Annotated in this window: 55 protein-coding genes and 2 pseudogenes (2 of these 57 running past the window's edge); 35 read left to right on the top strand and 22 right to left on the bottom strand. The window is 48.6% G+C overall.

Translation table 11 applies throughout. The annotated features are described in order from the left end of the window. Nucleotides 1–389, bottom strand: the 5' end (the start) of a protein-coding gene (locus tag KU392_RS11120; protein WP_246587444.1) for an AI-2E family transporter. Its footprint begins 643 nt before the window's first position; the window shows 389 of its 1032 coding nt (coding positions 1–389); the start codon lies at nt 387–389; the stop codon falls past the left edge of the window. Between the two features lie 97 nt (nt 390–486). Between KU392_RS11120 and purM the strand changes: the two genes are divergently transcribed. Next, nucleotides 487–1536, top strand: a complete 1050-nt coding sequence (purM, locus tag KU392_RS11115; protein WP_169293856.1) for a phosphoribosylformylglycinamidine cyclo-ligase — start codon at nt 487–489, stop codon at nt 1534–1536. 53 nt (nt 1537–1589) lie between these two features. Here purM and miaA read toward each other — a convergent pair whose 3' ends face one another. From miaA to KU392_RS11090, 5 genes are all read right to left on the bottom strand, one after another. Next, nucleotides 1590–2552 (bottom strand): tRNA (adenosine(37)-N6)-dimethylallyltransferase MiaA, encoded by a 963-nt coding sequence (gene miaA / locus KU392_RS11110; protein ID WP_217735340.1) that lies wholly within the window; start codon nt 2550–2552, stop codon nt 1590–1592. A 132-nt stretch (nt 2553–2684) separates the two neighbouring features. After that, a complete protein-coding gene (gene mutL, locus KU392_RS11105; protein ID WP_217735339.1) occupies nt 2685–4610 on the bottom strand; it encodes a DNA mismatch repair endonuclease MutL in 1926 nt (641 codons plus the stop codon). 127 nt (nt 4611–4737) lie between these two features. Beyond that, the gene (locus KU392_RS11100; RefSeq protein WP_217735338.1) at nt 4738–6072 is read right to left on the bottom strand and encodes an N-acetylmuramoyl-L-alanine amidase; all 1335 of its coding nucleotides are present in this window, start codon (nt 6070–6072) and stop codon (nt 4738–4740) included. After that, on the bottom strand, nt 6024–6566 hold the full coding sequence (gene tsaE / locus KU392_RS11095; RefSeq protein WP_169293860.1) for a tRNA (adenosine(37)-N6)-threonylcarbamoyltransferase complex ATPase subunit type 1 TsaE: 543 nt from the start codon (nt 6564–6566) through the stop codon (nt 6024–6026). The genes KU392_RS11100 and tsaE overlap by 49 nt, the downstream gene beginning before the upstream one ends. Nucleotides 6567–6831: 265 nt before the next feature. Continuing rightward, nucleotides 6832–7737: an AEC family transporter gene (locus KU392_RS11090; protein WP_217735337.1), complete on the bottom strand. Its 906-nt coding sequence runs from the start codon at nt 7735–7737 to the stop codon at nt 6832–6834. Between the two features lie 139 nt (nt 7738–7876). Between KU392_RS11090 and xerD the strand changes: the two genes are divergently transcribed. The 3 genes and pseudogenes from xerD to KU392_RS11075 all read left to right on the top strand — a co-directional run bounded on the left by xerD (nt 7877) and on the right by KU392_RS11075 (nt 9748). Next, on the top strand, nt 7877–8770 hold the full coding sequence (xerD, locus tag KU392_RS11085) for a site-specific tyrosine recombinase XerD (RefSeq protein WP_217735336.1): 894 nt from the start codon (nt 7877–7879) through the stop codon (nt 8768–8770). A gap of 6 nt (nt 8771–8776) precedes the next feature. After that, nucleotides 8777–9264 (top strand): annotated as a pseudogene (ybaK, locus tag KU392_RS11080) (Cys-tRNA(Pro) deacylase). A gap of 256 nt (nt 9265–9520) precedes the next feature. Then, complete coding sequence (locus tag KU392_RS11075) at nt 9521–9748, top strand: hypothetical protein (RefSeq protein WP_200233802.1); 228 nt, start codon at nt 9521–9523, stop codon at nt 9746–9748. A 95-nt stretch (nt 9749–9843) separates the two neighbouring features. On the opposite strand, the pseudogene KU392_RS11070 reads toward KU392_RS11075, so the two are convergent. Further along, a pseudogene (locus KU392_RS11070) lies at nt 9844–9945 on the bottom strand (helix-turn-helix domain-containing protein); the annotation flags it as partial. 403 nt (nt 9946–10348) lie between these two features. Between KU392_RS11070 and KU392_RS11065 the strand changes: the two are divergent. Both KU392_RS11065 and KU392_RS11060 read left to right on the top strand, forming a co-directional pair. Then, nucleotides 10349–10852 carry a macro domain-containing protein gene (locus KU392_RS11065; RefSeq protein ID WP_217735335.1) on the top strand — a complete coding sequence of 168 codons (504 nt, stop codon included), beginning with the start codon at nt 10349–10351 and terminating at the stop codon, nt 10850–10852. 316 nt (nt 10853–11168) lie between these two features. Next, nucleotides 11169–11933 (top strand): IclR family transcriptional regulator domain-containing protein, encoded by a 765-nt coding sequence (locus KU392_RS11060; RefSeq protein ID WP_189384792.1) that lies wholly within the window; start codon nt 11169–11171, stop codon nt 11931–11933. A 116-nt stretch (nt 11934–12049) separates the two neighbouring features. On the opposite strand, the gene KU392_RS11055 is transcribed toward KU392_RS11060, so the two are convergent. Continuing rightward, nucleotides 12050–13102 carry a cyclase family protein gene (locus KU392_RS11055; RefSeq protein ID WP_217735356.1) on the bottom strand — a complete coding sequence of 351 codons (1053 nt, stop codon included), beginning with the start codon at nt 13100–13102 and terminating at the stop codon, nt 12050–12052. Between KU392_RS11055 and KU392_RS11050 the strand changes: the two genes are divergently transcribed. Continuing rightward, nucleotides 13073–13849, top strand: a complete 777-nt coding sequence (locus KU392_RS11050; protein WP_217735334.1) for an alpha/beta fold hydrolase — start codon at nt 13073–13075, stop codon at nt 13847–13849. The two genes, KU392_RS11055 and KU392_RS11050, sit on opposite strands and share 30 nt — an antisense overlap. 135 nt (nt 13850–13984) lie before the next feature. On the opposite strand, the gene KU392_RS11045 is transcribed toward KU392_RS11050, so the two are convergent. From KU392_RS11045 to KU392_RS11015, 7 genes are all read right to left on the bottom strand, one after another. Then, on the bottom strand, nt 13985–14734 hold the full coding sequence (locus KU392_RS11045) for an ABC transporter ATP-binding protein (protein ID WP_217735355.1): 750 nt from the start codon (nt 14732–14734) through the stop codon (nt 13985–13987). Between the two features lie 8 nt (nt 14735–14742). Then, complete coding sequence (locus tag KU392_RS11040) at nt 14743–15489, bottom strand: ABC transporter ATP-binding protein (RefSeq protein WP_425514658.1); 747 nt, start codon at nt 15487–15489, stop codon at nt 14743–14745. Nucleotides 15490–15585: 96 nt separating this feature from the next. After that, on the bottom strand, nt 15586–16473 hold the full coding sequence (gene nikC, locus KU392_RS11035) for a nickel transporter permease (RefSeq protein ID WP_217735332.1): 888 nt from the start codon (nt 16471–16473) through the stop codon (nt 15586–15588). After that, nucleotides 16470–17519, bottom strand: a complete 1050-nt coding sequence (locus tag KU392_RS11030) for an ABC transporter permease (RefSeq protein WP_246587442.1) — start codon at nt 17517–17519, stop codon at nt 16470–16472. The genes nikC and KU392_RS11030 overlap by 4 nt, the downstream gene beginning before the upstream one ends. Nucleotides 17520–17550: 31 nt before the next feature. Further along, the gene (locus KU392_RS11025) at nt 17551–19152 is read right to left on the bottom strand and encodes an ABC transporter substrate-binding protein (protein WP_217735331.1); all 1602 of its coding nucleotides are present in this window, start codon (nt 19150–19152) and stop codon (nt 17551–17553) included. Nucleotides 19153–19256: 104 nt separating this feature from the next. Then, complete coding sequence (locus KU392_RS11020) at nt 19257–20639, bottom strand: aspartate aminotransferase family protein (protein ID WP_217735330.1); 1383 nt, start codon at nt 20637–20639, stop codon at nt 19257–19259. Between the two features lie 202 nt (nt 20640–20841). Beyond that, on the bottom strand, nt 20842–21624 hold the full coding sequence (locus KU392_RS11015; protein WP_217735329.1) for an IclR family transcriptional regulator: 783 nt from the start codon (nt 21622–21624) through the stop codon (nt 20842–20844). Between the two features lie 104 nt (nt 21625–21728). On the opposite strand from KU392_RS11015, the gene KU392_RS11010 reads away from it, so the two are divergent. The 6 genes from KU392_RS11010 to KU392_RS10985 are packed head-to-tail and all read left to right on the top strand — an operon-like array spanning nt 21729 to nt 28095. Then, complete coding sequence (locus KU392_RS11010) at nt 21729–22889, top strand: CaiB/BaiF CoA transferase family protein (RefSeq protein WP_217735328.1); 1161 nt, start codon at nt 21729–21731, stop codon at nt 22887–22889. A gap of 1 nt (nt 22890) precedes the next feature. Beyond that, nucleotides 22891–23472: a cysteine dioxygenase family protein gene (locus KU392_RS11005; RefSeq protein WP_217735327.1), complete on the top strand. Its 582-nt coding sequence runs from the start codon at nt 22891–22893 to the stop codon at nt 23470–23472. Nucleotides 23473–23485: 13 nt separating this feature from the next. Beyond that, the gene (locus tag KU392_RS11000) at nt 23486–24208 is read left to right on the top strand and encodes an enoyl-CoA hydratase/isomerase family protein (RefSeq protein WP_217735326.1); all 723 of its coding nucleotides are present in this window, start codon (nt 23486–23488) and stop codon (nt 24206–24208) included. A 14-nt stretch (nt 24209–24222) separates the two neighbouring features. Then, complete coding sequence (locus tag KU392_RS10995) at nt 24223–26328, top strand: acetate--CoA ligase family protein (RefSeq protein ID WP_217735325.1); 2106 nt, start codon at nt 24223–24225, stop codon at nt 26326–26328. A 20-nt stretch (nt 26329–26348) separates the two neighbouring features. Further along, nucleotides 26349–27086 carry an enoyl-CoA hydratase/isomerase family protein gene (locus KU392_RS10990; protein ID WP_217735324.1) on the top strand — a complete coding sequence of 246 codons (738 nt, stop codon included), beginning with the start codon at nt 26349–26351 and terminating at the stop codon, nt 27084–27086. A 37-nt stretch (nt 27087–27123) separates the two neighbouring features. After that, nucleotides 27124–28095, top strand: coding sequence for a Bug family tripartite tricarboxylate transporter substrate binding protein (locus KU392_RS10985; RefSeq protein WP_217735323.1), 972 nt, complete (start codon nt 27124–27126; stop codon nt 28093–28095). Nucleotides 28096–28174: 79 nt separating this feature from the next. Here KU392_RS10985 and KU392_RS10980 read toward each other — a convergent pair whose 3' ends face one another. Both KU392_RS10980 and galE read right to left on the bottom strand, forming a co-directional pair. Beyond that, nucleotides 28175–28957, bottom strand: coding sequence for an IclR family transcriptional regulator (locus tag KU392_RS10980; RefSeq protein ID WP_217735322.1), 783 nt, complete (start codon nt 28955–28957; stop codon nt 28175–28177). Between the two features lie 118 nt (nt 28958–29075). Next, the gene (galE, locus tag KU392_RS10975) at nt 29076–30110 is read right to left on the bottom strand and encodes a UDP-glucose 4-epimerase GalE (protein WP_217735321.1); all 1035 of its coding nucleotides are present in this window, start codon (nt 30108–30110) and stop codon (nt 29076–29078) included. A 328-nt stretch (nt 30111–30438) separates the two neighbouring features. On the opposite strand from galE, the gene KU392_RS10970 reads away from it, so the two are divergent. After that, entirely contained in the window at nt 30439–30933 is a 495-nt protein-coding gene (locus KU392_RS10970) for a restriction endonuclease (protein WP_217735320.1), read from the top strand. Nucleotides 30934–30989: 56 nt separating this feature from the next. Continuing rightward, a complete protein-coding gene (locus KU392_RS10965) occupies nt 30990–31748 on the top strand; it encodes a YdcF family protein (protein ID WP_217735319.1) in 759 nt (252 codons plus the stop codon). On the opposite strand, the gene KU392_RS10960 is transcribed toward KU392_RS10965, so the two are convergent. Continuing rightward, nucleotides 31725–32654 carry a LysR family transcriptional regulator gene (locus KU392_RS10960; protein WP_217735318.1) on the bottom strand — a complete coding sequence of 310 codons (930 nt, stop codon included), beginning with the start codon at nt 32652–32654 and terminating at the stop codon, nt 31725–31727. The two genes, KU392_RS10965 and KU392_RS10960, sit on opposite strands and share 24 nt — an antisense overlap. 84 nt (nt 32655–32738) lie before the next feature. Between KU392_RS10960 and KU392_RS10955 the strand changes: the two genes are divergently transcribed. The 3 genes from KU392_RS10955 to KU392_RS10945 are packed head-to-tail and all read left to right on the top strand — an operon-like array spanning nt 32739 to nt 35955. Beyond that, nucleotides 32739–33935 carry a CaiB/BaiF CoA transferase family protein gene (locus tag KU392_RS10955; protein WP_246587441.1) on the top strand — a complete coding sequence of 399 codons (1197 nt, stop codon included), beginning with the start codon at nt 32739–32741 and terminating at the stop codon, nt 33933–33935. Then, on the top strand, nt 33936–34940 hold the full coding sequence (locus KU392_RS10950; RefSeq protein WP_217735316.1) for an NADPH:quinone oxidoreductase family protein: 1005 nt from the start codon (nt 33936–33938) through the stop codon (nt 34938–34940). A 25-nt stretch (nt 34941–34965) separates the two neighbouring features. After that, a complete protein-coding gene (locus KU392_RS10945) occupies nt 34966–35955 on the top strand; it encodes a Bug family tripartite tricarboxylate transporter substrate binding protein (RefSeq protein ID WP_211182279.1) in 990 nt (329 codons plus the stop codon). Nucleotides 35956–36077: 122 nt separating this feature from the next. Here the strand turns inward: KU392_RS10945 and KU392_RS10940 are convergent, their stop codons facing one another. Both KU392_RS10940 and KU392_RS10935 read right to left on the bottom strand, forming a co-directional pair. Further along, nucleotides 36078–36347 carry a hypothetical protein gene (locus KU392_RS10940; RefSeq protein WP_217735315.1) on the bottom strand — a complete coding sequence of 90 codons (270 nt, stop codon included), beginning with the start codon at nt 36345–36347 and terminating at the stop codon, nt 36078–36080. 225 nt (nt 36348–36572) lie between these two features. Further along, nucleotides 36573–37016: an H-NS histone family protein gene (locus KU392_RS10935; RefSeq protein ID WP_169293890.1), complete on the bottom strand. Its 444-nt coding sequence runs from the start codon at nt 37014–37016 to the stop codon at nt 36573–36575. A gap of 478 nt (nt 37017–37494) precedes the next feature. Between KU392_RS10935 and nagB the strand changes: the two genes are divergently transcribed. The 14 genes from nagB to KU392_RS10865 all read left to right on the top strand — a co-directional run bounded on the left by nagB (nt 37495) and on the right by KU392_RS10865 (nt 52524). Next, nucleotides 37495–38247 carry a glucosamine-6-phosphate deaminase gene (gene nagB / locus KU392_RS10930; RefSeq protein WP_217735314.1) on the top strand — a complete coding sequence of 251 codons (753 nt, stop codon included), beginning with the start codon at nt 37495–37497 and terminating at the stop codon, nt 38245–38247. Nucleotides 38248–38321: 74 nt separating this feature from the next. Next, nucleotides 38322–39371 carry a bile acid:sodium symporter family protein gene (locus KU392_RS10925; protein ID WP_217735313.1) on the top strand — a complete coding sequence of 350 codons (1050 nt, stop codon included), beginning with the start codon at nt 38322–38324 and terminating at the stop codon, nt 39369–39371. A 136-nt stretch (nt 39372–39507) separates the two neighbouring features. After that, complete coding sequence (locus KU392_RS10920; RefSeq protein WP_246587440.1) at nt 39508–40221, top strand: dehydroquinate synthase/iron-containing alcohol dehydrogenase family protein; 714 nt, start codon at nt 39508–39510, stop codon at nt 40219–40221. A 291-nt stretch (nt 40222–40512) separates the two neighbouring features. Further along, entirely contained in the window at nt 40513–42138 is a 1626-nt protein-coding gene (locus KU392_RS10915) for an amidase (protein WP_217735312.1), read from the top strand. Nucleotides 42139–42293: 155 nt separating this feature from the next. After that, nucleotides 42294–43283: a TRAP transporter substrate-binding protein DctP gene (gene dctP, locus KU392_RS10910; RefSeq protein WP_169293895.1), complete on the top strand. Its 990-nt coding sequence runs from the start codon at nt 42294–42296 to the stop codon at nt 43281–43283. Continuing rightward, complete coding sequence (locus tag KU392_RS10905; RefSeq protein WP_169293896.1) at nt 43276–43902, top strand: TRAP transporter small permease; 627 nt, start codon at nt 43276–43278, stop codon at nt 43900–43902. The genes dctP and KU392_RS10905 overlap by 8 nt, the downstream gene beginning before the upstream one ends. Then, complete coding sequence (locus KU392_RS10900) at nt 43899–45170, top strand: TRAP transporter large permease (RefSeq protein ID WP_169293897.1); 1272 nt, start codon at nt 43899–43901, stop codon at nt 45168–45170. Before KU392_RS10905 ends, KU392_RS10900 begins: the two co-directional genes overlap by 4 nt. A 49-nt stretch (nt 45171–45219) precedes the next feature. After that, complete coding sequence (locus KU392_RS10895; protein WP_217735311.1) at nt 45220–45993, top strand: GntR family transcriptional regulator; 774 nt, start codon at nt 45220–45222, stop codon at nt 45991–45993. A 332-nt stretch (nt 45994–46325) separates the two neighbouring features. Next, nucleotides 46326–46832: a MaoC family dehydratase gene (locus KU392_RS10890; RefSeq protein WP_217735310.1), complete on the top strand. Its 507-nt coding sequence runs from the start codon at nt 46326–46328 to the stop codon at nt 46830–46832. Between the two features lie 101 nt (nt 46833–46933). After that, a complete protein-coding gene (locus KU392_RS10885; protein WP_343212446.1) occupies nt 46934–47911 on the top strand; it encodes a Bug family tripartite tricarboxylate transporter substrate binding protein in 978 nt (325 codons plus the stop codon). A 17-nt stretch (nt 47912–47928) separates the two neighbouring features. Continuing rightward, complete coding sequence (locus tag KU392_RS10880; RefSeq protein WP_217735309.1) at nt 47929–49311, top strand: MmgE/PrpD family protein; 1383 nt, start codon at nt 47929–47931, stop codon at nt 49309–49311. 15 nt (nt 49312–49326) lie between these two features. After that, on the top strand, nt 49327–50493 hold the full coding sequence (locus tag KU392_RS10875; RefSeq protein ID WP_169293902.1) for an acyl-CoA dehydrogenase family protein: 1167 nt from the start codon (nt 49327–49329) through the stop codon (nt 50491–50493). After that, nucleotides 50490–51689: a CaiB/BaiF CoA transferase family protein gene (locus KU392_RS10870; RefSeq protein WP_169293903.1), complete on the top strand. Its 1200-nt coding sequence runs from the start codon at nt 50490–50492 to the stop codon at nt 51687–51689. Before KU392_RS10875 ends, KU392_RS10870 begins: the two co-directional genes overlap by 4 nt. A 19-nt stretch (nt 51690–51708) precedes the next feature. Further along, the gene (locus tag KU392_RS10865) at nt 51709–52524 is read left to right on the top strand and encodes an HpcH/HpaI aldolase/citrate lyase family protein (RefSeq protein WP_217735308.1); all 816 of its coding nucleotides are present in this window, start codon (nt 51709–51711) and stop codon (nt 52522–52524) included. A 73-nt stretch (nt 52525–52597) separates the two neighbouring features. Here the strand turns inward: KU392_RS10865 and KU392_RS10860 are convergent, their stop codons facing one another. Beyond that, a complete protein-coding gene (locus KU392_RS10860) occupies nt 52598–53464 on the bottom strand; it encodes an isocitrate lyase/PEP mutase family protein (RefSeq protein WP_169293905.1) in 867 nt (288 codons plus the stop codon). Nucleotides 53465–53527: 63 nt separating this feature from the next. After that, a complete protein-coding gene (locus tag KU392_RS10855; protein WP_169293906.1) occupies nt 53528–54505 on the bottom strand; it encodes a tripartite tricarboxylate transporter substrate-binding protein in 978 nt (325 codons plus the stop codon). Nucleotides 54506–54988: 483 nt separating this feature from the next. Here KU392_RS10855 and KU392_RS10850 point away from each other — a divergent pair, with 483 nt between their 5' ends. The 3 genes in view from KU392_RS10850 to KU392_RS10840 are tightly spaced (at most 58 nt apart) and all read left to right on the top strand, a layout consistent with a single transcriptional unit that may run on beyond the window. Next, the gene (locus tag KU392_RS10850; protein WP_217735307.1) at nt 54989–56350 is read left to right on the top strand and encodes an acyclic terpene utilization AtuA family protein; all 1362 of its coding nucleotides are present in this window, start codon (nt 54989–54991) and stop codon (nt 56348–56350) included. A 14-nt stretch (nt 56351–56364) separates the two neighbouring features. Beyond that, nucleotides 56365–56685, top strand: coding sequence for a DUF4387 domain-containing protein (locus tag KU392_RS10845; protein ID WP_169293908.1), 321 nt, complete (start codon nt 56365–56367; stop codon nt 56683–56685). Between the two features lie 58 nt (nt 56686–56743). After that, nucleotides 56744–56928 carry the start of a tripartite tricarboxylate transporter substrate-binding protein gene (locus KU392_RS10840; protein WP_217735306.1) on the top strand. Its footprint extends 772 nt past the window's final position, so the window shows 185 of its 957 coding nt (coding positions 1–185); it begins with the start codon at nt 56744–56746; its stop codon lies off the right edge, out of view.

Below are 56928 nucleotides of genomic sequence, written 5' to 3'. Positions count from 1 at the left end.
GTGAAAAGGCTGTCGGTGCCGGTGACGGCATCTTGCAGGAGCAGGCGGATGCGGGAGATATCCAGTTTGCTGTCTACGCCAAGCCATTCATCAATGTTGGGAGCCAGTTGGGTATTGTATTGATGAACCCATATTGGCAATTGCCCGATAACCAGATTGATTTCCCGACGTAACAGCGGAATAATGATCAACATGATGCCCAGAAGGACGGCAAACAGTAAAAACACCATGAAGAACACGGCCAGCCAGCGTGGCAGATGTAAACGGACCAGCAACTCTACACCGGGGGCCAGAATATAGGCCAGCGCCAGTGCCAGCATGAACGGAGTCAGCACCGGAGACAGGATATAAAGTAGAATTAGCAGGCATATTCCAACTCCTGACCACAAAAGTGTCTGATTTCTACGTAAATTTTTCTCATTCATCGTAAAATTGCGTTTACTCCATTTGATTTATGACATTTTTACATATTTAGGCTCGTTTCTCATGACAAATTCAACAAAATCCTCTTTGACCTATCGTGATGCAGGTGTGGATATTGATGCTGGCGACGCATTGGTTGATCGCATCAAGCCATTGGCTGCCAAAACCATGCGCGAAGGTGTGATGGCCGGGATCGGCGGTTTTGGGGCTTTGTTTGAAGTACCCAAAAAATACCAGGAACCCGTTCTTGTTTCCGGCACCGATGGTGTGGGTACCAAATTGCGTCTCGCGTTTGAGTGGAATCGCCACGATACGGTAGGTATCGACCTGGTAGCCATGAGTGTAAACGATATCCTGGTGCAAGGGGCCGAGCCATTGTTTTTCCTTGACTACTTTGCCTGCGGAAAACTGTCCGTGGATACCGCTGCCAGCGTGGTAGGAGGTATTGCCAAGGGTTGTGAGCTTTCCGGCTGCGCCCTGATTGGTGGTGAAACCGCGGAAATGCCCGGCATGTATCCGGACGGTGAATATGACCTGGCCGGTTTTGCCGTGGGTGCGGTTGAAAAATCCAGGATCATCAATGGCAAGTCCATTCAGGTCGGTGACCGTATTCTGGGCCTGGCATCCAGCGGTGCACACTCAAACGGTTTTTCCCTGATCCGTAAAATTATTGAACGTGCCGGCGCCCAGCCCAATGACGACTTCCACGGTCAACCCCTGGTTGATGTTGTCATGGCGCCGACCCGTATTTATGTTAAACAGGTGCTGGCTGCACTGGCCAAGCATGGTACCGATATCAAGGGCCTGGCCCACATTACCGGTGGTGGCCTGTTAGACAACGTACCCCGTATTTTGCAACCTGGTCTGTCCGCCCGTTTAAGCAAAGACGCCTGGGAATTGCCTGAACTGTTCAAGTGGCTGCAACAAGAGGGTAATGTTGAAGACACCGAAATGCATCGTGTATTCAACTGTGGTATTGGCATGGTGCTGGTGGTTTCCGCCAGCCAGGCCGCGGACATTACTGCCACCTTGCAGGAGCAGGGTGAAACCGTTTATCAGCTGGGTGAAATCGTTCCGCAGGAAGATGGCATGGAACAGACCGTCGTTGTTTAAGTTATAAAACAACGCAAAAAAGCAATAAGGGCTTGCCGTGGCAAGCCCTTGTTTTATTGTTGGAGGGAGGTCTCCAGGTCATGGGCAATGGCGTCTATGACCTGCACTGCCACGTTATGGGCCATGCAATCAATCCGGATTCGGTCGGGTTGGGCGCGCAACCAGGTAATTTGGCGTTTTGCCAGCTGGCGCGTGGCGGCAATGGCTTTTTCACGGGCCTCTGGCAAATCATAGTCGCCATTCAAGTGTGACCATATTTGCCGGTATCCCACGCAGCGAATGGATGGCAGGTCAGCGTGCAGCTCGGGGCGTTGTTTAAGCTGTTGGACTTCCTCAACAAACCCCTTTTCAAGCATCTGATCAAACCGGGCGGCGATGCGCTCGTGCAGATCCAGGCGGTTGGCTGGCTCAAGGCTGATGGTTTTGTACAGAAAATCACCGGCTTTTTCTGCCGGCTGCTCAAGCAGTACAGACATGGGCTTGCCGGAAATGCGATAAATTTCCATTGCACGTTGTACCCGCTGGCTGTCATTGGGAGCCAGGCGGGCAGCGGTAACGGGATCGACCTTGGCCAATTCAGCATGCAGGGCGGGCCAGCCGTGCTGACGGGAAAAATCCTCCAGCTCCTGGCGAATATCCTCATGGGCAGCCGGCAATTCATTAAGCCCTTCGCGCAGTGCCTTGTAATACATCATGGTGCCACCGGCCAGGATTGGAATCCGGCCCCGCGCCTGAATGGCGGAAATAAGTTCTGCGGCATCCCGGGTGAATTCGGCGGCACTGTAGGTTTGTGCCGGATCACGGATGTCCAGCAGGTGCTGGGGGGTTTGTGCCTGTTCTTCCCGGGATGGCTTGGCGGTGCCAATATCCATGCCTTTATAAATAGTGGCCGAGTCCACATTAATGATTTCAATGGGCCAGCGTTGGGCAATGGCCAGTACACTGGCGCTTTTACCGGATGCGGTGGGGCCTGCAATACAAATAATGGCTGGGTGCCTGGTGTCCTGAGTTGGCATGGTCTTGGATGGTAATGGGCTGTTATGAAAAAAACACAAAAAATAACAGGCAGTGAGTTTTCTGCCCGTTCAAGGGGTAGTTTAGCATTAGCCGAAGCCTGATTATTGGGAACCCCGATGCTTTTTGCTGCTTTATTGCCCGCGCATGAACAGTTTATCCAGGTCGTTCATGGTCCATTGGAACCAGGTGGGGCGGCCATGGTTGCACTGGTTGGCCCTTTCGGTCTGTTCCATTTGGCGCAGCAGGGCATTCATTTCTTCCAGGCTTAAACGGCGATTGGCCCTGACGGAGCCGTGGCAGGCCATGGTGGAGAGCAACTCATTGCGCTGTTCGGTCAGGTGTCTGGATACACCGGCCTGGCTCAAGTCTTTCAAAACATGCAGTACCAGGGATTCAATATCGCCATGGGCCAGCAAAGCGGGTACCGAGCGCACGGTAATGGCACGTGGGCCGGCAGCCGTCAGGTTAAGTCCCAGCGCATGCAAGGCTTCGTGGTGTTCCTCCAGCAAGGCCACTTCTTTTTCAGAGCAATGAAAAACAACCGGCACCAGCAGGTCTTGTCTGGGCATGCTGTGCGTGTCCAGGGCGGTTTTCAGCTTTTCATAAACCACCCTTTCGTGGGCGGCATGCATGTCTACCAGCACCAGTCCCCTGGAGTTTTGAGCCAGGATATAGATACCATGCAACTGGCCCAGTGCCATGCCCAGTGGAAATGTATCTTCTTCGGGCAGGGAAGCGGGAGGTGTTTTACCGGCTGTGCTGGCCGGGTAAGCAGGGGGATTGAAAACGGCTCCCACCGTGCCGGTTGTATTGTTTCCCGGTGCGTTTTCATTGAAGTGGCTGGCCGGCAGCTGGTCGGAAGATGCTAGTGGACGGTAAGCCTGGGTCCAGGCCTGTTGATGGTCCAGGCTCAAAGGTGTTTGCCGCTGATAGGGGTTGAAGCGGGAGGCTGGCTGGTTGGCAGGGGAAGCGCCACCACTGTCACTGGCAGTCACCGCTGTGTCTGGTAAGGCGGCAGGCGCAAGCCCGGCGGGCATTTGAGTGGGCAGCCGGTTCATGGCGTCTTGTTGACCGCCTGCACTGGCCAGTGCAGCGGCAACGGTTTGTGAAACAAAACGGTAAACCGCACCACCATCTCTAAACCGTACTTCATGTTTGGCGGGATGAACGTTGACATCGACCGTATTGGGATCTATATTCAGGAACAGGACATAGGCAGGCTGGCGGTCACCGTGCAAGACATCGGCATAAGCCGTTCGAATGGCATGGGACACGGTGCGGTCGCGAACATAACGGCCATTCACATACAGGTATTGTTTATCGGCACGGCTGCGGGCGGCATTGGGTTGGGTGATCAGACCATGCAGACTGGCCAGGCCAACTTCGGCATTTAAGGGAATGCCGGCATCGATAAACTCGGCGCCCAGTACATCACGGATGCGCTGAAACGAATCGGTGCTTACCCATTGCCGGTAGGCCTTGTCGTTATGAAAAAGGCGAAAAGCCACTTCTGGAAAAGCCATGGCAATTCTTTCCATGGCATCCAGGCAGTGTCCCAGTTCGGTGGTTTCCGATTTCAGGAATTTGCGGCGGGCCGGGATCTGGTCAAACAGCTGACGCATGTCTATGGTGGTGCCATAACTGCCAGACGCCGGTGTCACCTCATTGTTAGCCGCATCTATTTGCCAGGCGTGATCATCTGCCTGTGTACGTGATGTGATGACAAGCCGTGACACCGAGGCAATCGAGGCCAGTGCCTCGCCACGGAAACCCATGGAGTTGACCGATTCCAGTTCCTCAAGTGAGGTGATTTTGCTGGTGGCATGGCGCATGAGGGCCAGAGGTAATTCTTCTTTGGGTATGCCGGTACCGTCATCGGTAATGCAAATCCGCTTGATTCCTCCGCCTTCAAGGCGGATTTCAATGGCGCGAGCCTGAGCATCGATAGCGTTTTCAAGCAGTTCTTTAAGGACTGAAGCCGGGCGCTCGATGACTTCACCGGCTGCGATCTGGCTGATGAGTTGATCGGGAAGGGGGGAAATATGGCGTCTTGGCATTTTGCCTAAAGGAAAATTTCAGCTAAATAAAAAAGGGAGCCGTAAACGGCTCCGTAAAGGTACTGCAGCAAAATGCATGCGCTACTATCGCATGCATTTTCATTTTGCCTTAAAAGCAACAATGTGTCTACCCTATACGGGCAAGTGGGGGGTTTGTTGCAAAATAACCCTTGACCCCAGATAAAATCGCGCTGGCAATTTGTTGCTGGTTGTTAGTGTTTCTTAGGAAGCGTTCTTCTTGCGGATTGGAAATGAAGGCGGTTTCAACCAGGATGGAAGGGATGTCTGGCGCCCTTAAGACCGCAAAACCGGCCTGTTCAACGCGCCGGCTCTGGATGCCGTTAACCTTGGCCAAAGAGTTAAGCACGCGGTGACCGATATCCAGGGAGTCTTTGATTTGTGCCGTGGTTGACATATCCAGTAACACGCTGGCGGTGTTTCTGTCATGGTCACCAATGTCGATTCCGCCTATCAGGTCGGCTGCATTCTCTTTTTTGGCCAGCCAGCGGGCGGCGGCACTGGATGCGCCACCGCGGGAAAGCGCAAAAACTGATGTGCCTCGGGCTGATTTGTTGGTGAAGGCATCGGCGTGAATGGAAATGAAAAGGTCTGCCTTGACCCGGCGGGCTTTCTGGACACGAACATGCAATGGTACAAAAAAATCGGCATCGCGGGTCATGTAGGCACGCATATTGGGCTGTGCATTAATAAGATTGCGCAGGCGACGGCCAATAGCCAGGACAATATCTTTTTCTTTGGTGCCCATGCCGCCAATGGCGCCAGGATCTTCTCCACCATGCCCCGGATCAATGGCGATAAGAATCGGACGGTTGGCACCGCCACGATTTCCGGTATTAGCAGGCTGGCGCGGTTGTACCTGACCGTTGACGGAGGGTACAGGAGCGTTGTTGCGGTTTTGGGCAAGTTTATCCAGGACGCTGGCCAAGGGGTCGTCACCGGCCATGTTCGAGCTGAGCGCCAGCAAGGGGTCTTTGGCTACCTTGGGGTATAAATCCAGAACCAGACGGTATTGGTAATCGCCAATGGGTTTGAGGGTAAAGACCTGGGGGGCAATGGCTTGTTTTAAATCCAGGACGAGACGAACAACGTCGGCACGGTTTTGGGCGACCCGTACGGTAGAAATATAAGGGTCATTGGGTTTGATTTTGGAAATGAGCGAGTTAAGGGCTGTACTCATGGTGAGACCCTGCAAGTCAACCACCAGACGATTGGGGTTGGACAGGGTGAAATGCTCGGCCTTGAGAGGAGCGTTCAATTCCAGGGTAACTCGCGTGTATTCATCGGCCGGCCAAGTGCGCACGGCCAGAATCTGGCTGGTGGCTGCCTGGGCTACTTTGGAAATGACGGGAAGTGACAACAGAGTAGCAGCTGTTGCCAGAATACGACGACGCGTCATTGGACGAGTGTTTGTATATTCATTTGTTGTAGCTGTTTTATCCATGATTGACCCTTTTCCGAAAACGCTTGTATTTTTGCATCGCGACCTGAGGAAGCGTAATTGAGTGACAGTTCAATATCGGGGGGAGGCAGGCTTGAACCCGCTTTTTCGGCCCACTCGATGAGGACGATGGCATCTTCAAGCAAATTCTCACGGAACCCTGCGTCCTGCCATTCGTTTGTGTCACTAAATCTATAAAAATCAAAGTGATACAAGTATAAGCTAGAAACTTTATAGCTTTCAAGCAGGGTATACGTAGGGCTTTTGATGCGCCCGGTTACCCCCATTGCCCTTAAAAAAGCTCTTGCAAAACTTGTTTTTCCTGCTCCCAGATCTCCTTTCAAGTGGATGTGTCCCCCTTTTTTTAAGTGGGGATCATGGTGGCAACCATTTGATATTTCAGTGCTTATTAAGGTCGCGAGCTGTTGGGCCAGACGATCGGTAGCGCTTTCGTCTGGTAAATAAACAGTTATAAAATTGTTAAGTTCGCTGGACATAAGACCTGAAAATGTGGTTTTTTTAATACTTTTATTATAAATTCAGTTAAAGTAAATTCTGGAAAAAAACAAAAAATTGTCTAAAAACAACAGTTCATGGCTGTTTTTTCATGCATTTTCACGATTGGTTTTGCTGGTCGTGGTGTTTTTCAGGATTGACAGGCTGATTTCCGTCTTTCCAATGAGAAATGCGGGTTCTTGGGAAAAACGGAAATCATGGCAGTATCGCAGTTATGCGAAGCTTCCATTCAGGAAGTGTCTGGCCTTAAGTGAACAGTTGCTGGGTCACATAAACCCAGAATGGAATGGTCAGGACGCTCAGAATGGTGCCTGCTGAAATGGTAAAGGCCACCAGGCGGCCGTCACCCCCCATGCGGATTGCCAGAATATAGGCTGCGGAAGCGGTGGGAAGGGCGGCAAACAGTACAAACATTTGGGTATCAATAAAGCTAAAGCCCAGCGTCATCGCAATTATCATGGCAAATACGGGCATCAGGCCCAGACGGATGGCCAGGATCCAGCCCACCAGCCTGCCGTCATGGCTGCCACCCTGCAACGAAAGGCTGGCACCGACGCAAAGCAGTCCCAGCGGAATGGAGCTGTGACTTAGCTTGAGCAGTGTGGTGTCCAGGATAGTGGGCAGGGAAGAACCGCTAAAACTCAATAAAAGACCGGCAAAAGTGGCCAATACCAGTGGATTTTTAAGGATTTCCATGAACAGGTTGCTGCCCTGGTGACTGGCCAGGGATTTGACCGCCAGTAGATTAACAAAGGGAATGGCAAATCCCACAATCACGGCCATGCTGGCCAAACCTTCCTGGCCGGCCAGTGAGGGTGCTAAAGATAATCCGATATAGGTATTGAAGCGGTAAGCACATTGCCCCACCGATGCCAGGGCAATGGGACGGGGATTTAAAATCGGCTTGGCCAGCCACACGCATAAACTGGCTATCATGGCCAGGGCCGTGGTCGCCAGCAGGAAATTACCGGTGGTAGCCAGTGACATGGGCGTACTGGCAATAGAGCGAACCAGCAAGGCAGGGAAGAGAATGAAATAAACCAGTTTTTCAAGCCCTGAAAAAAACTCTTTGGAAAATTGTAGTTTGTTGTACAGTATCCAGCCTAAAATGACGATCAGACAATCGGGTAAAACAAGAAAGGCGATCTGCATATACTACACTTCAATAAAAAAGGTTAAGGGTTCTGTGCCAGTGGGCGCAACTGCCTATCATAGAACAAAATAGGCGGGTAACGCCTTTTGCATTGCAAACAGGTATGTTCAATAATCCTAAAGGCTGTATGAATAAAACATGAAACAGGCTGACATAGATGCATTTATCGATTCAATATGGCTGGAAGACGGGCTGTCGGACAATACCCTGGCGGCTTACCGGCAGGACCTGAACGGATTTGCGGATTTTCTGGGTAAGCAGGGTCCCGCCAAATCATTAATCGATGCCGGTAGCAATGATATTCAGGACTGGTTTGGCAGCAAACATGACAGCAGCAAGGCAAGTACGGCCAATCGGCGTCTGGCCTCGCTTAAACGGTATTTTGCCTGGGCCCTTGATGCGGGCTTGATACAAAAAGACCCATGCCTGGAACTGCAATCTGCCAAACAGCCCCCGCGTACCCCCAAAACCCTGACGGAGAGTCAGGTGATGGAATTGCTGGAATCCCCCGATATTGAAACCCCGGGTGGCCTGCGTGACAGGGCCATGCTGGAAACGCTTTATGCGACCGGGTTGAGGGTGACAGAGCTGGTTACGCTTAAAGTACTGCATTTAAGCCTGAATGAGGGCATCGTGCGGGTGGAAATGGGTAAGGGAGGCAAAGACCGTCTGGTGCCGCTGGGCGCGGAAGCCGTGCATTGGTTGGAGGCCTACCTGAAAAACAGCCGCAGCCTGTTATTGGGTAATCGGCCATCCGATGACCTGTTTGTAACCCGACGGGGTAGTGCCATGAGCCGTCAGGCGTTTTGGCAATTAATTAAAAAATATGCCCTGCTGGCGGATATCAATGCCCCGCTGTCCCCCCATGTATTACGTCATGCATTTGCCACGCACCTGTTGAATCATGGGGCCGACTTGCGGGTGGTGCAGCTGTTGCTGGGGCATTCCGATATTTCCACCACCCAAATTTACACGCATGTAGCCCGAGAACGGCTTAAAGCCCTGCATGCACAACATCACCCAAGAGCTTGATTAATTATGGCTAAAGCAAAACACGTATCTGAAACACCGGCAACCCAGTTCCTGAAAAAAACAAGATTCCCCACATTGGGCATGTTTATGAGTATGTGGATCATGGTGGCACGGCTGAGTCGGCCCGGCAATTGAAGGTGGCAGAGCATGCCGTCATCAAAACCCTGATTATGGAAGATGAGCAGGCTAAACCGCATATTGTGCTGATGCATGGGGACCGTGAAGTCTCGCTCAAAAACCTGGCGCGGCAAATCGGGACCAAAAAAATGCAACCCTGCCGGCCTGATGTAGCTTCGCGGCATTCGGGGTATCAGGTGGGGGGCACCTCACCCTTTGGTACCCGCAAGCAAATGCCCGTGTGGGTGGAAGCCAGTATTCTTGATTTGCCGCTTATTTATATTAATGGTGGAAGACGGGGTTATTTGGTGGAAATTGATCCGCAGGTACTGGTGAGCGTCCTTGGTGCGGTTGCGGTGAACGTGGGGAATGAGTGAGGTATTGCAAGGCTTTCAAAATTGTTACTTGTGTGTCTTGTTGCTTGCAATTTCGCTTTTTAGGCTTCTAAAAAACATGATGTTGCAAAAAAAACAATATGATCGCACGATTAAAAGTTCAGGTGAATAATAAATTCGTGGTTTTATCATCATAAAATATATAGATAATTCAATTGTTTATAAGGGTTTGCTTGTAATTTTCTAGGGTTTACCCTATAATGTACATATATTCCATAATATGAAAAGGGAGTTTGTGATGCGAAATTACAGTAATCAAATTGTATTGTCAGATGAAGTGAAACGTGAGTTGATGAAACAGGAAGCCCGTGAGGTTAGATTGGAAAGTATCGTTGCCCCCTTTGCCGCGGTGGCTGTTTCTGTTTATTCAGCGGTTCGTTTTTTTGTTGAAATGTTTGAAGACACCAAAGAAAACATTGCCGAAGTTGAAGAGTCCAGCCAGCATGTTGGCGGTTACTGGCTGTAAAGCGACTTATTTTTGACATCCTCCCATTCCTCTCGCTAACGCTCGGCCCCAAGGTGCCAGGGAAGGCGATTCCTGCCGTGTTTAGCCCACAGGGGCTAACTCGCCTCGGTGGGTTCCTGCTGCAAGTGCAATGCCTGGTTATACACATACCGACAGGAGCCGGCAAAGCTGCGCAGGGCGCGCTGCTGTTGGCCATTTGGTAAAAATGTGCAGTCTCAGGGTAACAGGTCACATAGAATGATCGTTATGCCTGTTTGTTGAACGGTAGATTGAGATCGCCTCAATCCCGCTGAAGCGGCGAAAGCCCGCTTAATAAACCGGTCACTGCCGGTGTTTTTCTCTCGCCCGGTCCGGACAGCACTGCTGGCGGAATATATATACTTCCCGATAGAATACACATTTTCCGATAAAACCGGATTCAGGAACCCGGTACAGTAAATCTGGCAAAATCATCATCTTCACCAAGCTGAAAAACACCAATTTTATTCAGCAGGCTCATTGATTTTCGTCATTGATAAAAAACAACTTGCTCCGTACACTGATAGTGAAGGGTTGGTCAAGGCTCCAGCCCCATAACCTGAAGTAAAAAAGGAACTATCTATGATCCGTGAAGTTGAAGGTGACATCCTGTTAAGCAAGGCACAGTTAATCGCTCATGGCATCGCGCCACAGGAGCATTTTGATACCGGTCTGGCTCGCAGTCTGCGCGAACGCTGGCCATCACTGGTTCGCGACTACCGCCAGTCGACGCATGTGCACCCGCTCAAACCCGGAGAAATATGGGCATGGGGAGGTGTTAATGAAGATGGCAGCGTTCGTCGTATTGTCAATCTGTTGACACAGGACATGCTGGGAGAAGGTCCTGCAGCGCGTCCAGGCAAGGCAAATACGGAAAACGTAAGCCGTGCCCTGAAAGAATTGGCGCGTTTTGTAGAGTCCGAAGGAATTGAAAGCCTGGCAATCCCACGTCTGGCCACTGGTGTGGGTGGTTTGGAGTGGTCTGAGGTCAAGCCATTGGTGGAAAAACACCTGGCTGACCTGAAGATCCCGGTGATTGTGTACGAAACCTATCGTCAGGGTGAAGCGGCGCAAGAAGGCCTGTAAAGTTCAGTGCTGGTGAAAGAGGGGTGGGTTACCACCCCTTTTTTATATTGACATTGCTGCGATATTTTTTATAATACGAACAAATGTTTGTTATTCGGACAAAATGGCCGGGCAATTAGTATTGTGGTCTTAATGCTGTAAAAACACTACCCGTGGTGGTTATATTGTGCAGGAGGGTGTCATTTTTGATACAAGTGGTTGCAAATTTCCTATAATTCACGCTTGCGTTATTTTTCTGTAGTGTGCTTCAAAAAATTGTCTCTGTGCAAATAATCGGGACAGCACTTTATATAATTTTTCAGGATTGGTATTTCAAATGAGTGAGCCGGACTTTGTTAATTCACTGGCACGGGGATTAAACGTACTGGGCTGTTTCGAAAAGGGTCACCAGAAAATGACCCTGACCCAGGTTGCAGCCAGAACAGACCTTACCCGGGGTACGGCACGAAGGTTTTTGCTTACATTGTGCACGTTGGGTTTTGTGGCCACGGATGGCAAGCTTTTCTGGCTCACACCAAAGGTACTAAAATTCAGCAGTGACTACCTGTCAACCTTTGGTCTGGGGGAAGCCGCTAACGCTATTATCCAGAAAGTCACCGATACGCTCAATGAGTCCTCCTCCATGGCCGTACTGGATGGCGATGAGATTGTCTATGTTGCCCGGGTGGAAAAACAAAGTGTTTATTCCAACAGCATTGAAGTGGGGACTCGTTTGCCGGTTCATACCACCTCAATGGGATTGGTGTTATTGGCGGGGTTAAGTGAAGATGAGTTTGAGCGCTGGCTTGAAAAATGCCACTTGACCAAATTCACCAAAAACTCCATCACCGATAAACGCAAGCTAAAGCGCCTGATTACCCAGATTCGTAAAGACGGCTATGCCATTAATGATGGCGGGCTGGAAATTGGTGTGCGCTCCATTTCTGTACCAATTCTGGACAGGGAGCAGAAAGTGATTGCCGCCATTAATGTGGCTACCCTGGCTGCCAGAACGTCACTTGAGCAAATGGAAAACCAGTTTCTTCCAGTGTTAAGAGATGCCGCCAGGAAAATCAGCATGGTGCTGGGGGTTGGTAATTAAAGTATGTAAAGTATGGCGTAGTGCACGCAGACCCGTCCAGGTGAATAGTCTGACAATGAGCAGTTCACCTGGACGGGAGTCAATCAATAAAAAATATCATTACCTGTCTGCGCTGGTTAAACCGTGGCAATGGGGGTAACGGGTGAGCCGACTGCGCCGGGCAATCGTAAAGGGGGCGCGGTTAGCATAAAACGTGAACGCTTGTTTTCCCGCAGCCATTTGGCCAGGTCGCTTAGATACCATAGCTCCGCCAAAGGCATGCCCAGCTTGAAAATGCAGTGATGATGCAATGGCAGCAGGGCGCAGCACCGGTCGGTTAAAGAGCCCCCCGGGTATTCAACCCCATAATTGTCTGCGGCAATCGCGGCAATGCCAGAATCACTGATCCATTGAAGCAGTTTTTCGTCCTGGCCATTCAGGGTCGTGCAGATATTATGTACGGTATGCGGATCAGGGTTTTTACCGGCTTCCAGCAGGTATTGGGCAAATTCCGTGTGCAGCACAAGAATATCGCCTTGCTCTACGACTACCTTGTCTTTTTCCATGACACGCATTAAATCATCGTAGCCAATGATTTTGGGTTCACGGCCATAATGGGCCGCCAAATCGACCATAACGCCCCGGCCCTGAATGCCTTTGACGGCAAAGTTGGCAATGTCCAGCGCCTTGGCTGAAGAGTGTTTCAGGCCGGTATCACTTTGGGCAAAGTTGTTTCTTTCATCGTAATCGGCAGGTCCCTGGATATCCTGGTTGGGCTTGAAGCCGTTGTAATAAACCCGTTCGGCGTGACCGTCACCGTCGGCATCAAAAAGGGCACCGACATGGCTAAGACTGTCCCACTGTGAAGAGTATTGCAGGCAAAGGGTGACTTTGTCGTCGCTAAGCACGTCGTGGGCACCTGGAATCAGCATTGCCATGGGGAAGTTGAAGTAGGGATGGCCTTCGCGCTCGGTGGGCTGAAGTTGTGGCGGAGTACGGCGGGGGTTAAGTATATTGCCACCCGGATAATCCAGCGGAAGGGAAAGGCAAAAGGTTTTGCCGGTTTTTATTTCGGCTGCCGCTTTCAGGACGACTTCTTCAGTGAGTAAATTTAATCTGCCCAGTTGGTCATCGGGCCCGTAATCGCCCCAATTGGATAAATGGGTGGGACACTGGAAAGCTGGACGCAGACAGTTTCATATTTTCCGGCATCGGCACAGGTATTACGATATGATCAGCGTGGGTTTGGCTTGTCTGAAAAGATAGTTGGTGAGGTCAGCATTGATCAGCATATTCAGGATCTGGCCATGCTGCTGGATAAGTTGGGTATAGCGCAACCAGTGGTGCTTGCAGGGGTAGCGGTAGGCGCGGGTATTGCGATCGGCTTTGCCGCGCGTTATCCCGAGCGGGTCAGCCACTTGGTGGCGTTTGCTCCGGCTTGTGGTATTGCCGCAGAAAAACGTGACAATGCGGTACTCAAAGCTAGCGAGATTGCCCAGAAAGGCATTCGTGCTGAAGGCCAGGCGATTTTTGATCTTGCTTTTCCTGAAAGCCTGCAAACAGACAAACAGAAATATCATGATTATCGTTGTGCCTGGCTGGCATCCGATTCAAGAAGTTTGGGGGCAATTTATAAAATGCTGGCGGGTCTGGATTTATCCGAAGCACTGGCTAAATTATCCGGCAACGTGGTGTTTATCGGGGGCGAGTTCGACGCGTTGCGTCCACCCGCCGAAATCAGAAGGCTGTCTGGCCTTTGTCCTGCTGCGCAAGCCCTGATTATTCCTTCAGGGCATTTCATGCAGGTGATCAGTCCGAAATACGTGGCCAATATGTTGTTGCGTATCGTGAATGATCAGGAAAGTGTCCAGCAACTTTCCGATGCGTTTTTAAATCATGAAGAAAACCGGGTGGGTGAAGTGCGGCATGCCGCTTGAAAGCGCTATCACGCTTTTGGGGTCGTAGAAAAAAAGGGCTATTGGCAAACGGTTTGAATGTGTTCGAGAACCGTTTGCCAAACCTGGTTTTTAGTGTTTTGCAATGGGTTTTTTGTATCAATAATGTTTTATCGGTCAGGCTGCCTTTTCAACGGCTTCATAACCATGGCTGGCCTGGATCAATTCCCTTGAATAGGGCGCTTTGGCTGATTTGGTAAATAGTACGTCGGGCGTCATTTCTTCTATGATGACACCCCGGTTCATGACTGCCAGCTTGTCACACATATGGGCAATGACCGCCAGATTATGACTGACCAGAATATAAGTAAGATTGCGTTCCTTGCGCAAATCGTCAAGCAGGTTCAATATTTCTGACTGCACGGACACATCAAGGGCTGAAGTTGGTTCATCCATGACCAGAATTTGCGGTTCGGTAATTAAGGCCCGGGCGATAGCAACACGCTGGCGTTGCCCTCCTGACAATTGATGAGGAAAACGGTAGCGAAAGCTCCGGTTCAGGCCGACTTCTTCAAGGCTTTTACATACTCTGGCTTCAATATCCGTGAATTTTTGAATGTATAGCGGTTCAGATAAAATCCGGTCGATGGAGTGTTTGGGGTGGATGGATCCATAAGGATCCTGGAATACCATTTGGACTTTACGATAAAAGGCTTTGTCACGTTTATGATTGACTAATGGGGTGTTTTCAATTTCAATTGTTCCCGTGTGCTTGTTCAGTCCCATAATGGCTTTCAGGATGGTGGATTTTCCTGAACCGGACTCTCCGACCAGACCGTAACATTCACCGGCAGCAACCTTGAAATTAATATTATGCAATACCTGATTGGCACCAAAAGACACATTCAGGTTTGACACATTAATCATTACCTGACTCATTCAAAACTCCTCAATTTTTCGCGATTAAGCACTTCAAGTCGTGGCTTCTTATGATCAAGGCTGGGTACGCAGTTAAGAAGACCTTGTGTATAAGGGTGTTTTGATGCATGCAATTCAGAAGCCAGGCATTCGTCTACAATGCGCCCGCGATACATGATAAGCACCCGGTCGCAAAATCGGGAAACCAGGTTCAGGTCGTGACTGATGAAAATCAATCCCATATTTCGCCGGGTGACCATTTCATTGATGAGTGACAGAATCTGGTTCTGTACCGATACATCCAGGGCAGAGGTCGGTTCATCGGCAATCAATAACTCCGGCTGAGGTATCAGCATCATGGCAATCATGATCCTTTGTCCCATGCCACCACTGATTTCATGTGGATAAGCATCAAAGACACGTTCGGGGTTATTGATTCTGACCAATTCCAGCATTTCCAGCGTTCTGGCCTTGGCTTCGGCTTTACTGACTTTATGATGAGTCAGGTAAGACTCCATAATCTGTTTGCCCACGCTCATGATCGGGTTAAGTGAGTAATGCGGGTCTTGCATGATCATGGATATTTTTCGGCCTCGGATTTTGCGCCATTGTTTGTTGTCCAGATTGCGCAAATCGATGTCATGAAATGATATTTCATCCGCTTCAACACGCGTGGGTTTTCTTAATAAACCAAGGACTGATTTGCTGGTAATGGATTTGCCTGACCCTGATTCTCCCACAACACCGACTTTTTCCACTCCCATGCTGAAATTGATGTCCTTGACAGCGTGGAAGGGACCTTTTGGGGTAGAAAAAGTCACATTAAGGTTTTTGATGGTTAAAATTTTTTTTTGCATGTTCTACCTCGTCTTGGGATCAAGGACATCCCTTAAACCGTCGCCCAGAATGTTGAAGCCCAGACTGACAATACATATTGCGATACCCGGTATCGTGGCTATCCACCAGTGATCAAGCAGATAATCCCTGCCGCTGGCAATCATGCTGCCCCATTCGGCCAATGGAGGTTGGGCGCCCAGTCCAAGAAAACCCAGACCGGCGGCAATAAGAATAATGCCGGCCATATCCAGTGTAAGACGGACAATGATGGAAGGTAAGCAAAGCGGCGCGATATGACCGTACAGAATGCGCAGGGTAGAGGCCCCCTGCAGCTTGATGGCCTGGATGAAGTCGGCGTTCTTGTGAATCATGGTTTCGGCACGTGCAAGCCTGGCATAAGCTGGCCAAGAGGTAATGGCAATGGCAATAATGGCACTGTACAGACCGGGTTCCAGCACGGCGGTAAAGGCAAGAGCAAGGATAAGACGGGGAAAGGCCAGAAAAATATCCGTTATGCGCATCAGGATACGGTCAATCAGGCCACCTGAAAAACCGGCCAGAATTCCGACGAGTAAACCGATAGGGCCAACAATAATGGCCACGGTAACAATAACTGTTAGGGTTGAACGAGAACCATATACAATTCTGCTCCAGATATCCCGTCCCAGATGGTCCGTACCCAGCCAGTGTTCGCTACTGGGCGCCAGCAGACGATCGTTAAGCGACTGCGTATAAGGATCATGAGTGGCAATGTAGGGGGCGGCGAATGCACATATAACCAGGGTCAAAACAATCAGCAGCCCAATGACAGCAAGTGGATTGCGGATGAATGACAGGAAAATCACATAGAGTTGCCCACATGTGGCCTGAAAGCGGGAAGCGGGTGTTTCGGATAAGAGCCATGAATTCATGTTGAGCCCCTGTTAAAGCGTGGATCAAAAAATCGTCCAAGTGCATCAGACGATATATTGATGACAACAAAACAAATGCCGATAACCGTCGTTCCTCCCAGTACCGCGTTCATGTCAGCAGAAAATAAAGAGTTGGTAATATAAAGACCAATACCGGGCCAGGCAAAAACGGTCTCTGTCAGGACAGCTCCCTCAAGCAGGTGTGCAAATGTCAGTGACACGACGGTCACTAATTGCGTCAATGTATTTTTGAAGGCATGATGAATGACCCTAAACTCGCTTAAGCCTTTAACGCGCGCGGTTGTAATATATTCCTGGCTTAACTGTTCCAGCATGAAAGAGCGGGTCATGCGTGCAATATATGCCATGGAGAGATAACCGAGCAGACTGGCGGGCAGGATCAGGTGTGACAGGAAATTGGCAAGAATATCCCACTGTCCGTGTATGATGGCATCCAACATGATAAAGCCGGTTTCCCGTTCAATGGTGTACTCATAGGCAACGTCCAGGCGTCCAACGCCGGCAACCCAACCCAGTTTGACATAAAAAATAAGCAGGCCAACCAGGCCTAGCCAGAAAATGGGGATTGAATAGCCGACCAGGGATATGACGCGGATGACCTGATCCAGCCAGCTGTTTTTATAAACGGCTGAAACAATACCCATCGGGATACCGAAAATGACACCAATAAAGGTGCCTGCTACTGCCAGCTCAATGGTGGCAGGAAAATAAATGGCAATGTCGTGCAGGACCGTTTGTGACGTCAGTACCGAGGTGCCAAAGTCGCCGTGCAGGACATTGCCTAGGTAATTGAGGAATTGCTGCCAAAGTGGCAGATCTAACCCCAATTCATCCCTGACTTTTGCATAAACTTCAGGACTGACCCGGTCTCCTGTGATCGCTAAAACCGGGTCAATCGGGATCACTCGTCCGATAAGGAAGGTGATGAGTAGCAGGCCAAGCACCGTAATCAGTAAAGTGAGTGTCTGGTCGCCTGCTATCCTGAAGTATGTACCAATGCGTTTTAAATTGAGTGTGTTAGACAAAATGCAATTCCTGTCAATTTAATTGGTTGGTTTATTGGGTTTTTTCGATTTTCCAGTAGAGGGCCGTATCAAAGCCGGGTCCTGAAATGAAATCATTCACATTTTTTTGTAAAACTGAACTTTCAATCAGTTGAAACATCATGATCATGGGAGAATTTTGCTGGACAACTCTTTGCTGTTCAAGATAAATGTTGCGGCGTTTTTCAGCATCCTGCTCCATCATCGCTTTTTCAGTCAGGACGGATAAATCGGGGATTTCCCAGCCATTACGCCATGCTGCAGTCTTGTTTTTGGAGTTGTCCGAGTTGTCGGTGTTTCTTACAAAAAACTCTGCCGTCGAGTGCGCATCAAGATAGTCGGGAGACCATGCAGCCAGCATGATGTCGTGTCCGCGTGAACGATACTTGGTCAAACCCTGTGCTTTATCACTTTGTGTCAGGTTAAGTTTGATGCCTGCTTGGGCAAAAGTGGATTGAATCGATTGGGCGATATCTGTTTGTGGAGCGGTATTGTACAAATCCATGGTGATGCTGAAACCATCTGGATAACCGGCTTCAGCCAATAAGGCCTTGCCTTTTTCCACATCCAGTTTGTAGGGGGTTTCCTGCAAACCGTCCTGACCGGTCAGGAAAGATTGGTGTACTTTGTAGTAACCATCCAGAAAGGTGTTGGCCATGGTTTGGTAGTCAATCAGCCAGCGCAAAGCTTCCCATACTTTTGGTTTTGCCAGAATTTCGTTTTTGGCCGAATTCAGCCCCAGATAATAGGTGCTCAGTTTCTCGGTAGTGGCAACTTTAACTTTATCATCAGAGCGGGCCTGCTTGATTTGGTCCGCGCTTAAATCCCTGGCAATATCAATATCACCCGCCGTGAGCAACAGTTTTTGTGCAGAAGACTCTGCAACATGGCGAATAATGAATCGTTTCGATTTGGGTGCGCCCAGATAAAAGTCGGGGTTGGCTTCCAAAACGACGGCATCCTTGGGTTTCCATACAACCAGTTTATAGGGACCGGAACCGGCTGAATTGGTTTTGAGCCAGTTGTAGCCGTAGTCATTGTCTTTGATGTGTTTGGATACTTCCACACTATCAACAATAGAGGCGACGCCGGCTGAAAGGATATTGATAACCAGCGAGTTGGCATAGGGTTGGGCAATTTTCAGGACCAAAGTTGAATCATCAACGGCCTTGACCATATCGTCAACGGTATCCGGTTTCCAGCCAAGCTGGTTGAAAATAAAGACCGGTGTCTTGCTGAGGTGGACAACACGTCTGAGTGAAAATTCGGCATCTTTTGCGGTAACCGGATTGCCGGAATGAAATTTCAGGCCTGGACGGATTTTAAATTCATAGGTCAGGCCATCATCCGAAACTTTCCAGCTTTCAGCAACGCCGCCGACTAATTTGGTAAAGTCATTGGGATCGAGCGTGACCAGACGGGTATAGAGATTGTTGATGATTTCTCCGCTGCCCCATTCAAATACTTCGGCGGGATCCAAGACTTTAATGTCATCAATTTTTCTCGCCATGATGATGGTATCTTTGGGTGTTGCACTTAAGGCTGGCAAGGCAAATCCCAGTGAAAAGCTGATGACCAGGGATTTGAAAATTCCCTTGATTTTAAGTTTATTCATTTTCTTTCCTTTAAAAATATAATTTTTAATTCAATGAATTCATATATGATTAAAATTTATATTTTTCTTTTGGTTTATTTTGGATCATGTTGGGATCATGCTTCTTAAGCAGATGCTTTGGACGCTTCAACGGTTTCCAGCGCTGCATTAAGGCCTGCTTCAACACCGTTAAACAGTTCGTCAATTTGTTCTTTTGTAATGATGAGTGGAGGGCAAAGGGCAATGGCATTACGGATGCCACGTACCAGAACCCCGTGTTTGGCCGCGTTTTCCTGAACCAGTTTTTCAATTTTCACTGAGGGGTCAAAAGGTTTTTTGCTGGCCTTGTCCTGTGTTAATTCAATGGCACCAATTAAGCCAATACCACGTGTTTCACCTACTAACGGATGCGCGCTCAGACTGTGCAGCTTACTCAGGAAATAAGGCGCTACCTCCTGCACATGGGAAACGATATTTTTATCCTGATAAATTTTCAGTGTTTCCAATGCGACGGCGGCACAAATCGGATGGCCAGAGTACGTGACGCCATGTGCAAAAACACCGACCTCATCACTTTGTTCCGCTATCTTTTCATAGATGGGCTGGCTAATCAGCGTGGCAGAAATGGGCAGATAGGAAGAAGACAGGGCTTTTGCCACTGACATGATATCCGGCTGCAGATTGAAGGTATCACTGCCGAACATGTTGCCTGTCCGGCCAAAGCCGCAAATAACCTCATCAACAATGAACAGGATGTTATATTTTTTCAGGATTTTTTGTACCCCCTCGAAGTATCCCTTGGGTGGCACAATAACCCCACCGGCTCCCATGACGGGCTCGGCAATAAATGCCCCAACGGTATCAGGGCCTTCTTTGAGAATAAGCTGCTCGAGATTGTTGATCAGGCGTTGTGTGAATGCCTCTTCTGACTCACCTGGATTGGCACCATGATAGTAACTGGGGCAGTCAGTGTGAAGAATGCGATCGATGGGGAGGTCAAAGAATTGATGATTGGCAGGCAATCCAGTCAGGCTGCCAGAGGCAACTGTGACACCATGATAGCCCCGCAAGCGGGAAATGATTTTCTTTTTCGCGGGTTTGCCAAGGGCGTTATGGTAAAACCAGACCAGTTTTACTGCTGCATCATTGGCTTCCGAGCCCGAATTGGCATACAGGACTTTAGCCAGACTTTTAGGGGCTATTTCCAGCAGTTTTTCAGAAAGCTCGATAGCCGGTGTATTGGAACGGGAGTTGAATAAATGGTAATAAGGCAGTTTTTTGAATTGCTCAATCGCTGCATTGACCAGGCGCTCTTCAGAAAAACCCAGTGAGGTGCACCATAGGCCGGACATGCCTTCAAGATAACGTTTGCCATGATTGTCATAAATATAAACGCCTTCCCCGCGCTCTATAATCATGGGACCTTTGTTAAGGTGGTCGCCCAAATTGGTGTAAGGGTGTACAAGATTTTTGACATCAGTGGCGGAACTTAAGGTTTCACTGCTCATTTAATCCTCCCGGGTGGATGGTATCCATCAATAAGTAGATGTTTGTTTGAATGGGGCAAAACACGTGAATGTGTTTTACCTGTTTCAGTACATTATGAATTTATTTTTTTTAAACAACAAAGTTTCCACATAATAGAACTTGTCTCTTGCTCATGGCCTGCACATTTGTTTTCCCTTGATACGAAAAAATCAGGGTTTTTACTTACCACAGGTGTGTGATTCTTTGTAAGTTCAAATGGCCGTTGCCCCCTCCCAAGGCAAATGTGATGGCCGAAGAAGCTTGTGTCAGCAATTGGGCAAATTCTTTTATTTTCTGGGGTTTGAACCGGTTGGCCGGTCCGGACAGTCCGATGGCGGCAATGACATTACCAGAACCATCGGAGATGGGTGTGGCGACGCCATAAACGCCTTCACGCCATTCACCTTTATTGACGGCATATCCCTGTTTGCGAATTTTCTCCACTTCCAACAGGAGTTTTTTGGGGTTCGTAATGGTGTTGGGTGTGTGTTGTTCCAGGTTTTTGGAAACCCGCTCGATGAATACATCTGATTGATAGGCCAGCATGATTTTTCCGGTTGCCACACAATACAAGGGCACTCTGCCACCGATTTGCGTATAGGCCCTGATAGGGCTTGAACTGTCTATTTTGTGGACATAGACGACCTGCATATTATCTATCACGGAAAGGTGTGAGCTTTCTGAAGTGAGTTGGGTCAGACTGTCCATCCATTTTTCTGAATATTTACGTAAATCCAGTTTGGAAAGTACGGCTGAGCCAAGCTCCCACAGCTTGATGGAGGCAGAGTATTCGCCGGTTCTTTCATCTTTAATAATGTAATTTTGTGCAACGAGGGCATGGAGTAAACGGTGCACGTTGCTTTTCATCAGTCCCAATTCATTGGCGATATCAGTCAAGCGTAACGGTCGGTCGCTGTGGCATAGCATCTCTAGGATTTGTATGCCTTTGATCAGTGTGTTGTTCATCCTTGAAGTTCCACAAAATAGAAAAGTAGGATCTTTAAATGGAAAGAGCTAGACTTTGCTCATGTCTTTCATGTGTCAGCTTATTATTATCGTCAGGAAAATATATGCCTATTTACCCTAATCTTCCTCTTTCCGGTGTCAAGGTGATTGAGTTTTGCAGTGTTGCGGCGGGGCCTTTTTGTGGCATGCTGTTGGCTGATATGGGCGCCGAGGTTATTAAAATAGAACCACCCGCCGGCGATACACTACGGCAATGGCCGCCTATCAATGAAGGGTTTAGCGAAAATTTTGCCTCACTGAACCGTAATAAACACTCTCTTGTGCTGGACTTGAAAAATGAGGCTGATCAGCAACTGGCGAGAAAGCTGGTATTGTCTGCGGATGTTCTGGTAGAGAATAACCGTCCCGGTGTGATGGATAGATTGAATTTGGGGGCGGAGTCTTTCAAGAAAGAGCATCCGGATCTGGTTTATTGCTCTATCTCGGCATTTGGCCAAGATGGCCCTCGGGCAAATGAGGGGGGATTTGATGTCACGATACAGGCGGCTTCGGGTGTGATGAGTGTCACCGGAGAAGCCGATGGGGGTCCGGTAAAGTGCGGTGTTCCAATTTCTGATTTTGCTTCAGGCTTATATGCGGCTTTTTCCATCAGTTCAGCGCTGATGAAGGTGAAAAACGGCCTGGGTGGCAGTCGGATCGATATTTCCATGCTTGGTTGCACATTGGGTATTGCCGCTTTGCAAACCAGCGAATTTTTCGGTACGGGTATTAATCCCATTAAATTGGGTGCGGCTCATCCACGAAATGCACCTTATGAGGCTTTCAAGTCGCGGGATGGTTATTTTGTAATCGCTGCCGGCAATCAGAAGTTATGGAAGTCTGTGTGTGATGTAACCGATCTGCCGGAACTGTTCAATGATCCGCGTTTTGCCACCACCCTGGACAGGGCAAAAAATCAGAAGATACTCAAGGTCTTGCTGGAAGAAAAGTTTGTTACTCAGGATACGGACTATTGGATCCGTGTCTTCAAGGAGGCAGCTGTACCGCATAGTCGGATTAATGATTACGAGACTGCCTTGAGTGATCCCCAGGTACAGCACATGGGATGGGTGCAGGAGATAACGTTGCCGAATGGGGCTCAAACCAAAACATTTATTTCACCTATTCGTATTGATAATAATAATTTACCTGTCCGCTTGCCTCCTCCTGAAAAGGGGGCGGATAATCACCGTTTTGTGAGTGGCTTATTGAAAGAGGAGGCTTAGTATGAGTCAGGCACGATTATTGGAAGCAGTACAGCGATTGATAAGGCTGGTGGAAAAAAAAGAATTGAAAGAGCCTGAAATTTTGTTACAGGCAAAAGAAATCATGCGCGATCTTGTCAGTCAGGATGATTGGCTTGATGAAACCTTTGCAAGACCGCATCCCGAATATTACCAGCAGTACTTGCTCTATGGAGATCCATTGGATCGTTTTTCACTGGTCAGTTTTGTCTGGGCAGGCGGGCAGAACACACCGGTTCATGATCATACGGTCTGGGGAGTAATTGGTATGCTCAGGGGGGCAGAAACCGAAAAACACTTTGCCTTCAATGAGGAGAATATTCTTCAGGAGACTGGCAAGGTTACCACCCTGTCTCAGGGAGATGTTGCTTGTGTGTCGCCTTCAATTGGGGATATTCATCAGGTCAGTAATGCGTTTCAGGACCAGACATCCATCAGTATTCATTTATATGGTGGCAATATAGGAAAAATCCAGCGGCATGTTTTTTATCCGGGAACCCCGGAAAGGAAATCGTTCATTTCCGGATATTCATCCAACGTGACAGCCAATCTATGGGTTAAATGAGGCAATGCAAAGAATGAGCCAGGAATTTGAATTAATTCAGCATGAAAATATCAGTACCATTGTCTTAAAGCGTGCACATAAAGGGAATTGTCTTTCCCGGGAACTGGTCAGGCAATTAAACGGGGTGTTGGATCAATGCCTGGAAAACAAAACAAAAGCATTGCTCATACGTGCTGAAGGCAAGCACTTTTGCACCGGGTTTGATTTGTCCAATCTTGAGTCGGAATCCGATGACAGTCTGTTGGCCAGATTTATTGAAATTGAAATGTTGCTGCAGAAAATTTACTGGGCACCTTTTGTCACTTTAGTCCTGGGACAGGGCAAAGTCATTGGCGCCGGTGCAGATATTTTTGCCTCCTGTACCTACCGCATTGCACTGGATACCTCTTCATTTACTTTTCCGGGGGCAAAATTTGGCCTGGTGCTGGGTAGCCGTAGACTGGCTGCGCGCGTAGGGACTTCAATGGCGAGGGACTGGATCAACGCCGGAAGAAAAATAAGTGCGGCCGATGCATTGTCCAGTGGGCTGGTTACTCATGTATGCCGTTTTGAAGAGCAGGAAAGTTTGATCACAGAACTGCTGCAGGCACAATGTTTGTCCCGGTATACCCAGCAACAGATTTATCGGGTAACGGCACTCGATGAGGGGCATCAGGCGGCCGATTTGCAGTCATTAATATTGTCCATCATGCCGGGCAGTATCAAACAACGGATAAGCGAATATATAAATCAATAAATGGAATTTGAGACATGACTTCTATCACTAATGCTGCCAGTCTGGCGGCACTTATGAACCCGCGTTCTGTGGCCGTTATTGGCGCATCCGAAGACCAGACAAAGTTTGGCGGACGTCTTTATAAAACACTCATCCGTCATGGTTACAAGGGAACTGTTTACCCCATCAATCCGGGGCGTGAGTCCTTGTTTGGCATAAAAACTTTTCCTGATATTACAGCAACGCCAGAGGCCCCTGACATGGTTGTCATGGCATTGCCTACTGCAAAAGTCAAAGAGGAAATTAGAAAATGTGCTGAGAAGGGGGTCAAATGCGCCATTATCATTACGTCCAAGTTTTCCGATGCAGGTCCGGAGGGAGCTGTCTTAGAGCGTGAAATCGTTGAAATAGCCAGGCAATACAATATGCGTCTTATTGGCCCCAATTGCCTGGGGTTGATCAGTCCAGCCAATGAGCTGGTTTTGTGCTCTTCACCGGCCCTGAATGTGGATGCCCTCATTAAAAGTCCGATTGGCTTTATCAGTCAGAGTGGTGCCCTGATGGGAACACTTTTCGACAAGGCGCACTCACAGGGTATTGGTTTCAGTCACTGTTTTTCAATTGGTAATCAGGCGGATCTTGAACTGTGTGACTTTCTTGAAATGCTGATTGATGATGATGAAACTTCTATTATTTGTGCCTATATTGAGGGCCTGAAATCACCCCGGCGTTTCATTGAATTGGCAAAACTGGCTCGTTTGAAAAACAAGCCGATTCTGGCCGTCAAGGCCGGGAAAACGGAAGCGGGCAGCAAGGCTGCGTTTTCCCATACAGCCAGTCTTGCCGGTGATTATGAGTCCTTAAAAGCCATTTGCAGAAGTCAGAATATTATTCTGATGGACGACCCGATGGCCATGTTCCTGTTGGCGTTGAGCATGGCCAAATTTCCTGGCCAGAAAGTGGGTAATGCGACTATTATCACCACCTCTGGCGGTGGTGGTGCACTGACTGCTGATGCGATGTCAGAACAGGACATCCCTTTTTCAGCGTTTGCTGAACAAACGAAGACATCTCTTGCCGAGTTGTTTACGCCCGGTCAGGCTTTCAATCCGATTGATCTGGGTGGACGCAGACATGATGTGCTGGATACCGACAGGATTTCAGCGTTGACAGCAGAAATTGTCATGAAAGATGCGTGTGTTGATGCCGGTTTGTTTGTGCTGACGACTGCGCCCTCTGTATTGAATACGACGACAAGCCTGGTCACAGGGGCGGAAAAAACGTCGAAACCGTTTATTGCGGTGATGTTGCCGGGTCAGGCGGCCAATGCGGCCAGAGAGTATTTGGTTGCCAATAATATTCCTTTTACTAATACTCTCAATGAAGCGGTAGCCGCACTGAAAAGCTGGAAAGCATGGTCTGATTTTACCGCTTCACCAGAGGTGGTTTTGCCGGATGGTTTGCCTGATGTTAGTCATGTAAAAGGCGTTCTTAATGAGTCTGAAACCAAGAAGTTAATGGCTTCGTTCGGGATTCCAGTGAATAAAGAGATCATTGCTGCCGATATTGCAGCTGCCATAAAGGCAGCGGGTGACATTGGTTTTCCTATGGTTGCCAAGGTGGTTTCCAGCCAGATCGTTCATAAATCCGATGTGGGCGGGGTGTTGCTTAATATCCAGTCGACCAAAGAACTGGAGCAGCGACTGACGGCTATGGTTAGTCATATCAACCAGGTTTTACCGTCTGCCCGGATTGAGGGATTCTCCTTGCAGAGTATGGAATCAGGGGAACTGGAGTTGATCGTGGGAGCCAGAAATGATGCCCAGTTTGGTCCGCAGGTCATTATAGGCAGTGGTGGCATTCTGGTTGAGCTATTGAAAGACACGCTGGTGCTGCCAGCGCCCGTGCATGTGGAAGCGGCCAAACAGGCGCTTGACGAACTGAAGATAGCCCCTTTGTTAAAAATCTATCGCGGCAGGCCTGCTCTGGATGTGGAAGCGGTGGCACAGACCATTCATCGTTTGAGTCTGCTTGCCTGCAGTCTTAAAGACAGTCCTTTTGAAATAGAGATTAATCCACTTAAAGTGAAACAACAGGGTAACGGGTGTGTGGCAGTGGATGCCAGGGCACAAATCAATTAAAGATAATTCAGGAGATCAAAATGAGTGTTGTAAAAATCGAGCAGTTTGAGAAAGTGACGCTGTTTACGATTAATCGTCCCGAAAAACATAATGCCATTTGTAAGGAGACGGCCCTGGCGCTTCAACAGGGCTTTGAGGAGTTTGATTTATCGGACCAGCGTGTTGCCGTTATCACCGGTGCAGGGGAAAAAGCATTTTCTGCTGGTGCTGACGTGACGAACCTGCCTGAGTTGTGGCGTTGCATTCCAACAGTAGGCATACAAACTGAAAAACCCATTATTGCAGCTACGGCAGGCTGGGTGGTAGGCGGTTCTATGGTCCTGCATATGATGTGCGATTTGGCGATTGCTGCTGACAATACCCGCTTCTCATATCCGGAAGCCAAATTGGGCTTTACCGGGGGCATGATTGCAGGATTGGCTGCCCGTATTCCGCATAAGGTGGCCATGGATGTGATTTTGTGCGGTGAGATACTGGATGCCCAGCGGGCTTATGAAGTTGGTTTGGTTAACCAGGTGGTGCCATTGGGGCAACAGGTGGAAATTGCACTTGAAAAAGCCCAAAAACTGTCAAAGGCTTCGCCTTTGGTATTAAAGACCCTCAAGCGTTTTATTACGCGTGATGTATTGCCGCAGGGCCCTTCTGAACTAATGGCCCGTACCATTAGGGAATTGAACGTTGTCCGGGAAAGTGATGATCAGAAGGAGGGTGTGCAGGCCTTCAGGGAAAAACGCGAGCCCGTTTACAGCGGCAAGTGAGCAATAGTATTCATAGATGTAATGGTGGGGTAAATCAATGAAGATTTCTGTAAAAAAAATAATAGACACTTTAAGTATATTTGGTGTTTTGGCTGTCATACCCTTATCCATGGCAGCGGATTTGCCGGATATTTCATCGGTGAAGCTGGTTGTTCCTTATCCTGCCGGTGGTAATGCGGATAGTTTGGCGCGTGTCTTTGCTGATGAAATGGGCAAAGAAATGAAAAAGAGTTTTGTTGTTGAGAATAAAGGTGGGGCAGCGGGTGCCATAGGTGCCCAGCAGGTAGCTCGCAGTAAGGCAGATGGCGCTACTTTGTTGTTGGCGCCGGCAGGTGTCATGACGATTACACCTTTCCTGCGTCAGGTTAATTACAACCCTTTTACGGATTTTGAACCAATTGCAAAATTATCTGAATCAATTGGCATTGTGGCTGTGCGTAAGGACTTTCCTGGCTCAACGTTGCAGGATTTGGTTGAGTATGGCAGGCAGAATCCCGGTAAAATAACTTACGGTTCTGCAGGGCAGGGAACATTAACGCATTTACAGGCGCTGATTCTGGCAAAAAAACTGGGTATAGGCGCTTTACATATTCCTTATAAAGGTTCAATTGAAGCACTTAACGATCTGTTAGGAGGAAGAATTGATTATCAATATGATAGCGTTGCCCTGTCGAATGTCGTCAATGGTAATCTGAAGGCGTTGGCCATTCCGGATTCACTAAAACTGCCTGAATTGAAAAATGTTCCCACATTTTCACAGCAGGGTATTGACTTGAAAACGTCCAGCTGGTTCGGTGTCTTTGCACCGGCAAATACGCCACAGAGCTTGATTGAAGAATATGAAAAGGCTGCACAAAAAGTCATGAGTAAACCAGGTATGAGTGAGCGTCTTTTGCAATTTGGTCAAATACCGGCATACTTGGGCACGAAAGACTTTATCAGTCAGAGTAATGATGATATTTTGCTTTATGAAAATATCATCAAGGAAAACAATATTGGCCTGAATTAAAAAAACAACCGCCTTCATTATGGCGGTTGTTTTGTCTTGACTTTATAACCTGCAATCCTGTTTTGCTGTGATATCGTTTTTACCAGGAAAGAATAAGTCGTTGCAGGTTTGCCGATTGATCATGCCCATTATGCAGGCCTGTAATACGTTGGGCAGCTTGCATGAGCAGGTCAGCATACTTGTTAATCGTTTTGGTCGTAAAACGCTTACTATCTCCGGAAAGTCCGATAGCCGCAATAATATTTCCCTTGTTGTCGATAATGGGAGCGGCAACGCCGTAAACCCCTGCTTTTAGTTCACCTTTATTAATGCTATACCCTCTTTCCTTGATTTCCTGAAGTTCCATTTCAAGTTGTTGGGAGTTGATAATGGTATTGTCGGTTCTGGGGTTCAGGTTTTGCTTTATTTTTTCAATAAAATAATCGTTTTTATAGGCAAGAAGGGCTTTGCCAGTGGCCACACAGTATAGGGGTGCCCGCCCACCGATATGGGTGTAAAAGGGGATAGGGGCAGGACCATCCACTTTGTGCAGATACACCACATCATGTTGATCCTGGATGGATAAATGAACACTTTCTTCTGTGTCGCGCATTAACTGTTGCATGACGCCTTCTGCCTGCTGTTTTAAGGCCAGGTGGGGAAGTACGGCAGAGCCAAGTTCAATGAGTTTACAGGTTGTGCTGTATTTGCCGGACTCTTTGTCCTGAACGACATATTTTGAGTCAACCAGTGCCTGAAGCAAGCGGTGGGTACCGCTTTTGAACAGGTTGAGGTTGTTGGCAATATCAGTCAGCCTCATGGGCTGACTGCTGTAAGCAAGCATTTCCAGTATTTGGAGACCCTTAAAAAGCGTATTGTTCATGGCGAATCATTTTCTGTATTAAGTACAAATCCGAAAAATGATTTAACCATATGAGACTTAAGGTTGATAGAAATATTTTGTTATATATATATGGTTGAAAGTCTCGATTGATTGTTGATCAATACCCTTCAGGATTCTTGCTTTGCCAGTTCCAGCCATCCCGGCACATGTCATCGATACTGCGGGTGGTTTTCCAGCCCAACAGTGATTCTGCCCGTTCGGGGTTGGCCCAGGCAGAGGCAATGTCTCCCTCCCTTCTGGCCTGAATAATATAGGGCACTTTAATATTGTTGACCCGTTCAAAAGCGCTAACCATTTGCAGGACACTGGTGCCGGTGCCGGTGCCCAGGTTAATGGCGGTAAAGCCGCTATGGGCGCTTTCATTAACGTAATTCACGGCTTTGACATGCCCCAGTGCCAGGTCACTCACGTGCAGGTAGTCACGTACACCGGTGCCATCGACCGTATCGTAATCGTCGCCGAAAACATTCAGTTTTTCTAAACGGCCAACGGCTACCTGGGTAATGAAGGGGAAAAGGTTGTTGGGAATATCTCGTGGGTTTTCACCGATCAGGCCACTTTCATGGGCGCCAATCGGGTTGAAATAGCGTAATGCAATGGCCGAAAATTCCTGATGGGCCACGCAGGTGTCTTTTAATATTTGTTCTACCTGAACCTTGGTCCAGCCGTAAGGGTTGGTGGCGCCAATTCGATGGGATTCGGTATAGGGCAGGAATTCGGGTTCGCCGTAAACAGTGGCGGATGAGCTGAAGACGATGCGGTTTACACCAGCGGCCAGCATGGCCTGTAGCAGGGTAACGGTACCGGCGACATTGTTTTCGTAATACTCAAGCGGGCGTTTGACTGAATCGCCCACGGCTTTCAGGGCCGCAAAATGAATTACCCCTTGGATGGGTGTATTCCGGGCGTCGTGTTCTGCAAAAATATCATCCAGCAGTTTACGGTCGCGGATGTCTCCATTGATGACTTTAATGCCTGTCCCGGTAATGGTTTTTAAACGATCAAAAACCTTGTTGCTGCTATTGGAAAAGTTATCCAGCACAACAGGTGTATAACCTGCCTGCAGCATTTCTATAAGCGTGTGGGAACCGATATATCCGGCACCGCCGGTGACGAGGTAATGAAGACTCATGCTGTTGAAAACCTTGTGGGATTGACTTGCCGTGATTGTACTATTGTGTTTTATAAAGGTAGTACATATTGGTTTAATTATTATTAAAAACAAGAAATTGAAAAAAAATGCAAATAACAGGTTGACCTCTTCAGACAGGTTTGTTGTTTACTTATGTGCTTATGTTTTTTACATATTGTTTCTTTTTGGTAATTTTAAGATACTTTAGGTATTATAATGCTGGAAAAACAGAAATTTTTACTGCGAATTTTAAAAAACGAGGGGAATCAAATGGTTTGCGCCGCGCAGTCCTCAACATTATAAATATATCTGCTAACTGAGGCTTGAGATGAGTACTTACATTTTTCTATTACTGGTAGCGGTGGTTGTGTACCTTGTCTGGAAGAGGCAGAAGCCTTCCGTTTCATATATTAACCTTAACAATCAGCGCGTATCCTTGTCAGAAGTAAAAAGTTTTTCAGAAGAAAAGATCGCGGCATTGGTTACCGATATTTTTCAATCCAAGGGGTATCAGGTACAAAAGGCAAGTGGTGAGTTGCAGGATATTGCCGATTTCATGATTGAAAAAGAAGGAAACCGTGGTTTTGTTTCCACACGTCACTGGAGAGCGGACAAGGTGGGGGTTAGCGATATTTCCCAGGAAGTGATTGGCATGAATCAGCATAACAGTCATTACAACTACATTTTTACAATGGGAAAGTTTGATAAAGAAGCGACTGAAATGGCAAAATATAACCGTAATCTGTTCATGGTTGACGGCCATCAGTTGAATGCCATGGTCGTTAATGTGCAACAGAATGCCATGATCGCCAATGCGCAATAAAATGCTTAATATACGGTTTGTGCCACTTTTTTTGTGCTTAAACCAAGCAACCCGTCATGAGCTTTTTTGCCAGCAAAATTATTTCTTCCACCCTGTTAATTCCCTTTAACTTTATTATTCTGTTTTTGATGGGCTGGGCCTTGCTGGAAAGCCGGTTCAAGAAGTGGGGGCGAGCCGTGTTGTTGTTTGGGATTGTGGCCCTGACAGTAGCCAGTATGCCAGTAGTTGCCACGGCACTGGTTAAATCCTTATACGATGAGCCTGTCTTGTCCCTGAGTCAGGCCATGCAGGCGCAGGCGATTGTTGTTCTGGGGGGTGGGGTTAACCACGATCAGCCAGAGTTTGGTGGCAGTTCCGCCGCATCTTCCACGCTGGAACGTATTCGCTATGCCGCTTACTTGCACCGGGAAACCGGCCTGCCTATTCAGGTTAGCGGGGGCGGGTGGCCGGGGGAAGAACCGGTTGCCCAGGTAATGCAAAGAGAGCTGGAAACCCTGTTTCATACACCGGTTAGATGGGTGTTGCCTGAACCGGCCACGACGGCTGAAGAAGCCCGATATTCAAGGGATTCACTGACCCGGGAAGGGATCAATACTATTTTGCTGGTGACCAATACCGTGCATATGAAACGCGCCAAAATAACGTTTGAACGGGCCGGTTTCAATGTGATTGCAGCCCCTACCGTCAGGCCCGATTATCCGCCTAATTTTCTTAAATATATTCCCCGGGCTGATGCCTTGCGTATTTCCGGTAGCGTACTGCATGAATGGATCGGGATGGCGTGGTATTGGCTACAAAGTCGTGTGGTTCCATGAATCCACCAAGGCCATAATGCGTTCCTGTAAGAAGTTCATTAACTGGTGCGTTGCGGTCGTTGTGAATTTATTGGGAATGGTCAGGAAATACATGGCATTGCCCACTCCTTCGGGCATGTAGTCCTCAAGCACTTCCACCAGTTTTCCTTGTTTCAGTTCCTGGTGAACCGCGTAACGGGGCAAGAGCGTAATTCCCACTCCTTTGAGGGCCGCATCCAGTAAAAAAGTATAGCTGCCCGATTGAAGACTGCAAGACACGCGCTGTCGAATCAGGCTTCGCTCATGAACCAGTTTCAGAAAAAAACGCTTGCCCATGGCTGCTGGCACGACCAACTTATGATGCAGCAAGTCTGAAGGCAGCAGAACAGGATTGTCTTTTAAGTAGTCAGGAGATGCCGACAAACACCACTGGACATCACATATTTTTTTTGCGACATATTCGTTATTGGGGTTTGAGGTGATTTTGATGGCGAAGTCCACCTCGGACTCAATCAGGTCATCCAGCCGGTCATTGATAAGAATTTTCAAGTCTATTTCAGGATACTCTCGAATAAAGTCAATAAAGATGTCTGATAAATACAAATGACCAAACCCGGTTGGAATACGAACGCGGATATAGCCTTTCATGCTTTTTGAAAGATGATGGATGTCCGAACTGACCGACGCTATTTCCTCCAGGATTTTCTGGCTTTTGTCATATAGCAACTCACCTTGCTGGGTCAGTTCAATACTTCGGGTGTTTCTTCTGAAAAGCTGGGTTTCAAGCGTTTTTTCCAGTTTTTTCAGCCGCATGGAAACATTGGATCGTGTCATGCCCGTTCGGCGGGCGGCCTCTGCCAAAGATTTGGCTTCCACAATTTCAACAAACAGCTTCAGAAGGTTTAGATCCAGATTATTGTTAATCATAATTGAACACTGAGGGGTAGTTTTAGCGTATTGTCGCACAATTCGCTTTGTCTTAGGATGGGGCTGTTGTGGATGGAAGACGAAATGATGAACGAAAAAAACTGCTTTGCCGATTTGAAAGTACTTGATATCAGCCAGGGTGTAGCCGGACCTTACTGTGCCAATATGCTTTGGCAATATGGTGCCGAGGTGATCAAGATTGAACCGCCAGCCGGGGATTGGGGGCGCCATGTGGGTACAACCGTTTTCGGACAAAGTGCGTTGTCTATCAGCTATAACGTGGGTAAACAGAGTGTATGCATTGATGCCAAGCAGGAGGCTGGGCGCGAGGCAATTCGAAAGATGGCCGCTGAATGTGATGTGTTCGTGCAAAACTTCAGGCCTGGAATCGTTGAAAAGCTGGGCCTGAGTTACGAGGATCTGAAAATAACAAATCCGGGAATTATTTATATTTCCATCAGTGGTTATGGACCTTCGGGACCTTACGCGTTTGCCCCTGCCACAGACTCCGTCATGCAGGCGGAAACCGGTATTATGTCGGCCAATTATGATCAGGAAGGTAATCCACAAAAAATCGGGATTCTGATGGTGGACGTTTTGTCAGGCATGTTTGCCGCCCAGCAGGCTTTGGCGGCGATTTACCGTCGTCAATGCTCTACTGCCAGGCAAGGAGAACATATTCAATTGAATCTGTTTGATGCCTGTGCCGCTTTCCAGCAATCGAACCTGATTGAGCACACGTTGAATCCAGTGAAAATCAAAACGGCAGTCAGCGCGCCCAATGGTGTTTTTGATACACAAAATGGCAAGTTGAATGTCCTGGCTTTGAATAACGATCAGTTTGAACGTTTGTGCAAGGCGTTGAGCAGGCAGGACTGGCTGGAAGATGCCCGTTTTGTTAATAATACGGAGCGCATGAAACATCGGGCTGTGCTACACGGTGAGCTGGACACGATGCTTGCAGCAAGAACGAGTGAAGAATGGCAGGATGTTTTTCGTCAATATGAAGTCTTGCACGCACCTGTGCGCAATTATGATCAGGTCATGCAACACCCTCAGGCGGAATTCAACCAGACGGTGGATTATTTTGAACAGTCTCCCGGGCTGTCGCTTCCCTATGTGTTCATACCCGGATTGTTACAGAAACCGATATTGAACAGGGCACCGGATATTGGGGAACACACGATTGAGGTACTGCAAAAATTCAATTTCAGCCAGGAACAGATTGATGCCTTGATCGCGGCACAGGCGATTCGACAAATCAAGAAGGAAGAAATATAAATGAAAGTATTGCATTGCAAAACGTTTGGGGCACCACGAGAGGTGCTTTCTGTTGAAGATGCACCCATGCCGGAAATAACCCGGCCCGATGAAGTTATTGTCAGGGTGCATTACGCCAGTGTCAGTCATGCTACCGGGTTGATGATTGAAGGAAAATATCAACGCAAACCCCCATTTCCTTTTTCTCCGGGAACCGAAGCAGTCGGGATTGTTGAGCAAAAAGGCAGTGCAGTCACCCATTTATCTGTTGGTCAAAGAGTGGCCTGCATTTGTGATTGGGGCGCCTATGCGGAATATCTGAAATTGCCGGCCTATACGGTTTATCCCATTCCGGATGGGATTGAATATTTGTCAGCCTTGCCCATTCCCATTTCATACGGTACGGCCTATTTGGGTCTGGTACAGCGTTGTCGACTTACACCGGATCAGACCGTTCTTGTTCTGGGGGCGGGCTCTGGTGTGGGGCTGGCCGCCGTTGAAATTGCCTCAAATATGGGGTGTCGGGTCATTGCCTGTGCCAGCACGGCGACAAAGTGTGAGGTGGCGCAAAAGGCGGGTGCCAGTGATACCTTGACAGGTAGTGATCAATTGGCTGCACAGGTCAAGCAGCTTACGGGAGGCAAGGGGGTTGATATTATTTTTGACCCGGTTGGCGGATCGCTTTTTGCTTCAGCGCTCAGGGCAGCCGCACAGAATGCCCAGTTAATCAGTATCGGCTTTGCCAGCGGTCAATTGCCCGAGGTAGCCATGAATATTGTGTTGGTTAAAAACCTGACTCTTCATGGTTTCTTTTTTGGCCAATATACCGGTTGGACACCAGCGGATGAACGCAGCATTCATGCAGGCATGATGTCCAGGGTTATGGCGGTTTTATTTAGATGGGTGAAGGAGAAAAAACTGAATCCGGATGTCCAGAAAGTATTTTCTTTGGATCAGGTGCCTGAAGCGATTGAAACCCTGCACGGTAGAAGTGTGACAGGGAAACTGGCAGTAAAAATAGATTAAAAAAATCAACTAGGAGATGAATATTATGAAACGAACGAATATTAGTAAATTTATTGGCATCGGTTTAGTGACCGCTTGCGGTATTTTCAATATGCAAGCCTTGGCCGCTTCAGACAAATTCCCCGACCATTCCCTGCAGATGGTGGTGGGCTATCCGCCCGGAGGGCCTACGGATATTGTGGCCCGGATTGCCGCTGCTGAAATGTCCAAAGTATTAAAACAATCCATTGTTGTTGATAACCGTTCTGGCGCAAGCGGCATGATTGCTGCGGAGTTTGTCAGTAAAGCCAAACCTGACGGGTATACTTATTTGGCCAATGCGTCTTTGCATGTGATTAATCCCAGTGTGTACCCAAGCATGAAATATGATGCCTTGAATGACTTTACACCCATCACCCAGCTGGTGTCAGTGCCTTTGGTGCTGGTCGTTCCCAAGGATTCTCCATTTAATAGCGTGCAGGATATTATTGATTTTGCGAAAAAGAACCCTGCAAAGCTGAATTTTGGTTCGGCCGGCAATGCCTCTTCCCAGCAATTATCGGGTGAATTATTGAAAATTCTGGCCGAAGTGGATATGCAGCATATTCCCTATCGTGGCAGCTCGCCTGCCCTGACCGATTTAATCGGAAATCAGCTGGATTTCATGTTTGACTCCATGCCTTCGGCCATGCCGTTTATTAAATCCGGGCAATTAAAAGCACTGGCCGTGACGGTAAAAAAACCGGTTGATGCCTTGCCTGGTGTTCCCACTGTGGCGGACTCGGCTAACCTGCCCGAGTTTGATGTGAGTACCTGGTATGGTTTGTGGGCACCCAAGAATACACCTGATGAGGTAGTGCAAACATTGTGGAAAGCAGCCAGCGAAGCGTTGAAAGAACCCAAGGTGATTGAGCAGTATGCGCAATTGGGTGCAGAGCCCGTTGCATCTGATCCGGCCACATTCAAAAAATTCAATGAAACCGAATTTGAAAAGTGGGGCAAGATTGTTAAGCTTTCAGGTGCGAAGGCAGACTAGAGAAATTAATAAAAAATTTCTTTCTTGTGGTAAGTGATAAATTTAGCTGTTTTTGAAAAGTAATGCCCTTAGTGAAATGGGCATTACTTTTATATTCGAGAGTGGGAAAAAACCGCTCACTTTCAGTTTTTCAGGGCTTTTTCCAGTAAGGCATTAACCACATCATTAGTATTGGTATTTTGCGCAATTGCCTGGGCACGAATTTCTTCTATCAATGTTTGTTTGATTTTTATCGGGAATGAGACCAAGCCTTGTGCCTGGTCCAGTTTGCGTTGCTCGCGTCGGTCAAGTTGTGCGCCTGAATCGGTTGAAAAACGGTTGGGGATACCTTCCTGTTTCATTTTTCCTACTGTTTTAAGGGCTTTTTGTTTTTCCAAATCAGTTTTTTTCATGCAGGTTCTTTGTTGAAGAGTTGTAATAGTAGATGAGTTTTAGCGCATGAATGACGATTTTAAATGAGGCCAGTATGCAAAAAAAGCTGAGCAGATAATATCACCATTTGAAAGTCACAAGGCACTTTTGTTTGAATGGCATATATTAATGGTTTTTATAAAAGACGCCACATGATTACAGTGGCGTCTTTGTTGATGCTGTTAAATAACAGGCATTAACTGGCGTTAATCGTTAATTAACAAATCTTCCAGTTGGTTGTTGGGGTTGGCGGCCAGATAGTTGGCAATAAATGCCGGTCTTTTGCCACGGCCAGACCAGGTTTCTTCCGGATTCTCTTTGCTGCGATATTTGGCTTTAACCGGTTTTGAGATTTTTGCCTGTTTGCCGGTTAAACCTTCAGCAATAATGGCAGGGTCTATACCCAGCGCCTGTGCCATTTTTTTGCCTTCCTGAATATAACGGTTCAGTTCTTCCGTACGGATTTCATTAACACGTTTTTCCAGCAGGTTTTGTACCGCTACGATGTCTGAGGCGGAAGGGAGGTTGGAAACGAGGGCTTCCAGAAACTGGCTGGTTGAAACATTGTGTTTATTGATTAATTCATTAAAAGAACCAATAAGTGCTTTGTGTTCTTCTTTAACGGATTCCAATGCTATAGAGCGAGACATGTTTTTATAGCCTTTAAAATTAACTTATGATAAATAATTGGTTTCTTGTGAATGATTAATAGAAAAACGATTAATCAAGCTAGAAAACTGGACTTAATTATAGATAAGGCAGCATTTATATGCTACTGTTTATTATAAAAATTATTTAAATGGCTGCCTGGCATAGGGTATTTAAGTTTTTATTTATTAAAAACAAAAATTTTCATTAATAAATATGGTTGATGGAACAATCATTAATTGTGAATGCAGTTATTAATTTTAGTGTAAGAGGCAGCCATCCAAAATTGGCAATTCAGTGATTAATGATAAATGAGCCATTCAGGCAAACAAGCAAAGCAAAAGGATGGTTTTGCAACACTTGGGGAGTAAATTTTTAAAAAGCCGAACAAAAACAAAACATGAATCAAAAAATAGGAGGATAATTCCGGTTGTTTATCAGCAGTAAGTACCGTTTTTATTGATCATTACCGGACCGACTATGTTTTATGTTTTCTCCAACCCCCAGGCAATTGCAGAACATGTAAGTGAATTGCTTATTGCACAAATCCAGAAGAAAAATGATTCGGTATTGGGGCTGGCCACAGGCAGTACCATGGAGCCTGTCTATGAAAAATTGTGTGAGCAGGTTGCACGGTTAAATGTGGATGTGTCGGGCTTAACCACCTTCAACCTGGATGAATATATCGGGTTGGGCAGCGAGCATCCACAAAGCTATCGTTACTATATGCGGCAGCATTTGTTCAATCGCCTGGCTTTTGCGCAGCATCGCACCTTCCTGCCAGACGGTTTGTGTGCGGATCCGGTAAAACAATGCGAACAATACTCAGGTCAAATCCAGCAGGCGGGCCACATCGACTTGCAATTGCTCGGTATTGGCAATAACGGTCATATCGGCTTTAACGAGCCGGGCACCTCATTTGGCAGCCGCACGCATGTAGTGCCACTTACTGAACAAACCCGAATTGATAACAGTCGTTTTTTTGATTCTTTGGATGAAGTTCCCACCCAGGCGATTACGCTGGGTTTACAGGATATTATGGAATCAAAACAAATTATTCTTATTGCCACAGGCACCAACAAGGCGCAAATCATGGCAAAGCTTTATGAAAGCCCTGTTACCGAGCAGCTGCCGGCTTCGGTGGTTAAGGCTCATCCGAATGCGATGATCTTGCTTGATGAACAGGCGGCGCAATTTTTACCTGCCGAATTGCGTGATGCGGTGGAGAGCTAAGAAACCAAGGCTTGTATGGGGTAATATGGCTGGCAGTTACACAACGTATTAACCCCTAAACATAAGTGCATCCCATGTTTCAGTCACTGCTTCGTTTTCTTAAAATTGACCGTTTCACTTTTTTGTTGGTGGTAGCTGTTTTGGTTGCCACGGTCTTGCCAGCCTCTGGCCGTGGGATGCCGGTGGCGCAAATGGTGACCAGCCTGGCCATTGCGCTGCTGTTTTTCCTGCATGGGGCTCGTTTGTCACGACAGGCCATCATTGCGGGTGCTACCCATTGGCGCCTGCATTTACTGATTTTTTCTTTTACATTCATTCTCTTTCCCGTGCTTGGCGTGATGTCCAGGCCCATTCTTGAACCCCTGTTTACGCCTGATTTGTACAAAGGAATCCTGTATTTGTGCGTGCTGCCTGCAACCGTGCAATCGGCTATTGCCTTTACGTCGGTTGCACGTGGAAATATTCCCGCTGCCATTTGCAGTGCTTCTTCATCCAGCATTTTGGGTATTTTCATTACGCCCATGCTGGTCAGCTTGCTGATAACCGATGGTGCGGCCGCCAGTGATTCGCAGTTGGCCCTTGAAGCAATCTGGGAAATTACCCAACAACTGCTGATTCCGTTTGCACTGGGGCATTTCAGCCGTCCTTTCACCGCCGGTTTTATAAGCCGTCATGGTTTTCTCATGAAGTTTGTGGATCAGGGGTCGATTCTGCTGGTGGTGTATGTGGCGTTTTCTGCAGCGGTAAATGAAGGCTTGTGGAGCCAGACGCCCTTGGTGGCTTTGTTGTTGCTTGTTCTGGTTAGTGTTGTGTTACTGGCTATTGTGCTGTTGTTGACGGCTTTGATTGGCAAGCTGATGGGGTTTTCTCTTGAAGACCGTATTACCCTGGTCTTTTGTGGATCGAAAAAAAGCCTGGCCAGTGGCTTACCTATGGCGCAGGTCCTGTTTGCTGGACAGGCAGTGGGGGCAATTGTGTTGCCCTTGATGATTTTTCACCAGATTCAGTTAATGGTATGCGCTTTTATTGCCGCCCGGCTGTCCGGGCGCAAGGAAGAGCTTGAATTTCTTGAGGAGGTTGAGGAGGTTGGGGAGGGCGCTGTTGTTTCATCGGCGGTGAAATAACGGGCTGTTTTTTTCTCTGGCTTCTGGCTCCTAAGCTGGAGTGAACTGACCCCAAAAAGTTGAATAGGTGTCCAACTTTTTGGGGTCAGTTCACATTCCCGTGATGGCCATACCGGTGACTTATGCAGGTTCGGAAATGACACAGATTTATGGCCTGACCGAAGCGGGTATCAAGACAACCGGGAAATCACCCGCCGTATTGCCCAAAGTGGTGATTTATGACCCTCTGCTAAGTCTTGATTTGCCGCTGGATTTGACGGTGGTGAGTGGGATCAATGCAATCGCACATGCGGTTGAAGGCTTGTATGCCCATGATCGCAGCCCAATTACCGAGTCATTCGCCATTCAGGGTGTAGTGGCCTTAATGAAGGCGATTCCGATTATTGAACAGTGTCTGTCAGAGGGAACCGTTTCCACCAAGGCTTATGTGGATGCGCGTTCCCAGGCCTTATATGGAGCCTGGATGTGTGGCGCGGTGTTGGGCAGTACCAGTATGGGGCTGCACCATAAATTATGTCATGTGCTGGGCGGCAGTTTCAACTTGCCGCATGCCCGGTTGCATACCGTCATATTGCCACATGCGATTGCCTATAATCAATTTGCGGCTTTTGGCCAGTTGCAAAAACTGAACGAGGCGTTGGGCGTGACGGATCTTGCGCAAACCATCCATGCGTTTTCGGCAAGGCATGGTGCAAGTGTTTCCTTGCGAGAACTGGGCATGCAGGAACAAGACCTGGATGTGGCCTGTGAACTGGCGTTGCAAAAAGAATATCCCAACCCCAGGAAGATTGAAAAGAACGCATTGCGGCAATTGCTTCAGAATGCTTACGAGGGCGTGCTTCCTGCATAAAGGAGAATTCTGGTTCTTCTGGACTTTTTCTGGCTCCCCCCCGCTCCTGCGTTTTTTTCTCTGGCTCCCACGCTCCCGCGTGGGAGCCGTTTTTGGTTTGTGTTGCTGGTTGGTGGGGGGAGGCGTTACCACGCGGGAGCGTGGGAACGAGTACTGCTTTCACACCGATATTATTTGCCAGTCTACAGGTAATCCCGTAGAAAATTTCATTTGACCAGTTGCTTGGATTGTTGATAAAGTGATAATGTCCGTACAAACTAATTTAAGAACTTATCGGAGGCACTGGATCAAATGGACAGAAGTATCGAGTTGGGTAAGGAGGCACAAAAAACGGATTTGATTAATGCAGATGTGCTTTTGCAATATTGTGCAAATAATGGTTTTTCAGCACCGGTAGCGGATATCCTGGATATCCGCCAGGCAGCGTTGGGATTATCCCGCTCCGTTTCCAAAGCGAGTGCCGGATTGGGGATAAATGAAATTGATGTGCCGTTTCAGGAAGTGTTGCTGAAGTATGCATCAGAACCCTTGGGCCCGACCAGTCAAACCTCCAGGCATGAGCGGCAATTGCCTGAGGGGATTGCGGGCAGCGAGCAGTGGGTCAGAGATTCCCTGGAAAAAATTGCCAATGTGGCACCCGGCAAGTTGGCCTGGCATGATATTTATGCCGATGAGGCCTTGCAGGATGCCATCAGGGCAGATAAGGAAACATCCGAAGGCAAATCGGCCAGTGCGTTGCACGGCATTCCTGTTGGCGTCAAAGACATGTTTGATCAGACAGGAAAACGGGCTGGCTGGGGCGGTACCCTAAGACAGTCAGAGGCCGTGGCCACGCAAGAGGCCACCATGATTACCCGCCTGAAGCAGGCCGGTGCCCTTATTCTGGGTACCCAGCATATGGCTGAATTTGCCATGTCGCCGACCGGCCTGAATGCAACTTACGGACCCGGTCAAAACCCCTGGAACACTGCCCATGTCAGTGGCGGAAGCTCCAGCGGAGCCGGTATGTCGGTGGGGGCAGGGCATGTGCCCTTGGCCTTGGGTTCTGATACGGGCGGATCAGTTCGTTTGCCGGCCGCCTTGTGTGGCGTGGTGGGTTTGAAAGCCACCCAGTACAGAACCAGCCTGCATGGTGTGATGCCATTGTCTCCCAATCTTGATGGTGTGGGTCCTCTGGCGCAAACGGTCCGGCTGGTGGGGGAGGCCTATGCAGCCATTGCCGGCCCGGACGGAGTTGATTTGTCTTGCCTGCCGGTCAAGCCAAACTTGCCTGACTGGGATACGCCCAATACCAACATGACCATCGCTTATCCGGTTCTTGAGGCTGGCAGCCTGTTAACTGAGGAAATGCTCAATGCCTTCAAGGCAACCCTGGCGACTTTCAAGGAAATGGGTTTTACGCTTGTTAAAACAAAACTGCCCGATCTGGACCTGCTGGGTCAACTGGCCTCGGTCATGCTCGCGGCAGAATCTGCCGCGGTTCACCGGCACTGGCTGATGACCCAGCCCGAGAAATACGGCCGTCAGGTAAGACGCCGTTTGTCACGCGGGTTCTTTGTTTCCGGCATGGATTATTACGATGTATTGCGTTTGCGTCCAGTATTCCTCAAGCGTTTTCTTGAAGAGTCCATGCCAGGCGCGGATGCGTTTTTATTGCCAACCACACCGGGTGAAGCGCCCAAAATCACAGATACGATTGGTTCAGATGAGACTATCCTTGAGAAAAGGTTTTCAGCCTTGTCGTACTGGACCAGAGGGATCAACTATCTGGGTGTGCCCGGCATCAGTTTCCCGGCAGGGAGGGGCGCGCAGGGCTTGCCTCTGGGCGTTCAATTAATTGGTCGTCCTTTGGGTGAAGACAGGATTCTGTCTATGGCCCATCAGTTTGAAATGCAGACAGGCTGGCCAAAGAAATAGCAGTACAAAAACAAAGCGGTACAGAAAGAAAAACAGTAAAGGAGGCCAAAACCGGATAAGCCGGAGTGCTGAACCGGTTTTGGAAAATTCAAGTCTTGCCTCGGCAACATCAACATTAACATCAACATCAATATTAATACTTCAGGAGACATTTAATGAAAGCGATTCAATTTACCGGACTGCTTGCCACCCTTTTGGCTGTTAACGCACACGCGGCAACAGAAATGATCATTACGGGTGAAATTCCCATTACCACCAACCCCAGCCCTTCCATCATGAAATTCATTGAAGAAGTGGAAAAACGAACCAATGGGGAGGTCAAGGGCAAGTATTTTCCTGCTTCACAACTGTATAACGATATTAACGGGATTGCCGCCATTGGTACCGGGTCGGTCCATATGGTCTGGCCGGTGACTTCGCGTCTGGAAGCGCTTGATCCCCGTATCGGCATTGTCAGCCTGCCATTTTCATTAACCACCCAGGAAATGACCAATAACTGTTTTGTTGAAGGACTGACCAAACAGGTTAACTCCTACATCGAGCCCAAGGGTGTGACGGTTTTAGGCTTTTTGCGTACCGCTGATTTGATGTTTTTAATGAAAGACAAGGATATCCAGAAACAGGAAGATGTTTCAGGCTTGAAGATCAGGGTGATTGGTGGACAGATCATGCTGGACCCGATGAAGTCGATAGGGGCAAGTCCGGTTTCCATGGCGGCTTCCGAAATGTCAGCGGCGTTGTCACAAGGTGCGATTGACGGGGTATTAAGCTCTCCGGCCGGATGGGCGGATGTGCTGGGCAGCACTGCCAAATTTGGTACTTCGGTGCCTGGCATGGCGCTTACCACCTCTGCCGTGGTGACCGATAAGGCCTGGCTGGACAGCTTGCCCAAAGAGCACAGTGACGTGATCAGAACGGTTCTTCAGGAAATCATTGTTGATCAGTGGAAGAGCTCTATTGTGAAAGATGAGGAGCTGATTCAGAAAATGGTTCAGCAAGGGGCGACATACCGTGAAATGGACCCGGCTGAAGTTGAAAAGCTGAAAGCCAGCTTTACCCGTGCCAACCAGAAGTTCGTGGAAAAAAATGCCAAGGCTGTCGAGGAGCTGGCCCAGGTGAAAAAGGAGTGCAAACTAAATGGATAACATTCTGGCTAAATCTGATGTTTTTATCGGCGAGCAAAAAATGATCAGGAAGCAGGCGGAAAAAAAATCCATTTCACACTTGAATGTCCTGGGCAAAATCATCTGGTCGGTGGCCACGCTGTTTTTATTGCTCTCTACATCCATCATGATTGTGGAAGGACTTAGCCGGTTTTTCTTCAACGTGAGTTATTTCTGGGCTGAAGAATTGGTGCGATTCCTGATGGTATGGGCGTTTTTCCTGACATTGGGCATTGCAGGCTTCCGGTTTTACCATATCCGTACTGAGCTGCTGGTGCAGCGACTTTCTGCAGGAGTGCAGAAAGTGACCTGGTTGCTTGCCGGTGTGGCCGGAATGACTTTTGCCGGCATTCTGTTTTACTCCTCAATTTTTCAGGTAATGCGTCTGCATAAGATGGGGATGGTTTCAGAGTCCAATCTGGAAATTCCTTTATGGATTGTTTCCCTGGCGGTTCCGGTCGGTGCCCTGGCGTTGTTCATGTATTACTTCATGGTGGCTGTCTATGCATTGAAAGGGATTGATCCTTTTGTTTCGGATGAACCAGAGGAAGGGATTGATGAGAACGTGCTGAATGCGGTTTCCAAAGGAGCACAATTATGACTTTGTTCGTCGCGCTTGCCGGTTTGCTGGGTATGCTGGCGCTGGGCTTTCATATTGCCGTCACGATGGGGCTGGTATCCAGTGCGCTGGTGCTGTCCATGCCCAGTGTGCCGGTGACTGTTATTGCCCAAACCGCTTTCCAATCCATCAACAGTTATCCCCTGATGGCGATTCCCATGTTTATCCTGATGGGTAATGTCATGACCCGGGGCAATATTGTGGGTGTTCTGATTGAGCTGATCGGCAGTATCGTCCGCTGTATTCGTGGCGGGCTGGCGATTACGGTGATGCTGTCGTGCATATTCTTTGCCGCGGTTTCAGGCTCCAGTGTGGGCTCTGCCGCTGCCATTGGTTCGGCAACCATCGAGGGCCTGAAGCGGGAAAAATATCCGGTAAAATTTTCTGCGGCATTGGTGGCCGTAGGCAGCACACTGGGCCTGATGATTCCGCCTTCCCTGGGATTCATTCTGATTGGCTCGATTGTGGGTATTCCGGTAGACAAGCTGTTTATTGCCGGCATCGTTCCTGGCCTGATGGAAGCAACCATGCTACTGCTGACCACCATTTTTGTCGTTAGAAAAAACGGTTACGGTGAAGTGGCCTCAAAAGCCGATCTTAAGGGGTTTGTGCGGAGTACGCCCAAAGCGGCCGGTGCCATTACAATGCCCGTGCTGGTCTTGGGTAGTATTTACCTGGGTATTTTTACACCGACCGAGGTGTCTGCCGTTGCTGCGGGTTATGCCATTGTCCTGTGTGTGTTTGTGTACCAGACCCTGAAGTGGAAAGACATCTGGAGCATTTCCAAAGATTCCCTGCTGCAGGCAACCATGATTTTTGCGGTTGTGTTGGGAGGCAGCCTGATTGGCTTTATCCTGGCCAGGATGGGGGCAACCGCGCAGCTGATTGGTTTTATGGAACGGCTGGATATGGAGCCCTGGCAGTTTCTGCTCCTGGCCAATGCCGTGCTGCTGGTGCTGGGTATGTTTCTGGATGGGGTGGCCATGATTGTATTGACGGCACCCTTGCTGTTTCCCATGGCAACGCATTTGGGAATTGACCCTATTCATTTTGCGGTTATTATGGTGGCCAACGTTGAAATAGCCACATTGACACCACCGATTGGCCTGAATTTGTTTGTCATGAGCGGTATAGCCAAGATTCCGGTTGAGTCGGTGGCAAAAGGGGTAATGCCCTATTACTTGACCAGGGTTGCTGCTCTGGGCCTGATTACCTTTGTGCCGGCAATTTCCTTAATCCTGCTTAAGTAACTTAATGTAAGTTTATAATGCGTACAACGCTTACCAAGACTGCAAAAATATGTATACAAATCATGAAATAGATAGAGATGCTTTTATCAGAGGCAATCAGCCACGGTATGTTCAATTGGCCAACACGCTCATCAATGAAATTACCGATGGCAAATATCAAATTGGTGATTTACTGCCTACCGAGCAGGATATGTGTGTGCAATTTGGTGTCAGTCGTTTTACGGTAAGGGAAGCCCTGAAAAAACTGGTGCAATCCGGGCTGGTTACCCGTCAGCCCGGCGTTGGCTCAAAAGTCATCTCAACCCAGATGACAACGGCCTATAGCCAGAATATCATGGATATTTCCGACTTTTATCGTTATGCCACCGATACTTCGCTGGTTATCCAAAGCAGCGAAATCATTACGATTACGGCTGAGCAGGCCGATATGCTAGAGGGTTCGGCCGGTGAAACCTGGTTGTTTTTAATCGGAAACCGTTTCTCGGAAAAAAGCGAACTGCCCATCAGCTATACCGAAATCTGGATCAATCCGGCTTTTCGCGCCATTAAGGGGATTATGGGTAAACGCAGTGAGGCCATTCATTCGGAAATTGAAAAGCAGTTTGGAGAAACCGTGGTTAAAGTCGAGCAAACCATTACGGCAACTTCGCTGACTAAAAAACAGGCCAATGCCTTACAGGTTAAAAGCGGCAGTCCAAGCCTGTGTATTGCCCGCAAATACCGCAATCGCAAGGGTGAACTGATCGAACTGTCCATCAGCCATCATCCCGAGACTCGGTTCAGTTATAACTCGGTCTTTGTGAAAAACAATATTCCAGCATAGTATCTGTATTAAAAGCCTCTGGCAGGACTGGTTTATCAGGTTGATGCCAGCCCGGCTTTATTTCAGACCTCAAATTTCTGTCCCATGCCAAGCATTTGCCGGCCGTTGAAACGGCTGGCATGACGGTTGTCTTCAGCGTTCCTCCCATTGTAAATCCCGTTCATCACAACACCGTGCCGCACCCGGGTGGACGGTATTTTATTTTCCGGATATTGCCCTATTTTTTGCTTGACAGTCTCTCAATTACTATTTATCATTTTCTTTAATTTGTACGGACAAACAAACAAATGGGCGTACAAATAGACAAACAAGTAAATACAAGGAGATAGAAAATGTTATTCCCTCAAAAAGTGGGTGAAAACCGTTACCGTGCCCGTTACGGCCGTTACTTCGAAGAGTTCAATATTGGCGATATTTATGAGCACCGTCCTGGCCGAACTATTACCGATGCGGATAACATTCAGTTTTCATTAATGACCATGAATTACCATCCCATGCACTGCGACAAGGCGCATGCGGAAAAAAGTGAATTTGGCAAACTGCTGGTCAATAGCGGGCTGACACTGGCTGTTGTGCTGGGTATGACCGTCAATGATGTCAGTGGCCAGGCGATTGCCAACCTGGGCTGGAAAGACATTGCGTTGACCAACCCGGTTTTTGCGGGTGATACCTTGTATGCCGAGTCTGAAGTGCTGGACAAGCGTGAATCCAAATCACGGCCAACGCAAGGTATTGTGACCGTCAGAACCAAAGCCTTCAACCAAAAAAATGAGCAGATCATGGTGTTTGAGCGTACCTTCCTGGTAGCCAAAGAGGGGCACGGTGTGGGTGATAAATAAATAATCGGTGCAAGAAATGCCCGTATAAGTCGCCACCAAGAGCGATGAAGCATCAAAGATATCAATAATTTAAAAATGACGATAATTAAAGGAGTACAGGAGTGAGACATACCATTCGTAGACATATTATCAGCGCCTGCACATTGGGAATGATGGCTTTCTCATTTTGTGCACAGGCGGCTTATCCGGAAAAACCCATCAGAATCGTAGTGGGTTTTCCTCCGGGGCAGGCAACGGACATTATTGCGCGTCTGGCCGCCAAGAAACTGGAAGAAGGTCTTAATCAGCCGGTTATTGTTGAAAACAAACCGGGTGCAGCTGGCATTATTGGCACCATGGATGTGGTAAGGGCCAAGCCAGACGGTTATACCCTGCTGGTCGGTTCAAGCGGCACGCTTTCCATTAATCCCAGCCTGTATGGCGATTTGGCCTATGACCCCCTGAAAGACTTGAGCCCAATTGCCGAGCTTTCTGAAGTGCCGCTGTTTCTGGCGGTGAATGCCAACGTACCCGTGAATAACGCCAAAGAATTTGTTGAAATGGTGAAAGCCGATCCCACAAAATACAACTATGGTTCTGCAGGCAGTGGTGTGACCAGCCATTTGGCCATGGAGCTTCTGAAGCATGATCTTGGCCTGGAAATGGATCATATTCCCTACAAGGGAAGTCCGGCTGCCGTGACGGATTTGGTAGGGGGCAGGGTGACAGCCATGGTGGATACCGGGCCCGCACTGATTCCGATGGCCCAGAAAGGACATATCAAAATATTGGCCGTGTTAAGTGATAAGCGGGTGCCCGCACAGCCTGACGTACCCACATTGAAGGAAGCTGGCTTGGGTGATGTGCTGGCGACTGCCTGGGTTGGATTGGCCGCTCCCAAAGGCACACCCGATGAGGTGCTTCAAACGTTGTACCAGTCGTTGCAAAATAACTGGCAAAGTGAAGACGTGGATAAAGTCCTGAATGGTCTTGGATCGTTGTCTGTCCTGAACAGTCCAGAGGAATTCACCCGTTATATCGAATCTGAAATTAAAAAGTGGAAAGTTGCCGTAGAACTATCCGGCGCTAAAGTCAATTAAGTAAAGGTGTAGAGACAATGAACCAAACCATTTCCTCGCTCATCAGCGATAAAATTTCAAGCATCAACTTTAATGCCATTCCTGAACAGGTCAGGGAAAGGGCAAAGTATCTGATTATGGATGCGCTGGGTATTGCGTATGCGTCAACCCAGTACGACTTTGCTGAAAAAACCCTGGCGGGCATCCTGGCCATTTCTGAACCCACGCCCAATGGCGTACCGGTGATTGGCATGAATGTGTCTTTGCCTGCCCGTGATGCGGCGATTGTGAATGGTTTGCTGATTCATGGACTGGATTATGATGATACACACCCTAAAGGCGTGATTCATGCAACGGCACCAGTGCTGGCTGCCGTCCTGTCCCAGTCGCACCGCCTGCAAAAATCGGGTGAAGACTTGTTGACCGCTTATATTGTGGGTATTGAAGTGGCCACCCGTTTGGGGGCGGCTGCCAAGGGTGGTTTCCATCAAGTGGGTTTTCATCCAACCGGTTTGATTGGCGCGTTTGGGGCGACCCTGGCCGCTGCATGGCTGGATAAGCTGGATGCAGGTCAAATGACCCATGCCCAGGGTATTACCCTGTCACTGGCTTCGGGCAGCCTTGAGTTCTTGCAAGATGGCGCCTGGACCAAGCGTGTGCATCCTGGCTGGGCGGCCAATGCCGCCATTACCTCTGCTTCCCTGGCCAAACATGGCTTCCTTGGGCCCAAAGAAACCTATGAGGGCCGTTTCGGTTTATACGCCAGCCACCTGGGCGCCGACTTCAAACTGGAAGGTCTGGAAGAAAGCATCAGCACGATTGGTCAGGAATGGGAGCTGATGAATATTGCGGTTAAACCGATTCCGGCCTGCCACTTCACGCATGCATGTACCGATGCAGCTGCGATTATTGCCAAACAGTTCAATCTTGAAGATATTCTCAAGATTGAAGCCAAAGTGCCAGCGGGTGTCATGAAAACCGTTTGCGAACCTGCTGAAAACAAGCAAAAACCGGCCAATTCCTATGAAGCCCAGTTCAGTATTCCTTACTCTGTTGCCACCGGTTTGCGGTTTGGCCGCTTCTCTTTGGATGCCCTGGATGAGAAAGCTTATACCGACCCCGAAACCCTGGCGCTGGCAGCCAAAGTTATTAGCGTGCCCGATCCCGATGCCGACTTCCCCAGATATTATTCGGGCGAAGTCGTGGTGACACTGAACGACGGCAAGGTCATTTCCCATCGTGAGGCCATCAACCGTGGCGCCGATGTCCGCCCGATTACCAATGGCGAGGTGGAGGCCAAATACGTGGAAAACACCGGTAATCTGCTGGATGCCGGAAAAATTGCACAAATTTCTTCAGCCCTTAAAGGTCTTGAGAATCAAAGTGCCAGCCAATTGATGAATTTATTAAGTACCCAATAAGCAAGTGAGAATAAGATGAGTAAAGATAGCAATAACTACGATGTTGAACAGGAAACGCTGATTCTGGATATGCTGGATAAATTTCTGGCCTCTGAGGTTGCCCCGCATGTGCACCAGCTGGAGCATGATGATATTTATCCGGAAGAAATTGTTGAGAAAATGAAAGAGATGGGGCTGTTTGGCTGCATCATTGACCAGGAATATGGTGGCCTGGGTTTGTCGACCCAGACCTACGCCAAGATCATTGAGCGAATGTCCAAGGTGTGGATGTCCATTTCAGGCATTATCAACTCGCACCTGATCATGGCCATGGCCGTGCAGAAAAACGGGACCGAAGAACAAAAGCGTAAATACCTGCCGCGCTTTGCCACCGGTGAGTTGCGTGGGGGTGTTGGCTTGACCGAGCCGGATTGCGGTACCGATTTGCAGGCCATTCGTACGGTTGCACGCAAACAGGGCAATAAATATATTATTAACGGTTCAAAAATGTGGATCACCAACAGCATGTATGGCAACTGCCTGGCATTGCTGGTTAAAACCGATCCGGATGCCACCCCAAGGCATAAAGGCATGAGCCTTTTCATTGCCGAGAAGGGCAAAGGCTTTATTGTTAACCGGAAACTGCCCAAACTGGGCTACAAGGGTATTGATACCTGTTCGCTGAATTTTGACGACTATGAAGTGGATGAGTCATGCCTGATTGGCGGTGTGGAGGGTAAGGGATTGCAGTATGTCCTGAACGGGCTGGAGCTGGGTCGCATTAACGTGGCTGCCCGTGGATTGGGCGTGGCACAGGCGGCACTGGAAGAAGCGTTGCAGTATTCACAAATTCGTAAAACATTCGGCAAGCCCATTTGTGAGCACCAGGCTATCCAGCTGAAGCTGGGCGAGATGGCCACACGTACCGAAGCCGCCCGTTTGCTGGTGTATGCCGCTGCCGCCGCTTATGACCGTGGCGAACGCTGTGATGCCGAAGCCGGAATGGCCAAGTACTTTGCCACCGAGGCCGGCATGGAGAACTCGCTGGAAGCCATGCGTATTTTTGGCGGTTACGGTTATTCCAAAGAATATAACGTTGAGCGCCTGTATCGGGATGCGCCTTTGTTGCTGATTGGTGAAGGCACCAATGAAATGCAGCGCATTATTATCGCCAAACAAATGATAGAGAGAAACAAGGTATGAACCAGAACGCATTAAACAGTTTGCCCCTGAAGGGCGTGCGCATTATTGCGGTCGAGCAATACGGGGCAGGTCCATTCGGTACCCAGCACTTGGCGGATCTGGGCGCCGAAGTCATCAAGATCGAAAACCAGGCGGATGGCGGTGATGTTGGCCGTCATGTCGGCCCCTATTATTTTGGGGAAAATGACAGTCATTTTTACCAGGCCTTCAACCGGAACAAAAAAAGCATTACGCTTAATTTGAAGTCTGAACAAGGTAAGGAAATTTTTCATCGTTTGCTGAAAAATGCCGATATCGTGTTCAATAACCTGCGTGGTGATTTGCCCGAAAAACTGGGTCTCACCTACGAAGACCTGAAACAATACAATGAAAAAATCGTGTGTGCACACTTGTCCGCATACGGACGTGAGGGTTCCAGGAAATCCTGGCCTGGCTACGATTATCTGATGCAGGCCGAGGCGGGCTATCTGTCCCTGACCGGAGAGCCAGACGGGCCGCCCAGCCGCATGGGCCTGTCTATTATTGACCTGATGACGGGCACAACCGCTGCCATGGGTATGCTGGCAGGTTTGGTGGGTGCCCGTGCAACCGGCATAGGGCGTGATGTTGATGTCAGCCTGTATGATGTCGCCATTCATAACCTTGCCTATGTGGGTGTCTGGTACCTGAATGAGGGATTCTCCCTGAAACGTGAACCTTTCTCAAGCCATCCGTCCTTAACACCTAGCCAGTTGTACCGGACACAGGATGGCTGGGTGTTCCTGATGTGTAACAAGGAAAAGTTCTGGGGTACGCTTTGCATGGCCATTGAGCGTCCCGAGTGGATTAACCGCCCCGAGTACCAGCGTTTTCCGGATCGTCTTGAAAACAGGGATAGGCTGAAAGAAGAACTGGAGTCGGTTCTGGCGACACGTAGCACCGAAGAATGGATGAAGGCATTTGCCGGTAAAGTCCCTGCCGCCCCCGTTTACGATGTGGCTCAGGCGCTGGATAATGACTTCATTCAGGAGCAGGAACGCATTATCGAATTTGAACATGCCGGCAGGAATGTACGCACGATTGCATCTCCTGTCCGGGTGGGGGTACATCCTGCCCAAGCGGCACCGGCCATGGGAGAGCATAATCATGAGCTGCTGGGCGAGGTGGGCTATAGTGAAGAGGAAATCCGGTCGTTTAAAGACGAACATGTGATTTAGGCAGGAACAGGAGAAAAAAATGCCGACTGCAAAAAGCTACTTATTCGTGCCGGGTGACCGCCCGGAGCGCTTTGAAAAGGCACTGAACAGTCATGCAGGGATGGTGATTCTGGATCTTGAGGATGCGGTGGCTCCCGATGCCAAAGACAGTGCCCGGGAAGGCATCCGTCAGTGGCTTGAAACCAGTCAGGCCAGTCAATTCACGGAGCGGCTCATGCTGCGTGTGAATGATATGGATACCAGTTGGTATGCCAGCGATGTGGCCTTGTTGGGGTCGGGTAAATTCCAGGGGGTCATGCTGCCCAAGGCACAAAACCCAAAGGCGCTTGAAGCGCTGGCCGCAACCCTGCACGGCCAGCAGGAAATCATCCCCTTGATTGAAACCGTCCAGGGCTGGAACAACGCCCGTCAGCTGGGAGAGGCCACGCGCGTTTCCCGGCTGGCTTTCGGTTCAGTCGATTTTGCCATTGATGCCGGGATAGAGGGAGATCAGGAAGAACTTGATTATGTGCGTTCTTCCCTGGTTTTGCAGTCCCGTCTGGCAGGCAGGGCCAAACCGGTGGATGGCGTGACCGTTGATTTCAGGAACCAGGATGTTCTGAAGGCTGATGTGGCGCGTTCCCGTCGTTACGGTTTTGGGGCAAAACTGTGTATTCATCCTGCCCAGGTTGATGTCGTGAATGAAGGCTATGCGCCTTCTGCCAAAGAAATTGATTGGGCTCACAGGGTACTTGAAGGCGTGGAGAAATTCGGACTGGGTGCTTTTGCCCTGGAAGGAAAACTGCTGGATAAACCCTTGTTTATACGGGCACAGCGTATTCTTGCAGCGGCGTAAAAGGCCAGGCCGATAGGCAAAAAAAACAGGGGGCCTGGCCTCCTGTTTTTTTGCCTGCGTTTCTGTTCAGGTTTCAGTCGGCATATTTTTTCTCAAATTCCCAAATTTCCGGGAAACCAATCAGCTTATTGAAATCGGAAAAATTGTAAAGCATGGGTTCAAGCCCGACTGATGTGTGGTGGGTGGCCAAATGCTGGTAGGCATTTTGCAGTGCTTGGCCAGCGGCCAGAAACCCCAGGGCAGGATAGATCGCAATGGCATAGCCCATTTCCTGCAACGTGGCAGGGGGCAGAATGGGTGTGCGGCCGGTTTCCACCAGATTGATCAGCAGGGGCTTTTCAATCGTTTTGGCAATTTTCCACATCTCCTCTTCATTTTCAGGCGATTCGATAAAAATGATGTCTGCACCAGCCCGGGCATATTGTTCGCCCCGGCGCAAGGCTTCATCCAGTCCAAGACTGGTTCGGGCATCGGTGCGGGCAATAATCAGAAAATCGGGGTTTGAGCGGGTATCGACGGCCACCCTGATTTTCTTGACCATGTCAGCGGCAGGAGTCACCCGGCGTCCTGGCGTATGGCCGCATTTTTTAGGAAACGCCTGGTCTTCAAGCTGGATAGCCGCCGCGCCCGATTTTTCATAGGCGCGAACGGTATGGGCCACGTTCAGCAAGCCGCCATAACCGGTGTCTCCATCACAAATCACCGGTTTGCCGGTGGCATTGCAAAAGGCGGCTACCCGGTTGTTCATGTCGGTCATGGTGGCAAGGCCGGCATCCGGTAAGCCCAGATAAGAAGCCACGGTTCCGTAACCTGTCATGTAAAGGCAGTCAAAGTTCATTTGGCTGGCGATCTTGACGGAAATCAGGTCATACACACCGGGGGCGATCACCAGTTTGCCCGGGGAAATTATTTGTTTCAGCTTATGTTTTTCGTTGTTCATGGCAATCCGTCAGGCCTTGTATGCGGTTCAAGGCCTGTGTATTCAGGGTTAAGCGGGAATGAATCAAACGGGTTTCAAATCAATGGCCACCGCCAGGTTGCGCCATAGTTCAAAATCTTTTTTGACCTGTTCATTGAATTTTTCAACCGAATCACCCACCGGTTCGGCAGCCTGTTTTTGCAGGATTTCTTTCATGTCGGGCTGGTTAATGACCTGAGCCACGGCTTGTTGCATGCTGTCCAGCAAAGGTTTGGGTGTTTTGGCGGGTGCAAAAATGCTGTAAGTCACGTAGACGTTATCAAATTCTTTAAAGCCCAGTTCTGCCATGGTGGGTACATCTGGCCACATTTGGGTTCTGGACTGGCCGGTTACCGCCAACGGGGTAATTTTGCCAGACTGCACATAAGCACTGGAAGACAGCAAACTGCCTGTGGCCATGGTGGTCACGCCACCCGCAACATCAGCCATGAGCGGTGCCCCGCCTTTATAGGGAACGCTGATCATGTTCAGTTTATTGTAGTGATTGAACATATCTCCAACCAGACGGGTCATGTTTTCGGAGCTGCCATAGGCAAATTTGTTACCGGGTTTTTTGGCCAGCGCAAGGAAGTCTTTAATGTTTTTGGCATCCAGTGTAGAACTGCTTAAAAATGCCAGGGGAGAACGGGCCACCATGGTGACCCCAATGAAATCCTTGAATGTATCGTAAGGAATGTCTTTGGTGACCAGGGGATTGATCAGGTGGCTGTTGACCACCAGGGCGTAGGTGTAGCCGTCCGGTTTTGACGTGGCGACTGAACGGGTCCCGATAATGCCATTGGCGCCAGGTTTGTTTTCAACAATGACGGGTTGCTTGAATACCTTGGAAAGCCGGTCGCTAAGATGCCTGGCAATAATATCGGTGCCGCCACCGGCAGAGTAGGGGACGACCAGGGTAATGGGTTGTGTGGGGTAAGGGTCTGCGGCCAGGGCTGGTGTGGCAACAGCGATGCTGGTACCCATAAGAATCAAAGAAAATAGCCGTGTATGAGCTTGCTTCATTTTGTCTCCTGAAGAAAATTTTTGTTTTGTCGTATTGGAATCACCCGTGATGGGTGGCAATACATAGGGTTGGGCATCCTTTGGGAGTGCTGCTTTGTTGGATGTCTTATAAGAATTATTATATTTGTACGTATGTTTGTAATGTACGGACAAATTTAAGGGAGAATGCATTGGCTGTCAAGAAATAATTATTTACGCGTGATGTAGATCAAGGTGGGCTTTTTAATGGCTGGGAGGCGGGCTTTCCAACGCAGAGCATGGGAACGAGTATTGCGTAGCTTGCAAAAGATGATTAATGTGTTATTTGCACGCATTATAGCGTGAAAATTGCTCACATTAAAAAATAAATAAATAACACTGGATTCATTAACTCATTGATATTAAACGATTTTTTTATTAATGAAAATTGGCATGTATTTTGCTGTATGTAGTGTGGATTACGCGAATGCGTAAATTTTTAATGCCATACAAGAGAGTAGAAACATGAAATCGATGAAGATTATTTGTCCTAACGGTCATTTGGGTTTTGCCCCGTTGAGAACCGAAAGTTTTCATATTGGAGTTCAGGCGGCACCGGATTTTATTGCAGCGGATTCCGGCAGTGATGATGTCGGCCCCGTGCCTTTGGGTTCAGATACCTCCACCAGTCCGCAAGCATGGCAGATGCATGACCTGGAAGAAATGCTATTGGCTTCGCGCCGGCTGGGCGTACCCATGATTATTGGTTCGGCGGGTGATACCGGTTCCAATAGCCGGGTTGATATGTATGTCCGCATTATTCAGGAACTGGCGGAAAAACATAATTTGCCCAAATTCAAGCTGGGTTATTTTTATTCCGAAGTGGATAAGGAAACGGTTCGCATGAAAATCCGTAATGGGGACAGTGTGACCGGCCTGGATGGTTTTGATGACCTGACAGAAGCCGAACTGGATGCCACTGACCGTATTGTGGCCGTCGCGGGGGTACATCCTTATATCAAGCTTCTGGAGCAGGGGGCTGATGTTATTATTGGCGGAAGAAGTTCCGATGCGGCCGTATTTGCGGCACCGGCGATTTTCAAGGGCTTTCCAGAGGACAAAGCCTACTATCTTGGTAAGGTTCTGGAGTGCGCATCGTTTTGTGCCGAACCGTATGGTGGCAAGGAAACGGTGATGGGGGAAATCTCTCATGATGATGTCCAGGTGACCGCCATGCACCCGGAGCAGCGTTGCACGATTGCTTCGGTAGCCGGTCATGCCATGTATGAGCGTTCAAACCCCTTCGAAGAATTTTTTGCGGGCGGTAGACTGGATATGACTGATTGTCATTATGAACAGCTTACAGAGAAAACCACCCGAATTACGGGTTCACGTTTTCATCCTGCACAGCAGATTCGCGTAAAACTGGAAGGTTCAGGAAAAGTGGGGGAGCGGTTCATCGGGTTTTGTGGCGTCCGTGACCCTTATACCATTGCAAATATAGACCGGGTCATTGGCTGGGCCAGAGAAAAAGTACAAGAGCGGTTTGGTGATGAGGGTTATCAGCTGCATTACAGCGTATATGGCCGTGACGGTGTGATGGGAGCGCTGGAACCATTACGGCATCAGACAGGACATGAAGTGGGTGTCCTGGTACAGGGCGTTGCACCAACGCGTGAAATGGCGGAAGAGCTGACATTGATCGGTCTGCGCCAGATGTTTTATGCCCGCTTGCCTGATGTTAAAGGCACCGCAGGCTCGGTATCCTTCCCGTTGGATGAGGTGGTTGAAGCCAGTGCCGCCTATCGCTGGACACTTAACCACACCATGCCTGTTGATGATGTGTTTGAACTTTTCCCAACCAATATGATTACCGCTGGCGTATAACAAGGAGCCTTATCATGACAAGCTATAAACTGAACCAATTAGCCAAAACCATTCGCAGCAAAAATGCCGGTGTCAATAAAATCACGTTTGATATCATTTTCAGGGATCAGGAAACCTATCAGGCAGTTAAAAAATCAGGAGCGCTTTCCAGACAGACAGTATGTGATTTGTACAATATTTCTGATGAGCGTATTTCGGATTTTGTTGAATACGATCCGGGTCTGGCGATCAAATTCACAATATACCGTCAAAGACCCAGTGGTTCGGCCGGTGATGGCGATATTTTTGGCGCACAACAATACGCGCCATTGCTGGAGCTGCCTGTCGATCTTTAATGAATGAAATTTCATTCAAATAACGTAACCTATAATTAGCTAATATAAAGAGACAATCATGAAATACTTCATCAGCAAAGCAACACTTATCTTAAGCTCTGTATTATTGCTGGCTTCCCAGGCTAATGCAGCCTCACCCATCACGCTTGTGGTGCCTTTTTCCACCGGGGCCAGCAATGATTCAATTGCCCGTGTTATTGCTCCGTTACTTTCTGACAAACTCAAGCGCCCTGTGATTGTTGA

The organism is Advenella alkanexedens, from assembly GCF_019132845.1.
Taxonomy (GTDB): Bacteria; Pseudomonadota; Gammaproteobacteria; order Burkholderiales; family Burkholderiaceae_B; genus Advenella; species Advenella alkanexedens.
Note: the sequence above shows the minus strand (reverse complement) of the source record. Positions and strands in the feature narration are given on the sequence as shown.

What these genes read in the sequence shown, in the direction of transcription:
- purM (WP_169293856.1), top strand. Translation starts at nt 487, where the DNA reads ATGACAAATTCAACAAAATCCTCTTTGACCTATCGTGATGCAGGTGTG.
- miaA (WP_217735340.1), bottom strand. Translation starts at nt 2,552, where the DNA reads ATGCCAACTCAGGACACCAGGCACCCAGCCATTATTTGTATTGCAGGC.
- mutL (WP_217735339.1), bottom strand. Translation starts at nt 4,610, where the DNA reads ATGCCAAGACGCCATATTTCCCCCCTTCCCGATCAACTCATCAGCCAG.
- KU392_RS11100 (WP_217735338.1), bottom strand. Translation starts at nt 6,072, where the DNA reads ATGGATAAAACAGCTACAACAAATGAATATACAAACACTCGTCCAATG.
- tsaE (WP_169293860.1), bottom strand. Translation starts at nt 6,566, where the DNA reads ATGTCCAGCGAACTTAACAATTTTATAACTGTTTATTTACCAGACGAA.
- KU392_RS11090 (WP_217735337.1), bottom strand. Translation starts at nt 7,737, where the DNA reads ATGCAGATCGCCTTTCTTGTTTTACCCGATTGTCTGATCGTCATTTTA.
- xerD (WP_217735336.1), top strand. Translation starts at nt 7,877, where the DNA reads ATGAAACAGGCTGACATAGATGCATTTATCGATTCAATATGGCTGGAA.
- KU392_RS11075 (WP_200233802.1), top strand. Translation starts at nt 9,521, where the DNA reads ATGCGAAATTACAGTAATCAAATTGTATTGTCAGATGAAGTGAAACGT.
- KU392_RS11065 (WP_217735335.1), top strand. Translation starts at nt 10,349, where the DNA reads ATGATCCGTGAAGTTGAAGGTGACATCCTGTTAAGCAAGGCACAGTTA.
- KU392_RS11060 (WP_189384792.1), top strand. Translation starts at nt 11,169, where the DNA reads ATGAGTGAGCCGGACTTTGTTAATTCACTGGCACGGGGATTAAACGTA.
- KU392_RS11050 (WP_217735334.1), top strand. Translation starts at nt 13,073, where the DNA reads ATGGGTGGGACACTGGAAAGCTGGACGCAGACAGTTTCATATTTTCCG.
- KU392_RS11045 (WP_217735355.1), bottom strand. Translation starts at nt 14,734, where the DNA reads ATGATTAATGTGTCAAACCTGAATGTGTCTTTTGGTGCCAATCAGGTA.
- KU392_RS11040 (WP_425514658.1), bottom strand. Translation starts at nt 15,489, where the DNA reads ATGGGAGTGGAAAAAGTCGGTGTTGTGGGAGAATCAGGGTCAGGCAAA.
- nikC (WP_217735332.1), bottom strand. Translation starts at nt 16,473, where the DNA reads ATGAATTCATGGCTCTTATCCGAAACACCCGCTTCCCGCTTTCAGGCC.
- KU392_RS11025 (WP_217735331.1), bottom strand. Translation starts at nt 19,152, where the DNA reads ATGAATAAACTTAAAATCAAGGGAATTTTCAAATCCCTGGTCATCAGC.
- KU392_RS11020 (WP_217735330.1), bottom strand. Translation starts at nt 20,639, where the DNA reads ATGAGCAGTGAAACCTTAAGTTCCGCCACTGATGTCAAAAATCTTGTA.
- KU392_RS11015 (WP_217735329.1), bottom strand. Translation starts at nt 21,624, where the DNA reads ATGAACAACACACTGATCAAAGGCATACAAATCCTAGAGATGCTATGC.
- KU392_RS11010 (WP_217735328.1), top strand. Translation starts at nt 21,729, where the DNA reads ATGCCTATTTACCCTAATCTTCCTCTTTCCGGTGTCAAGGTGATTGAG.
- KU392_RS11005 (WP_217735327.1), top strand. Translation starts at nt 22,891, where the DNA reads ATGAGTCAGGCACGATTATTGGAAGCAGTACAGCGATTGATAAGGCTG.
- KU392_RS11000 (WP_217735326.1), top strand. Translation starts at nt 23,486, where the DNA reads ATGAGCCAGGAATTTGAATTAATTCAGCATGAAAATATCAGTACCATT.
- KU392_RS10995 (WP_217735325.1), top strand. Translation starts at nt 24,223, where the DNA reads ATGACTTCTATCACTAATGCTGCCAGTCTGGCGGCACTTATGAACCCG.
- KU392_RS10990 (WP_217735324.1), top strand. Translation starts at nt 26,349, where the DNA reads ATGAGTGTTGTAAAAATCGAGCAGTTTGAGAAAGTGACGCTGTTTACG.
- KU392_RS10985 (WP_217735323.1), top strand. Translation starts at nt 27,124, where the DNA reads ATGAAGATTTCTGTAAAAAAAATAATAGACACTTTAAGTATATTTGGT.
- KU392_RS10980 (WP_217735322.1), bottom strand. Translation starts at nt 28,957, where the DNA reads ATGAACAATACGCTTTTTAAGGGTCTCCAAATACTGGAAATGCTTGCT.
- galE (WP_217735321.1), bottom strand. Translation starts at nt 30,110, where the DNA reads ATGAGTCTTCATTACCTCGTCACCGGCGGTGCCGGATATATCGGTTCC.
- KU392_RS10970 (WP_217735320.1), top strand. Translation starts at nt 30,439, where the DNA reads ATGAGTACTTACATTTTTCTATTACTGGTAGCGGTGGTTGTGTACCTT.
- KU392_RS10965 (WP_217735319.1), top strand. Translation starts at nt 30,990, where the DNA reads ATGAGCTTTTTTGCCAGCAAAATTATTTCTTCCACCCTGTTAATTCCC.
- KU392_RS10960 (WP_217735318.1), bottom strand. Translation starts at nt 32,654, where the DNA reads ATGATTAACAATAATCTGGATCTAAACCTTCTGAAGCTGTTTGTTGAA.
- KU392_RS10955 (WP_246587441.1), top strand. Translation starts at nt 32,739, where the DNA reads ATGATGAACGAAAAAAACTGCTTTGCCGATTTGAAAGTACTTGATATC.
- KU392_RS10950 (WP_217735316.1), top strand. Translation starts at nt 33,936, where the DNA reads ATGAAAGTATTGCATTGCAAAACGTTTGGGGCACCACGAGAGGTGCTT.
- KU392_RS10945 (WP_211182279.1), top strand. Translation starts at nt 34,966, where the DNA reads ATGAAACGAACGAATATTAGTAAATTTATTGGCATCGGTTTAGTGACC.
- KU392_RS10940 (WP_217735315.1), bottom strand. Translation starts at nt 36,347, where the DNA reads ATGAAAAAAACTGATTTGGAAAAACAAAAAGCCCTTAAAACAGTAGGA.
- KU392_RS10935 (WP_169293890.1), bottom strand. Translation starts at nt 37,016, where the DNA reads ATGTCTCGCTCTATAGCATTGGAATCCGTTAAAGAAGAACACAAAGCA.
- nagB (WP_217735314.1), top strand. Translation starts at nt 37,495, where the DNA reads ATGTTTTATGTTTTCTCCAACCCCCAGGCAATTGCAGAACATGTAAGT.
- KU392_RS10925 (WP_217735313.1), top strand. Translation starts at nt 38,322, where the DNA reads ATGTTTCAGTCACTGCTTCGTTTTCTTAAAATTGACCGTTTCACTTTT.
- KU392_RS10920 (WP_246587440.1), top strand. Translation starts at nt 39,508, where the DNA reads ATGACACAGATTTATGGCCTGACCGAAGCGGGTATCAAGACAACCGGG.
- KU392_RS10915 (WP_217735312.1), top strand. Translation starts at nt 40,513, where the DNA reads ATGGACAGAAGTATCGAGTTGGGTAAGGAGGCACAAAAAACGGATTTG.
- dctP (WP_169293895.1), top strand. Translation starts at nt 42,294, where the DNA reads ATGAAAGCGATTCAATTTACCGGACTGCTTGCCACCCTTTTGGCTGTT.
- KU392_RS10905 (WP_169293896.1), top strand. Translation starts at nt 43,276, where the DNA reads ATGGATAACATTCTGGCTAAATCTGATGTTTTTATCGGCGAGCAAAAA.
- KU392_RS10900 (WP_169293897.1), top strand. Translation starts at nt 43,899, where the DNA reads ATGACTTTGTTCGTCGCGCTTGCCGGTTTGCTGGGTATGCTGGCGCTG.
- KU392_RS10895 (WP_217735311.1), top strand. Translation starts at nt 45,220, where the DNA reads ATGTATACAAATCATGAAATAGATAGAGATGCTTTTATCAGAGGCAAT.
- KU392_RS10890 (WP_217735310.1), top strand. Translation starts at nt 46,326, where the DNA reads ATGTTATTCCCTCAAAAAGTGGGTGAAAACCGTTACCGTGCCCGTTAC.
- KU392_RS10880 (WP_217735309.1), top strand. Translation starts at nt 47,929, where the DNA reads ATGAACCAAACCATTTCCTCGCTCATCAGCGATAAAATTTCAAGCATC.
- KU392_RS10875 (WP_169293902.1), top strand. Translation starts at nt 49,327, where the DNA reads ATGAGTAAAGATAGCAATAACTACGATGTTGAACAGGAAACGCTGATT.
- KU392_RS10870 (WP_169293903.1), top strand. Translation starts at nt 50,490, where the DNA reads ATGAACCAGAACGCATTAAACAGTTTGCCCCTGAAGGGCGTGCGCATT.
- KU392_RS10865 (WP_217735308.1), top strand. Translation starts at nt 51,709, where the DNA reads ATGCCGACTGCAAAAAGCTACTTATTCGTGCCGGGTGACCGCCCGGAG.
- KU392_RS10860 (WP_169293905.1), bottom strand. Translation starts at nt 53,464, where the DNA reads ATGAACAACGAAAAACATAAGCTGAAACAAATAATTTCCCCGGGCAAA.
- KU392_RS10855 (WP_169293906.1), bottom strand. Translation starts at nt 54,505, where the DNA reads ATGAAGCAAGCTCATACACGGCTATTTTCTTTGATTCTTATGGGTACC.
- KU392_RS10850 (WP_217735307.1), top strand. Translation starts at nt 54,989, where the DNA reads ATGAAATCGATGAAGATTATTTGTCCTAACGGTCATTTGGGTTTTGCC.
- KU392_RS10845 (WP_169293908.1), top strand. Translation starts at nt 56,365, where the DNA reads ATGACAAGCTATAAACTGAACCAATTAGCCAAAACCATTCGCAGCAAA.